The sequence below is a fragment of the Streptomyces sp. NPDC032091 genome, assembly GCF_055580265.1.
Window position 1 is genome coordinate 251970 of the sequence record NZ_JBVILR010000007.1, and the last position, 56403, is coordinate 308372.

Below are 56403 nucleotides of genomic sequence, written 5' to 3' on the forward strand. Positions count from 1 at the left end.
GGCGCGCCCTCGGCCACCCCGTCGAGCAGCTCCGCCACCCGGGCGGCCAGCCGGTTCCACGGCTCGACCAGCCGGGAGGAGGCCAGGGAGTCCAGGGCCGCGCGGCTGAAGTTCGTCCGGGAGTGCTCGGGCGCGGTCAGGGCCAGGTAGAAGCGGACCAGGTCCCGGGGGACCTCGGCCACCAGGTCGGCGGCCCAGACCACGTGTCCCTTGCTGGTGGAGAACTTCTGGTTCTCCAGCTCGTAGAACTCGTTGGAGACGATGGCGTGCGGTTCGACGTACCGGCCGCCGTGCGCCATCAGCAGCGCCAGGTGCGTCATTCCCCAGAAGTAGACGTTGTCGAATCCGAGGAAGTAGACGAGCTCGATGTCGTTCTCGGCGAGCCAGTGCTCGTCGAACGCGTCGGTGCGGTCGCCCTGCTGGGCGGCCGCCCACCAGGTGCAGTACATCGACGCGGCCATGCCCTCGGCCCACGCGTTGAGGACCTGCCCCGGGGTCTCGGCGAACGGCGCCGGGATGCCCCAGGAGACGGGGTAGGTGATCGGGAAGTCGGGCAGCGGCCGGGCGAGCGCCTCCCGCACCAGCTGCTCGGTGTGCGGGCGCAGGACGTCCCGGTGCGAGGCGTAGTAGGCGATCAGGCGGTTGCGGTACTCCTCCATCGGGAGCACCAGGACCTGCGCCTCGCGGTGGGTGACCACGGCGTCCGGGTCGGTGGTGGAGCGCGGGTTCAGCAGCTCGTCGAAGTTGTTCGGGTGGCCGCAGGACTCGCACAGCCCGCCCCGGCTCTCCAGGAGGCAGACCGGGCAGTCGCCGGCGACCAGGCCCTCCACGAGGTACTCGCCGGTGGCCTCCACGTACGGGAAGCGGACCGTCTTCAGCCGGAACGCCCCCGCGGCGTGCAGGTCCGTGACGAAGTCCAGGACGGTGGTCCTGTACCCCTGGTCGAAGGGGGCGAAGCCGTCCACGGAGACCCCCGCCGCCTCCAGGGTGGCGGTGATCTGCGCGGCGGAGCGGTCGGCGAGCTCCTGCGGCTCCAGCCCGGCGCGCAGGGCGCTGGCGACCACGTAGGTCTGGCTGTCGTCGGTGCCGCTGGTGTACGTCACCGGGCGGCCCGAGGCGCGCAGGTAGCGGGCGTACACGTCGCCGGCCAGGAAGGGCCCCGCCAGGTGCCCGGTGTGCAGGTCCCCGTTGGGGGTCGGCGGGGGCGCGATGATGACCGTACGGCGCGTCACTTGGCGCCCTCCGGGTGACGGGCCGAGAAGCGCTCGGTCATCTCCAGGTCCCACCAGACGCTGTACATCTCGAAGTCCGTGTCGGACTCGTTGACCACCCGGTGCCCGGTGCCCGGGGTGAAGTGGACGATGTCCCCCGTCTCGAAGGGCACGCGCTCGCCCTCGGACTCCAGGAACGCGGAGCCGGAGACGGCGATGAAGATCTCGTACTCGTGGTGCGCGTGCGGGGTCGAGGCGGTGCCGGGCGCGATCACGCACCACGAGCCCTCGAAGGGGGCGTTCAGTTCGGGCCAGGGCAGCAGCCGCTGGGCGTCCAGTCCGTTCTCGTGGACCAGACCGGGGCGGTCCAGGTGCTTGATGAGCATCGGGTGGGTCTCTCTCGTGGGGTGGCGGAGTGCGTACGGGGCCGTGCGGCCGTCAGACGGCGGCGCCGGCCAGGGCCAGCTCGCGGGCCTGGGCCGGGATGGCCACCGGGGCGGTGGAGCGGTGCGCGAGGATGTCGAGCGTGATCTCGGCGGAACGGCCCGCGAGGACGCTGAGCAGCGAGTCGGCGATGCCGTGGGTGGCCTCGTTGACGCCCTGCAGGTAGACGGCGGCGCTCGCCGGGCGGCCCAGGTCGAGCCGGTAGTGGCGGCTCACCTCGATCCGCTCCAGGCCGATGGAGTCGCCCAGGGCCCGGACCGTGCGCGGCATGTCCCGGACGAAGCCGGTGCCGAGGAGGACCAGGTCGGTGCGCATCTCGCGCTCGGCACCGGTCTTGCGGTCGGCGAGGGTCAGGACGACCTCGTCGCCGTCCATGCGCGCGCCGCGCACGTCGGTCATGGGCTGCATGCCCAGGCGGCCCTCGCCGCTGCGGCGGTCCTGGTAGAACTGCCGGTAGAGGGCGTCCAGGGTGGCCGGGGCCAGACCGCCGTAGTTGGAGCGGTACATCTCGTTCAGCAGCTGCCGGCGGGCCTCGGGGGCCGAGTCGTAGAACTCGTCGATGAAGGACGAGTAGTACAGCTCGTTGGTGAACTTGCTGCTCTCGTAGCCGTTGAGGCCGATGGAGCGCATGATCATCGTCGGGCGGCACTCGGGCAGGTCCCGCAGGGCCTGGCCGAAGAGCTCGGCGGCGCTCTGGGCACCGCCGATGACGGCGACCCGGTGCGGGAGTCCGGCGTTCACCTCGCGGATGCGCTGCGTGTACTGGGTGCTGTGGATGACCCGCTCGGCCGGCAGGCCGGCGAACACCTCGGGGACGTGGGCGTCGCGGCCCGCGCCGACCACCAGGTAACGGCACTCGATGGTGTCGCCGTCGGCCAGGGTGACCACCCAGCCGGTGATCTCGCCGTCCTCGGCGGTCCGCGCGGTGACGGAGACGCACTCGCGGCCGTAATCGATGCGCACGGTGGTGAGTTCGTTCGCGACCCACTGGAGGTACTCGGAGATCTCGCTGCGGTACGGGACCCAGCTGCCCAGGTTGACGAAGGCGTCGAGGCGGTCGTTGGCGTGGAGGAAGTTGACGAAGGAGAAGCGGCTCTGCGGGTTGCGCAGGGTCACCAGGTCCTTGAGGAAGGACACCTGGCTGAGCGCGTCGGGCAGCAGCATGCCGCGCTGCCAGACGATGTCCTGGTCGCGTTCGATCAGCAGGGTGTCGCCGGCCAGCTCAGGGGCGAGCTCCTCGATCGCCACGGCCAGGGCCAGGTTCGCCGGGCCTGCGCCGACTGCGAGCAGTTCGACCTTGCGATGTGCCATGGAAGTTACCTCCGTGTGGGACGGGTGGGACAGGTGCGGACGGTCGGCCGAGACGTTTCACCAGGCGACTGGCACCTCCGAGAGGGGGAGCGATAACGGGATTCCACGCCGCGGGGCGATTGCCCGGAAGCCGTGGACGGCACGGACAATCAACTCCGCCGAGATGAGGTCCGGAGCGTTGATTGACCGGCCCTCGAGGGCGCTTCCGGTCAACGTGCGGCGCGCTTTCGATGGGCCCCCACACCCATGACAAGGAGTGCTCGTGCCGATCACCGACACCATCACGCCCGCCGGCACGTACTACCGGCCGGCCGCTCCGGCCCGGGTGGCCACCCGCCGCCGCCTGCTCATGTGCCGACCCCGGCACTACGACGTGACGTACTCGATCAACCCGTGGATGAACCCGCAGCTGGCCACCGACAACGCGCTCGCGGTCCGCCAGTGGGAGGGGCTGCGCGACCTCTACCTGGACCTCGGCCACGTGGTGGAGGAGATCGACCCCCTCGACGGCCTGCCCGACATGGTGTTCGCCGCCAACGGCGCGACCGTCGTCGACGGCCGGGTCTACGGCGCCCGCTTCCGGCACGCGGAGCGCACCGCGGAGGGGCCCGCGTACCTGCGCTGGCTGGAGGGCCGCGGCTACAAGGACGTCCTGTGGCCCGAGTACGTGAACGAGGGCGAGGGGGACTTCCTCACCGTCGGCCGGCGCATCCTGGCGGGCACCGGTTTCCGCACCGACCCGCGCTCCCACCTGGAGGCCCAGGAGTTCCTCGGCCTGCCGGTCACCTCGCTGACGCTGGTGAACCCGGACTACTACCACCTGGACACCGCGCTGGCCGTGCTCTCGGACGACGAGGTCATGTACTACCCGGCCGCCTTCTCCCCGGGCAGCCAGGCCGTCCTGCGGACCATGTTCCCGAGCGCGATCCTGGCGAGCGCCGAGGACGCGGCCGTCTTCGGGCTCAACGCCTTCTCCGACGGCCGCCACGTCCTCCTGCCGGCCGCGGCCACCGGTCTGCACGCCCAGCTGAGGGCGCGCGGCTTCGAGCCGGTCGGCGTCGAGCTCTCCGAGCTCCTCAAGGCCGGCGGCAGCGTGAAGTGCTGCACGCTGGAGCTCCGGGACCGCTGAGGTCCCGGCACCGATCCGGCCCTGTGACGGGGCGCTCCGGGGGTCTGTGGGGTCCCCCGGACGGCCCTGTCACAGGGCCGCGCCGCGTCCCGTGGCCGACAGTGGGTGGTGGCACGCATCCCAGGGGGCACCCCACACCACGCCGGAGGCGCACGCAGATGGGACTCTTCGATTTCCTGAAGCACGACAAGAAGAAGCAGGAGGAGCAGACGGAGCAGCAGTCCGCCGCTCCGGGCGCCGGCGCCGCCCCGCCGACGCCCTCCGACATGGGGTCGAAGTACACCGACGCGGCGGCCACCAAGGCGGCGGCCGAGCGGATGGCGCCGTCGGCGCCGAAGGCCGGGACGCCGCCGGCGGCGGGGGCCGGGACGTCCCGGCCGCATCCGGGGCCGGCCGAGCCCAGCGACCTGTCGGCGGCCCACAAGGCCGTGCCGGTGCCGCCCAAGCCGGCGCCGACCGCGCAGAAGCGCACGTACACCGTCAAGCCGGGGGACTCGCTCTCCGCGATCGCCCGCCGCGAGCTCGGCAACGAAGCCCGCTGGCGCGAGCTGTACGCCATGAACCGGGGCGTGATCGGCGCCAACCCGGATCTCATCCACCCCGGACAGGTCCTGACGCTGCCCGCCTGAGCGGGCGGTCCGCGCGACGGCAGGGGCCCGGATCCGCGTGGATCCGGGCCCCTGCCGTCGGAGCGGGTGCGCTCAGTGCGACCCGTTCTCCTCCTCCTTCTCGGCCAGTTCGTCGTCGAAGCTCGCCGGCGCGGCGTCCTGCGCCGACAGCTCGGTCGCGGCCGGGGGCTCCACGAGCCAGTCCGGGTTCGACTGCTGGTCCCACCACTTCCAGGCGGCGAACGCGACGGCGGCGACCGCACCGGCCACCGCGAACCCCTTGAACATCCGGCCGCACTTGGCCCGCCGCTCGCCGCGCCGCACCAGCCGCTGCACGTCCTTGGCGGAGACCTGCCCGCGCAGGGCGGCCAGCGCCGCCATCGAGCGGTCCGCGGCCTCCTCGGCCACCGGGTGGGCGGCGGCGAGGGCGCTCTCCAGGCGCGGCGCCGTGTAGTCGACGGCGTGCCGGCAGGCCTGCCGCGTCTGGTGGACGGCCTTGGTGGCGGCCCGGTCCACCTGCGGGGGCAGGTGCGTGCGCGCCGCGTGCATCCGGGGGTGCAGATGGGTGTCGTAGACGGCGCGGGCCTGTTGGGAGGCCTGGCCGGCGGCGTAGGAGACCTTCGGGGCCAGTCGGGCGTTCGCCTCGTTCGCGTAGTGGACGGCCGCGTCCTTGGCGGTCCCCGCGTAGGGTGCCACCACTTCCGCCGCGTGCCTCATGGCGTCCCTGGCGTTCTCGGCGGCCAGGCTCACGCTGTCCTTGCGGGTCACGGGATCCTCCTCCTCGGTGGCGGACACGGTTCACCTATCCACCCTTTGTCGGATCATGCCTGCCATATCGGCGTGCGGCATGTGTGACAGGGCATCCGGGTGGAGGAATTTCCGCCGCGCGCTGCCCTCCGTGGGAGGATCGGGACCGACAGTGATGACTATGGAAGGCAGATCCGTGGCCGAGAAGCTCTACGCCACCCTGAAGACCAACCACGGCGACATCGAGATCGAGCTGCTGGAGAACTTCGCGCCGAAGACCGTCCGCAACTTCGTGGAGCTCGCCACGGGCGCCCGCGAGTGGACCCGCCCCACGGACGGCCAGAAGACCACGTCCCCGCTGTACGACGGCACCGTCTTCCACCGCGTCATCAGCGGCTTCATGATCCAGGGCGGCGACCCGCTGGGCAACGGCACCGGCGGCCCGGGCTACCAGTTCGCCGACGAGTTCCACCCCGACCTGGCCTTCACCAAGCCCTACCTGCTCGCCATGGCCAACGCCGGCCCGGGCACCAACGGCTCGCAGTTCTTCATCACCGTGGCGCCCACCGCGTGGCTGACCCGCAAGCACACCATCTTCGGCGAGGTCGCGAACGCGGCCAGCCGGAAGGTCGTCGACGCCATCGCCTCCGGACCCACCAACCCGCGCACCGAGCGGCCGCTGGACGACGTGATCATCCAGTCCGTCTCCGTCGAGCGGCGCGAGGCCACGCGCTGACGGGAACAACGCGGGGCGCCCGTCCGTAGGGGAGGTGTACGGACTGGACGTGTACGGACCGGCAGGGGCGCGGCCCCTGCCCCGCCGCCGACCGAGGGGACCGATGGACACCGAGCGTCTGCCGGGCTGCTACCGGCACCCGGACCGCGACACCGGGATCAGTTGCGCCCGCTGCGACCGGCCCATCTGCCCGGAGTGCATGATCAGCGCCTCGGTCGGCTACCAGTGCCCCGAGTGCGTCCGGGGCGGCTCCGGCACCGGCCACGCCCCGGCGGCCAACGCCCCGCGCACAGTCGCGGGCGGGCTGGTCGCCGCCGACCCCCAGCTGGTCACCAAGATCCTGATCGGGATCAACGCCGCGGTCTTCCTCGCCGCGTACGCCGTCCCGGGCCTGTCCGTCCAGCTGGAGCTGCTCGGCCGGTACGTGGAGTACTACGGGGCGCCCGTCGAGGGGATCTCCACGGGGCAGTACCACCGGCTGCTGACCTCGGTGTTCCTGCATGTCGAGTGGTGGCACATCTTCGGCAACATGGTCGCCCTGTGGGTGATCGGCGGCCCGCTGGAGGCGGCCCTGGGCCGCGCCCGCTACCTGGCCCTCTACCTGCTGTCGGGCCTGGGCGGCAGCGCCCTCGTCTACCTGCTGACCGCGCCGAACACCCCGACCCTCGGCGCGTCCGGCGCCATCTGCGGGCTGCTCGGCGCCACCGTCGTCCTCGCCCGCCGCCTGCGGTACGAGATGCGCCCGGTGCTGATCACCCTCGGTCTGATGCTGCTGGTGACCTTCGTGCCCCTGGGGGGCGGCTGGTCGGTCTCCTGGCAGGCGCACATCGGCGGCCTGGTGACGGGCGCGCTCCTCGGCCTGGGGCTGCTCGCGCCGGCCACCGGCAGGAAGCGCACGCTCGTCCAGGCGGGGACCTGTGTGGCGGTCTTCCTGCTGGCGGCAGCCCTGATCATGGTGCGGACGGCCGCACTCACCTGATCACACCGGCGTCAACTCTCCACAGAGTTATCCACAGATCTTCTGTCTTTTCCTCAGGTGTGGATGACGCTGTGGATAACTCATGGGGAGAGGTTGCGCCGCTCGGCTATCCGTGTACTACTTCCACTGGGTCGAAACGCCGAACCCGGCAGCGATGAATCCGAAACCGACCACGATGTTCCAGTTGCCCAGTGCCTCGATCGGCAGCTGGGTGTCGGTCACGTAGAAGACGACGATCCACGCGAGGCCGATCAGGAAGAAGGCCAGCATGACCGGGGCGACCCAGCCGCGGCTGCCCAGCCTGATCTGCTGCGCCTGCTTCGTCGGCGGCGGCGTGTAGTCGTCCTTCTTGCGGATACGTGACTTCGGCACGAGGGGCTCTCCTGTCGATGCGCTGGGGACCTTGCCTGCCCCGGGCGTCCGTTAGCGTAGTGGACCTGTGGCGTTGAAGGAGAAGGGTACGTTGACCAATTCCGACGACTCCTCCGCGGGTCCCCACCGCCGCCACCGTCCGGTGCGGCTGCTGACGGCCGCCGTGTTCGCCCTGGCGGGCCTCATCTTCGTCACCAGCTTCAACACGTCCAAGGGTACGAACATCCGCACGGACGCCTCCCTCCTCAAGCTCTCGGACCTGATCCACGAGCGCAGCGCCCACAACGCCGAACTGGAGAAGAGCGCCGCGGCCGTCCGCGCCCAGGTCGACGCCCTCGCGGACCGCGACAACGGCAGCACCAAGGCCGAGGACGCCAAGCTCGCCGCCCTGCGCAAGGCCTCCGGCACCGAGGAGCTGACCGGCAAGGGCCTCAGCGTCACCCTCAACGACGCCCCGCCGAACGCCACCGCCCGCGTCCCGGGCGTCCCCGAGCCGCAGCCCAACGACCTCGTGATCCACCAGCAGGACCTCCAGGCCGTGGTGAACGCGCTGTGGCTGGGCGGCGCCGAGGGCATCGAGGTCATGGGCCAGCGGCTGATCGCCACCAGCGCCGTGCGCTGCGTCGGCAACACCCTGATCCTCCAGGGCCGGGTCTACTCGCCCCCGTACAAGGTGTCGGCGGTCGGCGACCCCGGCGCCCTGCGCAAGGCCCTGAACAACTCCCCCGCCATCCAGAACTACCAGCTGTACGTCAACGCGTACGGGCTCGGCTGGAAGGTCGAGGAGGACAAGAGGCTGACACTTCCCGGCTACTCCGGCACAGTGGACCTCCACTATGCGAAGCCGCTGGAGTCCGCCTCGCCCTGACGCCCTGCCGCGCCTGCTGGTACGGACGTTCAGCGAGCTGTGCCTGACGGCCGGGACGCTGATCGTGCTGTTCGTCGCGTACGTCCTGCTGTGGACCGGGGTCCGGGCCGACCGGGCCATGGACGGGGAACGGGCCCGGCTGCGCGACCGCTGGGCCGCGGCGGCCCCCGCCCCCGCGCCCCCCTCCTCCCCGGCCTCCCCGGACCCCTCGGCGGCTCCCGTCCCGCAGCCCCGCCCCGCCGGCCGGGCCTTCGCCGAGATGTCCGTCCCCCGCTTCGGCGCGGACTGGAGCAAGCCCGTCCTGGAGGGCACGGACACCGCCCTGCTCAAGAAGGGCCTCGGCCACTACGCCGGCACCGCCGGCCCCGGAGGGGAGGGCAACTTCGCCGTCGCGGGCCACCGGCGCACCTACGGAGACCCCTTCAAGGACCTCGACGAGCTGCGCCCCGGCGACACCGTGATCGTCCGCGACGCCGCGAACCGCTACACCTACACCGTCCGCGCCGCGCCGCTGCGCGTCCTGCCCACCGAGACCGGTGTGGTCGACCCCGTCCCGCGCCGCTCCCCCTTCGCCGGCCCCGGCAGGTACCTCACCCTCACCACCTGCGACCCCGAGTGGGGCCACAGCCACCGCCTGGTCGTCTGGGGGGAACTCACCGACACCCGGCCCGCCGATGCCGGGGGATTGCCCGGGTGACCCCCGTCGTGGGGGCCCCGGCCCGTAGTCTGGTGCGGTACCGCCCCCGCGGTGCGTGAGTGAATCGTGGACGACGAAGGAAACAGACGGAATGTACGGCTGGATCTGGCGGCATCTGCCGGGCAACGCGTGGATGCGGGCGCTGATCTGTCTCGTACTCGTCCTCGCGGTGGTGTTCGTGCTGTTCCAGTACGTCTTCCCGTGGGCCGAGCCGCTCCTTCCCTTCAACGATGTGACGGTGGACGAGGGATCGGGAGCCACTCCGTGAGCGCGCGCATTCTGGTTGTCGACAACTACGACAGCTTTGTCTTCAATCTGGTCCAGTACCTCTACCAGCTCGGCGCCGAATGCGAGGTGCTGCGCAACGACCAGGTCGAGCTCGCCCACGCCCAGGACGGTTTCGACGGCGTCCTCCTCTCCCCCGGCCCGGGCACGCCCGAGGAGGCCGGCGTCTGCGTCGACATGGTCCGGCACTGCGCCGAGACCGGCGTCCCGGTCTTCGGCGTCTGCCTCGGCATGCAGTCCATGGCCGTCGCCTACGGGGGCGTCGTGGACCGGGCCCCCGAGCTGCTGCACGGCAAGACCTCGCCCGTCGTCCACGAGGGGCTCGGCGTCTTCGCCGGACTGCCCTCGCCGTTCACGGCGACCCGCTACCACTCCCTGGCGGCCGAGCCGCAGACCCTGCCCGACGTGCTGGAGGTCACCGCCCGCACCGAGGACGGGATCATCATGGGGCTGCGGCACCGGGAGCACGACGTGGAGGGCGTCCAGTTCCATCCCGAGTCGGTGCTCACCGAGTGGGGCCACCGGATGCTCGCCAACTGGCTCGTGCGCTGCGGTGACGCCGGCGCCGTCGCCCGGTCGGAGGGCCTGGCCCCGGTGGTGGGCAAGGCCGTCGCGTGACGACGGTCGCGCCGTCCGCGCCCAATGAGGGCCGGGCCGCGCGGCGCAGGGCAGCGCAGGAGGCCGCGAAGCGCTCGCACGCGCGGACCCGCGGACGGGGCGGGCGGGGCCGCAGGCGCGCCCGCCCGCGCTCCGGGGGGCCCGTGGTGGTGCTCAGCCGGGCCGTCGGCGAGCTCTTCATCACCGTGGGCGTGGTGATGCTGCTGTTCGTCGCCTACCAGCTCTGGTACACGAACCTGCTGGCGGAGCGGGCGGCCAGCGGGGCGGCCGGCACGCTCCGCCAGACCTGGGAGCACCCCCCGGCGGCCGCCGCGCCGCCCGTGGCCGCCTTCGAGCCGGGGCAGGGGTTCGCCATCCTCCACATCCCGAAGCTGGATCTGAAGGTGCCCGTGGCCGAGGGCGTCAGCAAGCCGAAGGTCCTCGACAAGGGGATGGTCGGCCACTACTCCGAGGGCGCCCTGAAGACGGCGATGCCGGCCGACAAGGAGGGCAACTTCGCCGTCGCCGGCCACCGCAACACCCACGGCGAACCGTTCCGGTACATCAACCAGCTGGCGCCGGGCGACCCGATCGTCGTCGAGACGCGGGACGCGTACTACACGTACAGGATGACCTCGATCCTGCCACAGACCTCACCGGCGAACGTGTCCGTGATCAAGCCGGTGCCGGAGGGTTCCGGATTCACCGGACCCGGCCGGTACATCACGCTGACGACCTGCACCCCGGAGTTCACGAGCACCTACCGGATGATCGTATGGGGCAGGATGGTCGACGAACGCCCGCGCAGCCAGGGTGCTCCGCCCGCGCTGAACAGCCGCTGAACAGCCTGTAAGGACGAATCCGCAGTGTCTCGTGCCCGCCGCCGCTCCGCACCGCCGCCCGCCGACCGCAGCGTGATGGCCGGGGCACTGAGCCTGCTCGGAGAGCTCCTGATCACGGTGGGGCTGATCCTCGGCCTGTTCGTGGCGTACTCGCTGTGGTGGACCAACGTCCTCGCCGACCGGCAGGCGTCGTCCCGGGGCGACCAGGTCCGCCGGCAGTGGCAGCAGACCCCCGCGGCCGGGGGCGGGACCGGGCAGCCGGGGGCCCTCGACACCCAGGACGGGATCGGGTTCCTGCACGTGCCGTCGATGGACAACGGCGAGGTCCTGGTCAAGCCCGGCACCTCCCCGGACGTCCTCAACGACGGGGTGGCCGGCTACTACACGGACCCGGTGAAGTCGGCCCTGCCCTGGGACGACAAGGGCAACTTCACGCTGGCCGCGCACCGGGACGGGCACGGGGCGAAGTTCCACAACATCGACAAGGTGAGGAAGGGCGACGCCGTCGTCTTCGAGACCAAGGACACCTGGTACGTCTACAAGGTCTTCGCCGAGCTCGCCCAGACCTCGAAGTACAACACGGACGTGATCAACCCGGTCCCGAAGGAGTCGGGCAAGACCGCCCCGGGCCGGTACATCACGCTGACGACCTGCACCCCGGTCTACACCTCGAAGTACCGGTACATCGTCTGGGGCGAGCTGGTGCGCACCGAGAAGGTGGACGCGAAGCGCACCCCGCCGGCCGAGCTGCGCTAGTTTCACGTGAAACGGGCCCGGCCCCCCGATCGGGGGGCCGGGCCCGTTTCACACGCGGTGGTTCCGGTCGCCTAGCGGCGGCCGCCGGCCAGGCCGCCGAAGAAGCCTCCGCCGCCCTGCTGGCCCCCGTCCTGGGGCTGGCTCGGGTTCGCCATGGTGCGGACGTTGACGACCGTGCCGGCCGGCGCCGGGGTCCCGGCGGGCGGGTCGGAGCTCACCACGATGGCGTTGTCGTCGGTCGGGCCGCCCAGGACCGCCCCGAAGTTCAGGTTGGCCTGCTTGAGGGCGCTCTTGGCCTGGGCCACCGTCTGCCCCGTCAGCACCGGCACGGCGGCCGGCTGCGCGTTGCCCTTGGCGATGCTGACGTTGACCGTGGTGTCCTTGGGGAGCTGCTGGCCGGGCTCGTACTGCTGCGCCACGATCGTCTTCGGCGCGGCTCCGGGCTGGTCGACCTCGGTGGTGCTGCCCAGCTTGAGCTTGGCGTCCTGGAGGGCCTTGACCGCCTGCTCCTTGGTCATTCCGCCGAGGTTCGGGACGATGCCCTTCGCGACCTCCTTGGCGACGGTGAGCGTGATCACCGAACCCTGCTCGGCCTGGGTACCGGCCTTGGGGTTCTGGTCGGTCACCGTGCCGGGATTGGCGCCGTCGGACTCGACGAGCTTCTTCTCGACCTGGAACTTGTTCTTCTTCAGCAGGGCCTCGGCGTCCTCGAACTTCAGCCGCGCGACGTCGGGGACCGCCGACTTGGGCGCTCCCGCGGACACCTTGACCTTGACCGTCGAGCCCTTGTCGACCTTGGTGTCGGCCGCCGGGTCCTGGGAGCAGACGTTGCCCTTGGGCTGGTCCGCGCAGGGCTCCTCGGCCTCCTTCACCACGGTCAGGCCCATGTTCTTGCCGCTGCTCTGTGCCGACTCGAAGGTCTGGCCGACGAGCTTGGGCACGGCGGGCCGGTTGTCCGCGGTGCTGGTGAGGGACTTGCCGATCAGGATCGCACCGACCAGGACGAGCACCGCGGCCACGACCAGCAGGATCGTCGAGGCCCGGCTCTTCTTCTGCGGGCGGCGGCCGTGACCCTGGTCGTAGCCGCCCTGGCCCTGGTCCTGGTACCCGTATCCGCCGTCGCCCCCGGGGGGCATCGGCGGCATCATCGAGGTCTGGTTCGCGTCCGGGGAGCGCAGCGCGGTGGTGGGCTGGTCGTAGCCCTGGTGCGCGTAGCCGCCCTGGTCGGGGTAGCCGTAGCCGGCGCCACCCATGGTGGCGGTCGCGGCGACGGGCTGGCCCTCCAGGCAGGCCTCGATGTCGGCCCGCATCTCGTCGGCGGACTGGTAGCGGTAGTCGGGGTCCTTGACCAGCGCCTTGAGGACGATGGCGTCCATCACGGGCGTGATCTCGGGGTCGAAGTTCGACGGCGGCTGCGGCTCTTCCCTTACGTGCTGGTAGGCGACCGCCACGGGGGAGTCGCCGACGAACGGGGGCCGCACGCACAGCAGCTCGTAGAGCAGGCAGCCCGCGGAGTACAGGTCGGAGCGCGCGTCGACCTGCTCGCCCTTGGCCTGCTCCGGGGAGAGGTACTGGGCGGTGCCGATCACGGCGGCCGTCTGCGTCATGGTCATGCCGGAGTCGCCCATGGCACGGGCGATGCCGAAGTCCATGACCTTGACCTGGCCGGTGCGGGTGAGCATGACGTTGGCGGGCTTGATGTCACGGTGCACGATGCCCGCGCGGTGCGAGTACTCCAGCGCCTGGAGGATGCCGATGCACATCTCCAGGGTCCGCTCGGGCAGCAGCTTGCGGCCGGAGTGCAGCAGCTCGCGCAGGGTGGAGCCGTCGACGTACTCCATCACGATGTACGGGATGGAGATGTTGTCGACGTAGTCCTCGCCGGTGTCGTAGACCGCGACGATGGCCGGGTGGTTGAGCGAGGCGGCCGACTGGGCCTCGCGGCGGAACCGGGCCTGGAAGGACGGGTCACGGGCGAGGTCGGCACGCAGGGTCTTGACGGCGACGGTACGGCCGAGCCGGGTGTCGTGCCCGAGGTACACCTCGGCCATGCCACCGCGGCCGAGCACGTGGCTCAGCTCGTACCGGCCGCCGAGGCGACGCGGCTCTTCCATAACGTTCCAGCCCTCTCCGTCAGTCCCGACCGCACCCGTGTGTGGTCCGGCGGTGTGCTGTTCGCGGCAAGGCTACCGGCCGATCGTCGGTGATCGGTTCGTGACCACAGGCTGATATCGGACCGGTACCGAGCGCTCGGATCCTGTCTTCGGGTCTCATCCCTTGTTCTTCAGGACGGCTTCCATGACGGCCTTCGCGACCGGCGCGGCCAGGCCGCCGCCGGTGATGTCCTCGCGGTCCTGGACGGCGCTGTCCTCGATGACCACGGCGACGGCGACGGGGGAGGTCCGGTCGGGCAGCTCCGCGTAGGAGATGAACCAGGCGTAGGGGCGCTTGGCGTTCTTCTCGCCGTGCTGGGCCGTACCGGTCTTGCCGCCGACCGTCACGCCGTTGATCTTGGCCGGGGTGCCGGTGCCGTGCTCGACGACGTTGACCATCATCTGCTGGACCTTCTGCGCGTTCGCCGCGCTGAGGGGCCGGCTCATCTCCTGCGGCTCGTGCTTCTCGATGGTGTCGAGGTTGGGCGCGGTGAGCTGCTCGACCATGTACGGCTTCATCAGCTTGCCGTCGTTGGCGATGGCGGCGGTGACCATGGCCATCTGGAGCGGGGTGGCCGCCGTGTTGAACTGGCCGATCGAGCTCAGCGCGTTGCCGTCCTTGCCCATCGTCTTGTCGTAGACGCTGGCGAAGGCGCGGACCGGGGTGTCGATCGTGCTGTTGAAGCCGAACTTCTGGGCGGTCTCGACCATGCCGTCGCGGCCGACCTTGTCACCGACGTTCGCGAAGACCGAGTTGCAGGAGACCTGGAGCGCGTAGTTCAGCGTCGCCTTCTCGCAGCCGGTGGCGTGGTTGACCATCGGGGTCTTCGTGCCGGGCAGGATGTACGGCTCGGGGGTGTCCGTCGGGGCGTTGATGTCGCTGATCACGCCGTGCTCCAGCGCGGCGGCCGTGGTGACCACCTTGAAGGTGGAGCCCGGCGGGTAGGTCTCGCGCAGGGCGCGGTTGACCAGGTTCTTGTCGGCGCTGTCGTTCAGCTCGCGCCAGGCCTTCTCGTCGTTCTTGGAGTTGCCCGCGAAGGTCGACGGGTCGTACGACGGGGTGCTGGCCAGGGCCAGGATGGCGCCGGTGCGCGGGTCGATCGCGGCGACCGCGCCCTTCTTGTTGCCGAGCTGCTGGAAGGCGGCCTTCTGGGCGGCGGCGTTCAGGGTGGTGATGACGTTGCCGCCCTGCTTCTTCTCACCGGTGAACATGCCGATCGTCCGGTCGAAGAACAGCCGGTCGTCGTTGCCGGTCAGGATGCCGTCGTCGATCTTCTCCAGCTGGGTGGAGCCGAAGGCCTGCGAGGCGTAGCCGGTGACCGGCGCCCACAGCGGGCCGTCGATGTAGGTCCGCTTGAACTTGAAGTCGCTGCCGTCGGTGACCGCGGACCCGGTGACCGGCTGGCCGCCGACGATGATGTTGCCGCGCTCGGTGGCGTACTGGGCGATCTGGACCCGGCGGTTCTCCTTGCGCGTGCTGAGGTCCTCGGCCTGCACGTACTGCAGCCAGTTGGTCCGGATCAGCAGGGCGAGGACGAGGAGCCCGCAGAACAGCGAGATGCGGCGCAGGGGCTTGTTCATGACGGGCGGACCACCTGGGTCATCTCGGAGTCGGGGGACGGGGCGGGGGCCGGGGCGGGGCGGCGTGCGGTGTCGCTGATCCGGATGAGGATGGCGATGAGCACCCAGTTCGCCAGGACGGAGGAGCCGCCGGAGGCGAGGAAGGGCATGGTCATGCCGGTGAGGGGGATGAGGCCCATGACCCCGCCGGCGACGACGAAGATCTGGAGGGCGAAGGCGCCGGAGAGCCCGATGGCGAAGAGCTTGCCGAAGGGGTCGCGGGCGGCGAGGGCGGTGCGCACGCCCCGCTCGATGATCAGGCCGTAGAGCAGGAGGAAGGCCATGACGCCGGTCAGGCCGAGCTCCTCGCCGACGGTGGAGAAGATGAAGTCGGAGTTGGCGGCGAAGCCGATCAGGTCCGAGTTGCCCTGGCCCCAGCCGGTGCCGAGGACGCCGCCCGAGCCGAAGCTCATGATCGACTGGCCGACCTGCTCGCAGGCGCCCGAGGTGGTGTAGCAGGCGAAGGGGTCGAGCCAGGCGTTGACGCGGACCTTGACGTGGCTGGCGGTCATGCCGACGACCGTGGCGCCGCCGACCGACATCAGCAGGCCGATGACGATCCAGCTGGTCCGCTCGGTGGCCACGTACAGCATGATCACGAACATGCCGAAGAAGAGCAGCGAGGTGCCGAGGTCGTTCTCGAAGACGAGGACGAGCAGGCTCATCGCCCAGATCATCAGGATCGGGCCGAGGTCGCGGCCGCGCGGCAGGTAGAGGCCCATGAAGCGGCGGCTGGCCAGGGCCAGGGCGTCGCGCTTCACCATCAGGTAGCCGGCGAAGAAGATCGCGATGACGATCTTGGCGAACTCACCGGGCTGGATGGAGAACCCGCCGACGCTGATCCAGATCTTCGCGCCGAAGACGTCCGCGCCCAGACCCGGGACGACGGGCAGGATCAGCAGGACGAGGGCGCCGGCCATCGAGATGTACGTGAACCGCTGGAGGACGCGGTGGTCCTTGAGGACCAGCAGGACGACGGCGAACAGGGCGATGGCGAGCCCCGTGTACATCATCTGCCGCGGCGCGGACTCCGAGAACCCGCCGAAGCTGCGCTTGGCCAGGTTCCGCAGCCGCTCCGACTGGTCGAGCCGCCAGATCAGGACGACGCCGAGCCCGTTGAGCAGGGTCGCGAGCGGCAGCAGCAGCGGGTCGGCGTACTTGGCGTAGCGGCGTACGACGAGGTGCGCGATGCCGGAGAGCACGGCGAAGCCGAGCCCGTAGACCAGCATGCCCGGGGGCAGCTCGCCGTGGATCGACAGGCCCACGTTGGCGTAGGCGAAGATCGGGATGACCACGGCGAAGGCGAGCAGCAGGAGCTCGGTGTTCCGCCGGCTCGGCGCCTCGATGGCGCCGATGGTGGTCGTGTTGGTGACAACGCTCATGGTGTGGCGGGCCCCCTGTGCCCGCGTATGTCTACTGCTTCTCGCACTGGCCGACGACAGCCTGCTCCGCGGGAGTCAGGGTGGGGCCGGGCGTCTGATTGCCCTGCGCTTCGGCGGCGCGGCGGGCCTCGTCCTGCTTGCAGGCGGAGACCTGGGTGCCGAGCTCGTCGATCTTCTTGCGCGCCCCGTCGAGGCTGTCTTCGCTGATGGTGGCCTCGACCTGCTTCCGCTTGAAGGACGGCAGGTACTTCAGTTCGATCTCGGGATGATCCGTCTCGACCTGTGAGAGGTGGATCCAGGCCAGGTTCTGGCTGATGCCGCGGTACAGCGCGACGTGGTCACCCTTGACGCCCACGTAGTACTGGGTCTGCGTCCAGCGGTGCGCGGCGTACAGGCCCCCGCCGACGACACCGGCGACGAGGAGCAGGATCAGGGTGCGGGTGGTCCACTTGCGCCCTTTGCCGCGCCGCCTGCGCGGGTGGTCGTACGAGTCGTCGTACTGGCCGTCCGCGTCGTACGCCTCGGGTTCGCCGAAGGTTCCGTACGGGGCGCCGCCCTGGCTCTGGTCGGGGTATCCGTAGCCGGCGGCGTCACCGCTGCCCGGAGGCCCGAAGGCGCCCGGGGGCGGCGGGGTCTGGCGGCCGAGGCCGGAGGCCCGGCCGGCCGGGGTCTGCATGGCGTTGCCGTCGAAGAGCTGGTGCGGGTTCTCGGCGACCGCGCCGACGACCACCGGGGTGTCGTTCGGCTGGGCGGCCATGGTGTCGCCGCTGTCGGTGTCGAGGACGTCCGCGACGATGCAGGTGATGTTGTCCGGTCCGCCGCCGCGCAGGGCGAGCTGGATCAGGGACTGCACCGTCTCGTGCGGGCCGTGGTAGTCGGCGAGGGTCTCCTCCAGGGTCTGGTGGGAGACCACGCCGGACAGGCCGTCGGAGCAGATCAGGTAGCGGTCGCCGGCCCGGACCTCGCGGATGGAGAGGTCGGGTTCCACGACGTCGCCGCTGCCGAGCGCCCGCATCAGGAGGGACCGCTGCGGGTGGGTGGTGGCCTCTTCCTCGGTGATCCGGCCCTCGTCGACGAGCCGCTGGACCCAGGTGTGGTCCTGGGTGATCTGGGTGAGGACACCGTCGCGCAGCAGGTAGGCGCGCGAGTCGCCGACGTGCACGAGGCCGAGCCGCTGGCCGGTCCACAGGAGGGCGGTGAGCGTGGTGCCCATGCCCTCCAGCTGGGCGTCCTCCTCGACCATCACGCGCAGCTGGTCGTTGGCCCGCTGCACGGCGATGCCGAGGGCGGTGAGGATGTCGGAGCCCGGGATGTCGTCGTCGAGCTGGACGAGCGAGGAGATGACCTCGGAGCTGGCGACCTCACCGGCGGCCTGGCCGCCCATGCCGTCGGCGACCGCGAGGAGCCGGGGACCGGCGTAGCCGGAGTCCTCGTTGCCCTCGCGGATCATCCCCTTGTGCGATCCGGCGGCGAAACGCAGGGTCAGACTCATGCGCACCTGCCCTGTCGACGCCTCGGGGTACAACCGGTCTCGACGAGCCACACTGCCCACCCTCCGGTCGGGAGCGCGCTCGGGCCCGTGTCCCCGGTGGGACGGGCCGCTGCGGCTCGCTCGCTCCGCTCGCTCATTCTCGTACTACTTCCGCAGCTCGATGACGGTCTTGCCGATGCGGATCGGGGCGCCCGGCGGAATGGGCGTCGGGGTGGTGAGACGGGTCCGGTCGAGATACGTGCCGTTGGTGGACCCGAGATCCTCGACGATCCACTGGCCGTCACGGTCGGGGTAGATCCTGGCATGGCGGCTGGAGGCGTAGTCGTCGTCCAGCACGATCGTGGAGTCGTGGGCGCGTCCCAGCGTGATCGTCTGGCCGGCGAGGGTCACGGTGGTGCCCGTGAGGGTCCCCTCGGAGACGACGAGCTTGGTCGGCGCGCCCCGGCGCTGGCGCTGCTGCGGAGGGGCGGACTGGCGCCCCGTCTGCTGCTGCGGTGCCGCGGCCGCGCCGCCGCCGCGGCGCGAGCCGCGCTGCGTGACGCGCGTACCGAACAGGTCGCTGCGGATGACCTGAACGGCCACGATGACGAACAGCCACAGAACGGCCAGGAAACCCAACCGCATGACCGTCAGGGTCAGCTCTGACATTGCCCCCGCTTCACCCTTCGGCTTGCCGGTAAATGATGGTGGTGCTGCCCACGACGATCCGCGAGCCGTCGCGGAGCGTAGCGCGGGTGGTGTGCTGCCCGTCCACCACGATGCCGTTGGTGGACCCGAGATCCTGGATCGTCGGGGGTGTTCCGGTCCGGATCTCACAGTGCCGGCGGGATACGCCGGGGTCGTCGATCCGCACATCGGCCTCGGTGCTGCGGCCGAGTACGAGCGTGGGGCGCGAGATCTGGTGGCGGGTGCCGTTGATCTCGATCCAGCGGCGCGTGGTGCCCGGGGCGCCGGAAGACGGGGGGCCGCCGCCGGGGCGGCCGCCGGGAGCGCCCGGGGGCGGACCCGCGGGCATGGGAGGGGCGGCGACCGGCGGGTAGCCGTAACCGCCACCGCCCTGCTGGCCCTGGGGGGCCTGCGCGGGGTCCTGGGAGGTGCTGGAGGCCAGGGTGCGGCTGCGGACCCGGTAGAGGCCCGTGTCCAGGTCCTCCGCCTTCTCCAGGTGGACCTTGATGGGGCCCATGAAGCTGTAGCGCTGCTGCTTGGCGTAGTCGCGGACGAGGCCCGCGAGCTCGTCGCCGAGCTGCCCGGAGTAGGGGCTCAGGCGCTCGTAGTCGCCCGCGCTCAGCTCCACGATGAAGTCGTTGGGGACGACGGTCCGCTCGCGGTTCCAGATGGTGGCGTTGTTGTCGCACTCCCGCTGGAGGGCGCCGGCGATCTCGACCGGCTGGACCTCGGACTTGAACACCTTGGCGAAGGTGCCGTTCACCAGACCTTCGAGACGCTGCTCGAACCGCTTCAGGACTCCCATCGGGCACCTCCTCCGTCGCTGTCGCCCTGTACTGCTTACTGATCGTATCCACGCGTGGCGGATTCGGGTGGTTCCCCTTCGCTCCTGCCCGCAGGAGTGTTGGTGCTCACAGGGGATCGTAGGGGTGCCCCAGGGACAGTGTCCCGCACCCGGAGGGGGCGGCGGGAGGGGCCGTCGGGAGGTCCGCCGGGGTGACGGGAAAGCGATTTCAATCCACCCCGTCTGACGTGCTACTGTTTCGACGTCGCCAGGGGAACGGGCCGAAAGGCAAGATCCACTGGGGAGCTGCTCGGGCGAGTGGCGGAACGGCAGACGCGCTGGCTTCAGGTGCCAGTGTCCTTCGGGACGTGGGGGTTCAAATCCCCCCTCGCCCACATCGGGGAAGCCCCGATCCGGACTCCGGATCGGGGCTTCTCGCATGTCCGGCCTCACATCGTGTCGAGGGTGGCGCGGCGGCGGCTGCTCCGCTCGAAGTGGTGCAGCAGGAAGACCGCGGCCAGCAGGTAGCAGAGGCCGATGCCCGCCTCTGCGGCGAGCGAGGGCAGGAGCTCCGTTCCGGCGCCGGTCAGGGCCGAGCGGGCGCCGGTGATGGCGTGGGTCAGGGGGAGGGCCTCGCCGGCCAGCCGCATCCACTCCGGCAGCACGGAGCGGTTCACGTTGGCGCCCGACAGGAGCAGCAGCAGCACGAAGACGACGTTCGCGATCAGGAACACGTCGCGCAGCCGCAGGCCGATCGCGCCGAGCAGCAGTCCGAAGCCGGAGCAGCTGACGGCGGCCGTGAGGATCAGCGGGGCGAGCGCGGCGTAGTCCCCCGCGGTGAGGCCGAGGCCCAGGAGCAGGTTGCCGGCGGCCAGGTTGACCACGGTGACCAGGATGCCGTTGGCGATGTACGGGAGGGCGCGGCCGGCCCACAGCAGGGTGCGGCTGCGGGGGCTGAGCAGGACCGCGCCCAGGGTTCCGTACCGTCGCTCGTTCGCGATGGCCATCGTTCCGCCGTAGACGCAGGCGACGCTGGCGGCGAGCAGGGCGTTGCCGATGACGTAGAAGCGGTCGTCCCCCAGCCGGAGCTGGCGGCCGAGGTAGACGAAGAACAGCATCTGGACGAGCGGGGCGCCGAAGAGGGTGCCGGCGAACATGGCGGGCGTCGCCCAGTTGAACAGGGCGCGGTAGGACATGATCCCGCCGAGGACCGTCAGGCGGAGTGCGGGTGGGGTGGTCACGGGGTGCTCCTGGATCGGGGGGCGGGTCAGGTGAGGGCGAGCGTGGCGGCCCGGCGGGCGCGGCGTTCGACCCAGGTCAGCGCGGCGACGGCGAACAGCAGGTAGCCCAGTCCGGTGCCGACGGCGAGCGCGAGGTGGCGCAGGACCTCGGAGGTGGGGTGCCCCGGCAGGGCGGCGGCCTGGACGGCGCGGGCGCCCCAGGTGGTGGGCAGCGCCCAGGAGAGCGGGTGCGTCCACAGGGGCAGGGCCGTGATCGGCACGAGCATGCCCGAGAGCATCCAGATCGGGTGGTCGAGGGTGTTGGCCAGGGCGTTGGCGTTGCGCATCAGCACGAAGGTGGCGGCCAGCAGCAGCCCCATCATGCCGAGGGCGAGGACGCAGACCGGCACGGCGACCAGGAACAGCGCGGGGTGCGCGAAGTCGAGGGGGGTGCCGAAGAGCAGGGCGCCCCAGAGCAGGGTCGCGCCCATCGCGTACGTGCCGACCACGGCGGTGGCGAGGGTGATGGGCAGCAGGGTGAGGGAGAGCGGGGTGGGCGCGGCGACGAGGGTCTCCAGCGTGCCCAGCCAGCGCTGGTTCTGGACGGCGCCGCCGGATCCGAACAGGACGGAGGCCCACATGCCCATCAGACCGGCCCCCACGGACGCCTGGAGCATCCGCTCCGGGTCGCCGCCGGCGCGGAAGAGGTAGACGGCGAGGGTGGCGTAGACGAGCGGCACCAGGACGGCGAACGTGATCTCCAGCGGGGAGCGGGACATGTAGCCGACGTGGGTGCGGACGCCGACGCCGATGAGGCGCAGGACGCGGTGCGGGCCCAGGGGGTAGGCGGGGGCGCGGCCGGTGGCCGCCTGGGCGGCGCTCACGCGGCCACCGCCGCGCGGGTCCCGGCGCTCTCGCCGGCGGCGGGGCCGTCGCCGGCGGTGGGCTCCCCGGTGTCGTCGGCGGGCCGGTCGCCGGCCTCCTCGACGATGGCGACGTACGCGTCCTCCAGGGAGGGCTCGCGGCTGACGACGCGTCCCACGCGCACGCCCGACAGCGCGTTCAGCACCCGCTGGTGCAGGTCGGTGCCGCGGGCGGACTGGACGGTGAGGGTCTGTCGGCCGGCGCCCTCCTCCAGGGTGGCGCTGAGTACGCCGGGCAGGGCGCGCAGGGGGGCGAGGCGGGCCTCGTCGAGCCCGAACACCTCGATGTCGAGGACGTCGCGGGTGCGCACCCGGGACTTGAGCTCCTCGGGGGTGCCGACGGCCTGGAGGGTGCCCTGGGCGATGACCGCGATGCGGTCGCACAGTTCGTCGGCCTCGGCCATGTAGTGCGTGGTGAGCAGCACGGTGGTGCCGGTGGCCCGCAGGTCGGCGACGGTCTCGCGCAGGTCGCGGGCGGCGACGGGGTCGACGCCGATGGACGGTTCGTCGAGGAAGAGGACGTCGGGGTCGTGGAGCAGGCCGCGGGCGATGTGCAGGCGCTGGCGCATGCCGCGCGAGTAGCCCTCGACGCGCTCGTTCTCCCGGCCGTTCAGGCTGACCCGCTCCAGGAGTTCGGCGATGCGGGCGCGCTGGACGCGCGGCTCCACCCCGTACAGCTCGGCGAAGTAGCGGAGGTTGTCGAGGGCGGAGAGGCGCTCGTACAGGCCGCGGTCGCCGCCGAAGACGTAGCCGATGCGCCGGCGCACCTCGCTCGTGTCGCGGGCGACGTCGTGGCCGTGGATGCGGGCGGTGCCGGAGGTGGGCAGCAGCAGGGTGTTGAGCATCTTGATGGTGGTGCTCTTGCCCGCGCCGTTGGGGCCGAGGAGGCCGAACAGCTCGCCGGGGCGGACCTGGAAGCTGATGCCGCGGACGGCGGTGACCTCGGTCCGGCGGGGGCGCAGCCAGCCGGTGCGCAGGGAGTACGTGCGGTGCAGGTCCTCGGCTTCGATGGCGTACTCGGCGCCGGACGGACGCGGTTGTGCGGGCATGGCAGACCTCGCGCGGGAAGGGGGCGGGATGGCGGGCGGCCGCCGGTGGGGCCGCTCCTGTCCGTCCATCCTGTCCGCCCGCGCGGGCCGCCGACAGCGTCCGGGCATGGCACAAAGCGCGCTGACACATTGCTGTCAGCACGGGCCCGGGAGAGCGGGGGAGAGGGGTCAGCGCGGGGGTGAGAGCAGGCCGTGCTTGGCGGCCTGCTGGCCCAGCTGGAAGCGGCTGGTGGCGTCGAGGCGCTTCATCAGATCGGTGATCATGCGGCGCTCGGTGCGCAGGGAGACGCCCAGCTTGCGGGCGGCCGCCTCGTCGGTGAGCCCGTCGGAGAGCAGGCCGAGCAGGGCCCGTTCCTGCGGGGTGGCGTCCAGCGGGGCGGGGGCGGCGGGGGTGTCGCCGAGGGGGGCCGCCTGCTCCCAGATCCGTTCGAACAGCTCAAGGAGCCCGGTGACGGCACCGGGCTCCTTGAGGAGGACGGCCCCTTTCGGGGAGTCCTCCGGGTCGATGGGGACCAGGGCGAAGCGCCGGTCCAGGATCTGCATGCGCATCGGGAGGGCGGGCACCGTGCGCACCTGGCCGCCGAGGGCGACCAGCCGTTCGGCGTGGGCCCGGCTCTCGACGTCGTTGCGGACGCTGTCCAGGTAGACGGTGCGGACGCTCACGCCGCGTTCCAGGGCGGCCTCCACCAGGGGCCGGCTGGCGTTGCGGTTGTCCGGGGGCTGCGGTCCGCCGGGGGCGAAGGCCAGCGCCTCGGTGGTGATCTCGCCGGCCAGTTGTTCCAGGCGCAGCCGGGTCGCCTCCAGGCCCAGGAGGCGTTCGGGGGCCAGCGGGTCCGCCTCCTCGGGCGCGCGGTAGCTGCTGAGGAGGTCGTCGATGGCGGACTTGGCGCCCTCGATGTCGCGCTGGGCCCGCAGGACTTCGGCGTTGCGCCGGGCGAGCAGGGCGTTGAGGGCGACTTCGGGGCTGACGGGGCGGATGCCTTCGGCGGCGTTCCAGGAGGGTGTGAGGAGCGCCAGGTCGGCGAGGCGGTCGAGGATCTCACGGATCCGCCGCGGGGGGAGGCCGAGCGCGTCGGCGACCCCTTCGACCCCCAGCTCGGGCTTGCCGAGCAGCAGTCGGTAGACGTCCTCGGCCTCCGTGTCCAGGCCCAGTACGTGCAGCATGTCGATCCCCCCTGCGACGGTGCGGTACGGGGGCGGACGGGCCCTGGGCCCCATCCTAGGCGGGGGTGCGGAGGCCGGTCAGTTGGCGAATGGCATCGACTGCCGGGGGATTTGCGTGGTGTGGTCCGTAGGTTCGTCCGACCCGTCGGGGCGGTGCGGCGGCCCCGTCCGGGGTCAGCTCCAGCCGAGGTCGACCAGGGTCGTGACGGGGGTGTCCGAGGTGCTCCGGCCGCTCGCGGTGACCGTGTCGGCGCTCTGTCCCCCGGCGACGGACTCGGTGCCGGTGAGGGCGGTGACGGCGAGGGCGAGGCCGAGCAGGGCGGTGGTCAACACGGACGTGACGGTCTTGGCGGACACGGTGGTTCTCCTCGGTCGGTGCTGGGTTCAGGCCGTTTCCGGCGTTGATCCCATCGTGCCGCCGGCCGGACCGCCGGGCCAGGGAACCGGGCTGGCACAAACTGACCAGGCCTATCTGTGTCAGCCGGTGTCCCGCTCGACTTCCGCCGGACTCAGTTCCAGCCGGGGGATGAACAGCTGGGCCAGCGGCCCGATGGCCAGGGCGTAGACCACCGTGCCGATGCCGACCGGCCCGCCGAGCAGCCACCCCGAGCCCAGGGCGGTGAGCTCGATGAGCGTCCGCATGACGCGCAGGGAGCGGCCGCGGGCGGCGAGGCCGGTCATCAGCCCGTCCCGGGGGCCGGGCCCCAGCCCGGCACCGAGGTAGCAGGCGGTGGCGGCGGCGTTGAGGACCACGGCCCCCGCCAGCAGGGTCACCTGCGCCCCCAGGGTGCCCGGCCGCGGGCAGACGGCGAGGGTGGCGTCGGTGACCAGGCCGACCACGACGGCGTCGAGGACGGTGCCGATGCCGGGGCGCTGGCGCAGCGGCCACCACAGGGCGAGGACGAGGAGGCCGGCCAGGATGGAGACGACGCCGACGGTCAGCCCGGTGACCTGGGCGAGGCCCTGGTGGAGCACGGTCCAGGGGTCGACGCCCAGGCCGGCCCGGAGCAGCAGCGCGGTGCTCACCCCGTACAGCACGAGCCCCGCGTTGAGCTGGACCATGCGCCGGCCGAACGGGGCCGGGCACAGGACCTGGCGCAGGGAGCGCCGGGGCGGGGGGTGCGGGGCGCGGCCGGGGGTGCCGCCGCTCCGGGGGGTCCGGGGAGGGCTCGGGGGAGCGCTCACGCGGAGGCTCCTTGCAGGGTGCGCCGGGTGAGGGGGGCGGTGACGGCGAGGACGCTGTCGAGCAGGGCCTGGGTGCCGAGGACGAGCAGGTGGTCCGGGGTGCTCTCGCGGTTGGAGTGGCTGAAGCCCCCGGTGCTCGGCACGAAGATCATCGCGGTGGGCACCCGGGTGGACAGGACGCTGGCGTCGTGGCCCGCGTAGCTGACGAGGCGCTCGGTGCGGTCGCTGAGGGTGTGGCAGACGCCGTCGACCGTGTCGACGAAGGCGGTGTCGAAGTGCGCGGCCGGCTTCGCGGAGGTCGCCGTGAAGGTGCCGGAGCAGCCCTCCTCGGCGGCGATCCGGTCCAGGACGAGCCGCAGTTGCTGTTCGACCAGGTCCAGGATGGCGTCGGAGGCGGCCCGGACCTCCACCTCGAGCCAGGCGGTGCCGGGGACCACGTTGGGCGTCCCGGGGCCGAAGCCGACCGCGCCGACGTTGCCGACGACGGAGCCGTTGACCTCCTGGCAGATGTCCTGCACGGCCGCCGCGGTACGGGTGACCACGCGCCCGGCGTCGGAGCGCGCGCTGAACGGGGTGGTGCCGGCGTGGTTCTCCACGCCCTGGACGGAGATCCGGTAGCGGCGTACGCCCACGATGCCGGTGACGGCGGCGAGTTCGAGGCCCTGGTCGTCCATCCGCGGACCCTGCTCGATGTGCAGTTCGAGGTACCCGGAGAGCTCTTCGGCGTGCGGGTGGCGGCACAGGGCGGAGGAGCCGACGAGCCCGCCCATGGAGCCGGCGCCCACACCCTCCTCGTCCCAGAAGGCGACGACCTCGATGTGGTCGGCAGCGGGGTGGCCGGCCTCGTGCAGGGTGCGGAGCACCTCGATGGCGGCGATCACACCGTAGGCGCCGTCGAGGTGGCCGCCGCCGGGGACGGTGTCGGAGTGGGATCCGATGAGCAGCCAGGGGCCGTTCCCCCGGTGGGTCCGGCCGAAGACGTTCCCGACCTGGTCCCGGTAGCTGTGCAGGCCCGCGCAGCGCAGCGTCTTGTCCAGCCAGTCGCGGGCCGCGAAGTCCGCGGCCGAGCCGGCGACGCGGTGGATCCCGCCGTCGCTGCCGGCGCCGATCTGGGCGAGGTGGGTGAGATCGGCGAGCAGGCGCTCCGCCCTGATGGTCGGTGACATGCGGCGTGTTCCCTTCGGTGGATGGGGGTGGCGGCCGCTGTTTCACGTGAAACAGCGCGGTGGGACGGGGGTGAGGGCCGCTGTTTCACGTGAAACGGCGCGGTGGTGTGGAGGTGGCGGCCGCTGTTTCACGTGAAACGGCGCGGTGGTGTGGAGGTGGGGCGGGGGGTGGAGTGGTGTGCGGGGGTCCGGTCAGGGCTGTGGAGGGGCCGGCGGGCCGGCCGCGCAGGGGTCCAGGGCCGGGCTGACCTCCCGGCACCAGTCGACGCTCCAGCCCCGCAGGGGCGGTGTGGAGTGACAGGCCCGTTCGCAGATCTCCCGGGCCTGGGCGAGCGCGGCGGGCGCGCCCCCCGGGATCCGGGAGGAGAGGAAGAGGACCCCCACCGCCCCGGCCCGGGAGGGCTGGAGACGGGCGTGCTCCAGCCCTCCGGCGGCCGCTCCCGAGCCCAGGAGGGCCTCGACGAGCCGGTCCGGCGCCTCGGCGGCGGTGCCGCCGGAGCCGGGCGGGCGGTTGAGGGCGACGGCGACGAGTCTCACCCGGCCGCGACCGCGGACGTGCCGGGAGCGGTGAGCGTGCGCAGTTCGCTCTCGAAGCGGGCGGTGAGCCGGTCCAGGGTGCCGGCGCTCCAGCGGGTGGCGTCGAGCCGCCAGAGGACCTCCAGGCGGTCGGCGCGCAGGCGCCGGGTGACGGTGACGGCGTGCCCGAGCGGGCGGCCCTCCGCGAGGGCGTCGGGCAGGTCGTACCGGATCACGCCGCCCGGCCCCGCCGGGGCCTGGGCCCGGACGTCGAGCGGGGCGGAGGCGTCGTACACGACGGCCGGCGCCGGTGTGGCGGCGAGCACCGCCGAGACCCGGTCGGTGCGCAGGTGGCGCAGCAGCCCGTGGCCGAGGCCGGCGTCGGGCACCGCGTCGAGGGCCGCCCGCACGGCTGCCGGGGTGGCCCCGGCGGCGTCCGCGGTGGGGAGGGTCAGCGGGAAGCGGGCGGTGAGGCAGCCGACCGTGCGGGCCGGGTCGAGCCCGTCGAGGACGGCCGCCCGGCCGGGCGTGGCCAGTTCGACCGTGAGGCCGGGGCCGGAGGCGGTGTCCCAGTCGGCGAGGGTGCGGGCCAGGGCGGTCAGCAGGACGGCATCGGCGTCACCGTCCTCGCCGGACAGCAGCTCCCTGGTGAGGGCGGGGTCGAGGGCCAGGGTCCGGGTGGCGACGGGGGCGAGTGGGTCGCCGCCGCGGGCGCCCACGGGGTCTCCGGTGCCGGGGTCGGCGGACACGGGTTCCTCCGGGAAGCGGGCCGTGGGGCCGGGGGTCAGCCAGGTGGCCAGCTGGGCGGTGATCTCCTCGCCGTTGGCCCGCCGGACCAGCAGGTCGGACCAGTCGGCGAAGCCGGCCCCGGCGGGCGCCGGCACTGCGGCGTCCGGGTGTCCCAGGGCGGCGGTGAGGTCGGATACGAGGACCGTCCAGGAGGCCGTGTCCACCACCTGGCGCGGGGCGCTCAGCAGCAGCCAGGAGGCCCGGCCGGGCTCGGTGGCCGGGCTGACGAGCACGGCCCGCAGCGCGGGGCCCTCCGCCGGGAGGGCGGTGTCGGCCTCGGCGGCCGCTGCCTTCCACAGGGAGTCGGGGTCCGCGGCGGGGGCGGTGATCTGGGCCAGGGACCAGCCCGATCCGGCCGGGCCGAGCACCTGCCGTTCGCCGTCCCGGCGCAGCCGCAGGGCCTCGTGGCGTCCGGTCAGCCCGCGCAGGGCCTCCCGTACGGCGTCGGTGTCGAGCGCGGCAGGGAACCGGAGTAGGACCGAGCTGTGGCCCGCGCCCTCGGGCAGGGCCAGGAGGTGCCGCTGGGCCGGGGTGAGGGGGACCTCGCGCGCCTCGTCCTCGGCGGCCTCGGCGGTGTGCGCCTCGTCCAGCGCGCGGGCGAGCGCGGCGACGCCGGGGTACCGGAACGCGGCCCCGCGGGGGACGTCGAGCCCCGCCGCGCGGGCCCGTTCGACCATGCGCAGGGTGCCGTCGAGGCCGGCCCGGGCGACCAGCGCGTCCCCGGTCCCCACGGTGTCCACCCCGAGGGCCTCCGCCCAGGCGGTGGCCAGCAGGTGCTCGGTGGGGGTGGCGGGTGCGTCCCGGCGTTCCTCGGCGGTGTCCCGGACGGGGTCGGGCAGCAGCCGGCGGTCGACCTTGCCCGCGGTGCTCAGCGGCAGGGCCGGGAGGTGGACGAACTCGGCGGGCACCATGTAGCCGGGCAGCGCCTCGGCGAGGAAGGACCGCAGCTCGGCCGCGTCGGGCGCGGGGCCCGCCACGCCGACGACGTAGGCGGCGAGGCACTTGTCGCCGTGGGCGTCGGTGCGCGCCGCGACCACGGCCTCACTGACCCCCGGGTGCAGCAGCAGCCGGGCCTCGATCTCACCGAGTTCGATGCGGTAGCCGCGGATCTTCACCTGGTGGTCGATGCGGCCCAGGAAGTCGATGTCGCCGTCGGGGCGGAAGCGGGCCAGGTCGCCGGTGCGGTACATGCGCGAGCCCGGGACCGGGTGGAAGGGGTCGGGCAGGAACTTCTCGGCGGTCAGTTCCGGACGGTGGAGGTAGCCGCGGGTGACGCCGTCGCCGCCCATGAACAGCTCCCCGACCGCGCCGATCGGCACCGGGTTCAGGAAGCGGTCCAGGACGTACATCTGCATGTTGGCGATCGGACGGCCGATGGGCACGGGCGCGGCCGGGTCGAAGCCGGGACCCGCCTCGTAGACCGAGCAGCCGACGACCGTCTCGGTCGGGCCGTACTCGTTGATGATCCGCGCGCCGGGCGCGATCCGCTGCCACGCGGCGACGGTCTCCGGCTTCACCTCGTCGGCGCCGACGACGAAGGTGTGGACGGAGGTCACCGATCCGGGCTCCGAGATCTGCGAGCGCAGCACGTCCAGGTGGGCGGGGGTGATCTTCAGGAGGCTGAAGTCGCCGGGGCGCACGAGGCGTTCGGCCAGTTCGTCCAGGGCGCGGTCGGTGGGCAGCAGGGTGACGTCCTTGCCGCCGATGAGGGGGAGGAAGAAGTTCGGGACCGACAGGTCGAAGGCGATCGAGCCGAGCATGGGGGCGCCGTGGCTGCCGACGGGCAGGCCGTAGCCCTCCACGGCCCAGTCCAGGTAGTTCACCACCCCGCGGTGGTGCACCAGGACGCCCTTGGGGCGGCCGGTGGAGCCGGACGTGAACATGGCGTAGATGAGGTTGTCGGGGTGGGCGAGCGGCTCCGGGTCCGTGACGGGCCGGCCGGCCAGCAGCCCGGCGTCGCGGTCGAGGAGGACGGTGACCGCCTCCGACGGCGGCAGGGCGCCGGTCAGGCCGGACACGGTGACCACCACGGGCGCGCCGGTGTCCTCGACGATGCAGGCGAGCCGGTCGGCGGGGTGCTCCGGGTCGAGGGGCACGTACGCGCCACCGGACTTCAGGATGCCGAGGAGTCCGACGAGCATCTCGACGGAGTGCTCGACGCAGATCCCGACGAAGGTGTCGGCCCCGACGCCGAGTTCGCGCAGGTGGTGGGCCAGCTGGTTGGCGCGGGCGTTGAGCTCGCCGTACGTGACGGTCGTGCCGTCGGCGGCGTTGACGGCGACGGCCTCCGGGTCGCGGCGCACCGCCCGCTCGAACAGCTCGTGTACGCACAGGTCGCGGCGGTACTCGGCGGCGGTGTCGTTCCACTTCCGCACGACCAGGTCGCGTTCGACGTCGGGCAGCAGGTCGGCGTCGGCGGCGCCGGCCGGGTCCGCGGCCATGGCCGCGGCCACGGCGAGGTAGAGGGCCGCGAGCTGGTCCAGGGCCGCGGGGGTGGCGGCGCGGGCGGCGCCGGTCAGGCGCAGGACGACGGAACCGGGCGCGCTGACCGCCCGGACGCCGAGGCCGAAGCCCTCGGGCGCCAGATCGAAGACGTCGTCCACGGCGTGCCGGGGCGCGGTCGCCCGGGTCTCGTGGCGGAAGGCGATCTCGACGGGGGTCCGGGAGGCGTCCCCGGCGGCCGGGGGGCGGGCCGGGACGGTGGCGGAGCGTTCGAGCCCGTCGACCGTACGGACCAGCGCGGTCCAGTCGGTGAGGGGCGCGTCCGCGTCGAAGGCGGCGGCGCGCACCGGGGCGTCCGGGCCGGAGGCCACACCGGTGGTGAAGGAGGACTCGTGGGTCAGCATCGTCATGACCCGCAGGTGGACGGCGTGCAGCACGCTGCCGAGGCCGGTCCCCGCCCGCTCGGCCAGGGCGCCGAGCCCGTCGGCGAGGTGGCCGAGGTCGAGTGCGGTGGTGTGCCAGTCGGTCGCGTCGGCGTCCCGGCGGCCCCAGGCGGCGGGCAGTGAGAGGGCGGGGGGCAGCGCCGTGGCCCGGGCGGGGCCGGCGGTGGCGTCGGCCCCGGCGGTGTCCGTCTCGGCGGTGTCGGCTTCGGTCTCGGCTCCGGCTCCGGCGGTGTCGGCTTCGGCCTCGGCTTCGGCGGGGGTGCCGGAGGCGGCCGGGAGCGGGTCGCCGGACGCGGCGGCGGTGCAGAGGGCGACCAGCTCGTCGGTGACGCGGCGGTGCTCGGCGCCGGTCAGGAGCACCCCGGACCAGGTGGTGGCCAGCCACCACGTGCCCGGCTCCGCCTGGTCGCGCAGGGCCGTGACCCGCAGCCAGGAGGGGGCGCTCCAGTCCAGCCCGCGCTCCCGCTCGGCGCGGGCGAAGGCGGCCAGGTCGGGGAAGTCGCCGCCGGCGCCGAGGGTGCGGACGGACACCTCGCCGGCCGCGCCCCGGGCGTGCGTGACCTCCCGCGTCCGGCCGCCCTCGGCGAACTCCACGTGCGTGCGCAACCGGGGCGTGCGGACGACGAGTTCGGTGACCGCGGGCTCCAGCAAGGGCCAGCCGAAGGTCTTCACGTCACGGACCCGCACGGCGGAGACGTTGACGTGCGGGCCGCCTTCGCCCGCGAGCGCCTCGAAGGCGGCCCGCGCGCGGGAGGCGGACAGCGGCCGGGAACCGGCGGCCGCCGACGGGTTCAGGGACGGGTTCACGGGCGGGTCCTCGGGATCTCGGTGGTGCGGCGCAGTTCCAGGGGGCGCATGTCCGTCCAGGTGCGGGAGATGAAGCCCAGGCAGGTCTCACGGCTCGCGGGCGGCCCGATCGTGCGCCATCCCACCGGGGGTCTGCGGCCGGCCGGCCAGATCGAATACTGCTCGGCACGGTTGACGACCACCGTGTGCGTCGAGACGGCACTCTGCTCGTGCATCTTCGTCCGTTCTTCCTCGCGTCCAAAAGATCCGGGAATTGCGCTCGCCGGATATCGGAGCGCCTCCGGAAAAGGAATGTCCGCGCCCCACGCGGGCGCTCTCGCCGCCGCCGCCCGGGGCGTTCTCCCACGGGCCGTGCGCTGTCCGGCTCCCGCATTCTGCGCACGCCCGGCCAGCCGTGTCAGTACCGCGCCTCTGGCACAAAAAGCCCTGGCAGGACTGTGTCAGCGGGCCGTGTCCGCGGGTCGGTTCCGGGGCCGAATTGGCATACAGGTGCCAGAGCTTTTTATGCCACCGGATTCACCTGTTCCCCGGCTTCCGGCGCCCGCAGCATGGGATTCCGAGCGACGGATGACGAGCCACATCACGACGGAGGACAGCACGATGCCGGAGTACACCGGAACCGCGGCCGGCGCCGCGGCCGGCGCGGCCGCCGACGGCGACCGTCAGGTCAGGGGCTGGCACGAGATCTACCAGGAGCTGTACCGGGACGCCGACGCCGCCGATTTCGGCGAGAACTTCGCCGGCTGGGAGAGCAGCTACGACGGTCTGCCCATCCCCCTGGAGCAGATGCGGCACTGGCGCGACGACACCGTCCGCAGCATCCGCGCGCTGCGGCCCCGCCGCGTCCTGGAGATCGGTGTCGGCTCGGGTCTGCTGATGTCGCGGCTCCTCGACGACTGCGAGGAGTACTGGGGCGCGGACATGTCCGAGGCCGTCATCGGGGCGCTGCGCGCCCACCTGGCGGCGCAGCCCGCCGAGACGGCGCGGAAGGTACGGCTCCAGGCCGCCCCGGCGCACCTGTTGGACGAGCTGCCCGCCGGACACTTCGACACCGTCGTCATCAACTCGGTGGTCCAGTACTTCCCGCACGTCGACTACCTCACGGAGGTGCTGACGAAGGCCGTCCTGCTCCTCGCCCCGGGCGGGTCCGTCTTCGTCGGTGACGTCCGTGACCTGGAGCTGCTGCCCCGCTTCCACACGGCCGTCGCCCTCGGCCGCGACGCCGGCGCCGCCCCGGACACCGCCGCGCTGCGGGACGCGGCCGCGCGGACCGCCGCCGGGGAGAAGGAACTCGCCCTCGCCCCCGCCTACTTCGCGGCCCTGCCGGAGCTGCTGCCCGAACTGGAGGCCGTGGACGTACGGCTCAAGGCGAGTGCCTTCCACAACGAGCTGACCCGCCACCGCTACGACGTGGTGCTCCGCACCGCCGCCCCGGGCCTGGACCTCGCGGACGCGCCGCGGCTGGACTGGAGCGCCGAGGGGCTCGACCCGGACGCCCTGCGCGCCCGGCTGGCCGGGGTGACCGGACCGCTGCGGATCGCCGGCGTGCCCAACGCCCGCCTCGCGGGGGAGGAGGCCTGCCGCACGGCGCTGGCCGAGGACCGCCCGGCCGACGAGGTACGCGCCGCCCTGCACGGGGCCTTCCCGGACGCCGTCGAGCCGGACGCCCTGCGCGAGCTCGCCGAGCAGGCCGGACACCGGGCCGCGGTCACCCTCTGCGGCGCCGACCACACCCGCTTCGACCTGGTGCTCTGGCCCGCCGTCGGAGGCCCGGGGGAACCCGCCGTCACCGGCGTGTACCTGGACCGGGAGACCGCCGGGTCGGGCGCCGCGCCGTCCTTCGACGACCCCGGCCGCTACGCCAACGCCCCGGCCGCCCTCGAAGCGGGCGCCGACGCCGCCGCCCCGGCCCGTCCGGCCCCGGGTGCGACGGGGGAGCGGGCCGCGCCCCGGGACCCGTACGAGGACACCGTCCGCGCGCTGTTCGCGGAGGTGCTCGCCCTGCCCCGGCACACCGTCGGCTGCGACCAGGACTTCTTCGGGATCGGCGGCCACTCCCTGGCCTCGGCCCGGCTCGTCGGCAGGATCCGTTCCGTCCTGGGCGTGGCCCTGGGCATGCGCAGCGTCTACGACGCCCGGACGGTCGCGGCCCTGGCCGAGCTGGTGCGCCGGCAGAGCCCCCGCCCGCCGGCCGGACGGGCCGCCGCGACGTCGCGGCCGGACCTCGGGTGCGCGGGAGCGGACGGGTGGTCCGAGGCCCCGCTGGTCATCGGCGCGGCCGCGCACCGCGGGCTGACCGCGCTGGCCCGCGAGCACGGGGCCACCTCCGGGATGGCGCTGCACGCGGCCGTCACCGCGCTGCTGGCCCGGATGTCCGGGTCGGACGCCGTCCCGGTGGCACTGGCGAGCGGTGGGCTCCCCGCCGTGACGGTCACCTCGGCCGTCGACGGCCGTCCCGACTTCACGACCCTGCTGGAGCGGGTGCGCGCCGCCTCCGTGGCGGCCTGGGCGGCCGGGGGTTCCGCGACGGCGGGAGGTCCGGCCGCGACGCTGACGCTGGATCCCGCCGAGGGCGGCCGTGAGGGCGCGGCCGTGGCGGCCGCCGCCGACGGCCCCGTGCTGGAGTTGACCGAGCGCTGGTCGGAGACCGGAGCCCCCGCCGGAGTGGAGGGCCGCGTCCGGATACCCGCCGGCGGCGGTGCGCGGGCCGCGGTCTTCGGTGCGCGGCTGGAGCGGCTCCTCGACGCCGTGGTGGCCGACCCCGGCCGGCGGATCGACACGCTCGGCCTGGACCTGCCCGGCGAGGCCGGCGACCGCGCGGGCTCTGGGGCGGAGCACACCGTGCCGCAGACCCCGCTGCCCGCCATGCTCGGGATGCAGGCCCTGCTGACCCCGCAGGCCCCGGCCGTCGTCACCCCGGACTCCTGGCTCACGCATGCCGCGCTGGAGGAGCGGGCCGGGCTCCTCGCCCGCCGGCTGCTGGCCCTCGGGGCGGGCCCCGGACGGCTCGTGGCGGTCCGGCTGCCGGCCGGCCGGGACCTCGTGGTGGCCTACGCGGCCGTCGCCAAGTCCGGTGCCGCCTGCCTCCCGCTGCCGCCCGGCCGGGCCGTCCCGCCGGTCGACGTGCCGCCCGTCGCCGTGGTCACGTCCGACGCCGTCACCCCGTGGCCCGGGGTGCCCGCGGTGCCCGCCGGCCCGGACGGGGCGGAACCCCCCGCCGCGGCCCTGCCCGTCGCGCGGGCCGGCGACCCGGTGCTCGCCACCGTCACGCCCGAGGGCCTGGTCCTGCTGGACGCCGGGCCGCTGCGCGCCCTGGGGGCCTGGCGGTTCGCGACGATGCCGGCCGAGGCCGGCGCACCGCGGGCCGTGATCCCCGACCCGGACACCGACTTCGGCTTCCTCGACATCGCCGACGCCCTCGCCTGCGGTGCCACCGTGCACCTGCCCGGTCCCGGGGCGGACGCCCCCGGGCAGCGGGCGCCGTGGCCCGCCGGTACGGGAGCGGCCGAACTGTCCGGCCCCGCCCGCGCCGTCGCGGAGACGGCCCGCGCCGTACGGGAGGCCGAACCCGCCGCGCCCGCGCCGCCGGTGCTCTCGGTGATCTGCTCCGACTCCGGCTGGCACCCGTCCGGTGCCCACCCCGGGCAGGACACCTCCGGCCCCGCCGGCTCACCGGTCGTCCTGGAACACCGGTGGGCGCACGGGGTCCGGCTGACCACCGTCCGTACCGCCGCCGGGGCCGCCCCGCTGTGGAACCAGGCCGTACGGGTCCTCGACCCCGCCCTGCGCCCGGTCGCCCCGGGCCTGGTGGGAACGCTGTACCTGGCCGGCTCCGCGCTGGGCGGGACGCGCCCGGAGCGGGCCGGGGACGCCACGCGGTGGGTCGCCGACCCGTACGGCGCTCCCGGGGCGCTGATGCTGCGTACCGGCGTCGTCGTCCGGGCCGCCGGACGGGAGACGCCGGAAGCGGTCGAAGCCGCCGCCGTGCACGACCCGTTCGAGGACACGGGCGCGCTGTACTTGGTCCTGGACGGCCCGGACGGCCCGGACGGCCGGCGCAGCCTCTGGCCCGCCGAGGTCCCCGTACCCGCCGGATGGGCCGCGGCCGGCCCCGAGGACGTGCGGGACGGCGCCCTGGAAGAACTCGCACGGTCCCTGACCGCGCCCCCGACGGTCCCGGTGGAGCCGTCCGCCACCGAGCTGGTTCCCGCGACGAGGAGTTCCCGATGAGCAACGGTTCGCCGCCCCGCGTCTTCGCCCCGTTCGACGGTGAGGCGGAGTTCGCCACCGCCGTCACCGCCTTCCTGCGGGCGCCCGGTACCGGCCCCGTCCCGGTGTGGACCGGCCCGCGCACCGACCTGACCGGCGCCCTCGACCTGGCCGAGGAGGTCTACGAGGGCCTGCGCACCCCGCCGCGCGGCACCACCGGCTACCTGCTCGGCGAAGTCCCCGAAGCCGTACGGCTGCTGGCCGCGCCGCTGGCCGGCCACTGGCCCGCCCAGGGGGCCGCGACCGACTGGCCGCCGGCCGGATCACCCGGCTCGGTCCTGCTCGTCGGCACTTACGAGGCCCTGACCTCCGAGCGGATCTCCGGCGTGCTCGCCGCCGCGCACCGCGACGGCCGGGACGTGAGCGTGCTGACCGGCCGCGACGTCCACTCGCTGGCCTGGACGGTCGCCAAGCAGTACGCCCGGGCCCCCTCCGACGCGCCGGCCGGGGTCTTCACCGACAACGACGGCCGGCCGGGCATCCCCGGCGGCCGCTGGTTCGGCCCCGGTGACATCGCCCAGCTCGACATCCAGGACCTGGTCCTGGAGGGCCGCTGGGGACGGCTGCTGTTCAACGGCCACGGCCGCGACGACAACCTGAACCTGGGCCAGTTCACCCTGTGCGGCCGCAGCCCCGCCGCCGAGCGCCGGCCGGGCGCCCTCGGCCCGCAGTGCGCGTACGGGCTCGGCTGCTACAAGCCGGAGGACAAGCTGATCCCCGCGCACCGGATCCCGGCCGCGGAGATCGTCCTCAACACCTGCCTGAGCGGGCCGCTCTCGGACCTCGCCCTGTACGACCCGGCGTTCCAGATCCTCCTCAACGCCCTCGACGGGCCCGCCCAGACCGTGGTCGCCGCCCTCACCACCAACAACGGGGACCGCCCCGAGAACCTCGCCTGGCTGAGGCGCGCCGAGCCCGGCTCCGGTGTGGCGCGCACCCTCGACCGGAGCGCGTCCGACATCAACCCCTACCCGGTGTTCCTCCAGGTCGGCGTCGGCGACGGCGACGCGACCGGCGCCGCGGCGGGCACCGGCCCGGAGTCGGCACCGGCACCGGCGGCGGAACCCGCCGAGCCCTGGCGGCACCTCGGCGACCGGGTCGCCGCACTGCTGCACAGCGGGCTGCTGCCCGAGGACCACCCGCTGGGCGGCCGGCTGGAGCAGCTGCACACCGCGCTATTGCGCGACACCCGGCGTACCGCCGCCCGCGACGAGGCGGACCGGCGCGCGGCCCGGCAGGGCCTGGCCGCCCAGGTCGGCGCCCTCGACCTGGCCCTCGCGCAGCAGCTCGCCAAGCACCCCGACGACCCCCTGATGGACTTCCCGATCCACTTCGGGGAGCGCAGCGAGGCCGCCGCTCCCGAGCCCGGCGCCCGGCCCTGCGGCTGTGGGCGGCCCGTGTGGCGCTACCGCCGGACCGGCCGTCTGCCGGTCGTCCCCGTCACCCACCAGTCCACGTGCCTGCGCTGCGGTGACGTCGAGAACAGCTTCGACGGGGCACCGGTGCTGAGCGTGGAGTCCCCGGGCCTGGTCGCGCTCGGCGGCCGGCTGCCGGTCACCGTCGAGGTCACCGCCCCGCAGAGCGGCATCGTCAACGTCGGCCTGGTCGTGCCCACCTACGTGAAGTCGGAGATCCGGCCGCCGGTCCGGCGCCTCAAGGTCACCGCGGGCGAGCCGAAGCGGACGACGTTCGACCTGGACATCGCCCCCGACGCGGAGCCGCAGGCCTACTACCACCAGGCGTACGCCGTGCAGGCCCTGGGCCTGACGGTGCTGCGCTTCCACTTCGGCGCCGTCCCCGGGGACGAGTTCCCGGCGTCGCCTTCCTCCCCCGAGATCCAGCCCGCCCGTGATGAAGAGGTGCACCTTGTCGCCGGTTGATCCGTTCAGCGCCGCAGCCGCCCCCGCCGATCCGCGCGACATTCTCCTCCTCGTGGAACCGGAGTCCTCGGGCGTCGACCTGCTGCCCGCCGCCACGAGACTGGGGCTGCGGGTGCACGTCCTCGACCGGCGCCCACTGGAGCTGGCGCCCGCCGCCGTCCGCGAGCTCGTGGGCCGGGGCCGCGCCGGCTACACCGTCGTCGAGACCCGCTCCGCCGAGCTGGTCGCCGCGGCCGCCGAGGAGCTGGCCTCCCGCAGCACGGTCGTCGCCGTCGTCCCCGGCTTCGAGTACGCGGTCCCCGTCGCCGCTGCCGCCGCCGAGCGGCTCGGGCTGCCCGGCCCGCGGCCGGCCGTCGCCGCCCGGCTGCGGGACAAGGCGCTGATGAAGGACCGGCTGGCCCGGGGCGGTGTCGCCGTCGCCCGGGGCGTGCGGCTCACCGTCGGGGACGTCCCCGAGGACACCCTGCTCCAGGCCGCCGCGGTCGTCGGCTTCCCCGCCGTCGTCAAGCCGGTCGACGGCTCGGGCAGCCTGGGCGTCCGGCGGATCGACAGCATGGCCGAACTGCGCGCTCACCTGGAGCGGGCCGCCGAGGAGGGGGTCCTCGACGACATGGGCCAGCCGGTCGGCGCCCGCCTGCTGCTGGAGTCGTACGTGACCGGGCCCGAGTTCAGCGTCGAGGGCTGGGTCACCGCCGCCGGGGAGGTGACCGTCGCCGCCGTGACCCAGAAGCTCCTGGGCCCCGAACCGCACTTCGTCGAGGTCGGACACATCGTCGACGCCGACCTCCCGGAGGCGGACCGGCAGGCGCTGGGCCGGATCGCCGAACGGGCCGTCCGCGCGCTCGGCCTGACGGCGGGCGTCTTCCACCTGGAGGCCCGCCTCTCGCCGCGCGGCCCCGTGGTCCTGGAGATCGCCGCCCGGCTCGGCGGCGACCGCATCCACCGGCTCGTTTCCGCCGTGCACGGCCGGAGCCTGCCGGAGGCGGCCATCCGCGTCCTGGCCGGCCTGCCGCACGCCGCGGCCCCGGAGGTCCCCTCCGGACGGGTCGCCGCCTCCGTCTACTTCACCGCGCCGGCCCCCGGCCGGATCCACGACCCCGAGGCCCTGTACGCGGACCTCGCCCGGGTGATCGACGCCGGCGCCCAGTGCTGGGAGCTGACCGTCGACTGCGCACCCGGCGACCTCGTCACCCCCGCCACCGACTTCCGGCAGCGGTTCGGGCACGCCGTGCTCGTGGCCGCCGACCGGCCGGCCCTCACCGCCGTCCTCGACGCGGTGAACACCGTCTTGTACCGGGCGCTGGACCGCGTCCCGGCGGCCGCCGCCGTCGCGGCCTGACCGTGAGTACCGAGCAGACACGACCGGATCGAGAGGACTGAACCCATGCGGGTGCTCATCATCAACCGGTGGAGCGACGACTTCGCCGACTACGGCCGCTACGTCGACCACACCGCCCACCAGGTCGCGTACGTCACCGTCGCGGACCACCGGCCGCTGCTCCCCGGCGGCGCCGCCCATGCCGAGGTCGTCGCCGACCCGTCGGACGCCGACGCGGTCACCGCCGCCGCGCTGCGCTGCCATCTCGCCCTCGGCGGTACCGACGTGGTCCTGGCGCTCTCCGAGTTCGACCTGCTGACGGCCGCCCGTGTCCGCGAGGAGCTCGGCGTCGCCGGCCCCGGCACCGACACCGCCCTGCGCTTCCGGGACAAGACCGTGATGAAGGCGGCCATCGCCGAAGCCGGCCTGCGCATCCCCCGGTTCCGGACCGTCACCACCCCGGCCGAGGCCGCCGCCTTCGCCGCCGCGCACCCGGGCCCCGTGATGCTCAAGCCCCGTACCGGCGCCGCCTCCGCGGGCTGCGTCCTGCTGGAAGAGGGACTCGGCGAGCGCGCCGTCCTCGCCCGGCTGGAGGGCCTGGACCTGAGCGGCTACGAGGCGGAGGAGTTCGTCCAGGGGCCGATCTGGCACGTGGACGGCCTGCTGCGGGAGGGCGAGCCGCTCTTCGCCCTCGCCTCCCGCTACCTGAACACCTGCTTCGAGTTCGGCAACGGCTCGCCGCTGGGCTCCGCCGTCCAGCAGGGCCCGTCGGCCGACCGGATCCGGGACTTCGCCCTGGACAGCCTGCGCACGCTCGGCCTGCGCACGGGCGCTTTCCACCTGGAGGTCATCGAGCACCGCGACGGCCCCGTGTTCCTCGAAGTCGGCGCCCGTGTCGGCGGCGGTGAGATCCCGTTCGTCTGCCGCGACGTGTACGGCGTGGACCTGGTCGGGGACTGGATCCGGCTGGAGCTCGGCGAGCCGCCGCTCACCGTGCCCGCCGCCGGGACCGAATGCGGGGGATTCCTGATGGTCCCGGAGCCGGTCGGCATGCGGCTGCTGGCGCGGCCCGAGCTGCGCGGCACGGTGCCCGGCCTGTACGCCGAGATCCTGCCCGAGCCCGGCCGGGTGTTCACCGGCGACGGCGGATACGACGAGATCCTCGGCCGGTTCCGCTTCCGTGCCGCCTCCCCCGAGGCCGTCGAAGCCGCCATCCGCGCCGCCATCGACCAGTACCGGTGCGAGCTCGAACCCGCCGTCCTCACCCCGTCCGGCGCCGACGCGTGAGCGTTTCACGTGAAACATCGCCGCCGCCCTTCTTTCCCCCCGCTTCACCGCACCTGAGCCAAGGAGCCATCGGAATGTCCCGTCGTCTGTTCACCTCGGAATCCGTGACCGAGGGCCACCCGGACAAGATCGCTGACCAGATCAGCGACACGATCCTCGACGCCCTCCTGACCGAGGACCCGGCCTCGCGCGTGGCCGTGGAGACGCTGATCACCACCGGCCTGGTGCACATCGCGGGCGAGGTGACGACGAAGGCGTACGCCCCGATCGCCCAGCTCGTCCGCGACAAGATCCTGGAGATCGGCTACGACTCCTCGAAGAAGGGCTTCGACGGCGCCTCCTGCGGCGTGTCGGTGTCCATCGGGGCGCAGTCGCCGGACATCGCGCAGGGCGTCGACACCGCGTACGAGTCGCGGGTGGAGGGCGACGAGGACGAGCTCGACCGGCAGGGCGCCGGTGACCAGGGCCTGATGTTCGGGTACGCCTGCGACGAGACGCCGGAGCTGATGCCGCTGCCGATCCACCTCGCGCACCGGCTCTCCCGCCGCCTGACCCAGGTCCGCAAGAACGGGACCGTCCCGTACCTGCGCCCGGACGGCAAGACCCAGGTCACCATCGAGTACGACGGAGGCAACGCGGTCCGCCTGGACACCGTGGTGGTGTCCTCGCAGCACGCGGGCGACGTGAGCCTGGACGGGCTGCTGATCCCCGATGTGCGGCGTCACGTGGTGGAGCACGTGCTCGCGCAGCTGGCGGAGGACGGCATCAAGCTGGACACCGAGGGCTACCGGCTGCTGGTCAATCCGACCGGCCGTTTCGAGGTCGGCGGGCCGATGGGTGACGCCGGTCTGACCGGCCGCAAGATCATCATCGATACGTACGGCGGTATGGCCCGTCACGGTGGCGGCGCCTTCTCCGGCAAGGACCCGTCGAAGGTCGACCGCTCGGCCGCGTACGCGATGCGCTGGGTCGCGAAGAACGTCGTCGCCGCCGGCCTCGCGGCCCGCTGCGAGGTGCAGGTCGCGTACGCGATCGGCAAGGCCGAGCCCGTCGGCCTGTTCGTCGAGACCTTCGGCACCGGCACCCTGCCCGACGAGCGCATCCAGGAAGCCGTCTCCACCGTCTTCGACCTCCGCCCCGCCGCCATCATCCGCGACCTCGACCTGCTGCGCCCGATCTACGCCCAGACCGCCGCCTACGGCCACTTCGGCCGCGAGCTCCCCGACTTCACCTGGGAGCGCACCGACCGCGTCGACGCCCTCCGCACCGCCGCCGGCATCTGAACCCCCCTACCGCCCCTACCCCGTCACGGAGCAACACCATGGACTACAAGGTCGCCGATATCTCTCTCGCCGAGTTCGGGCGTAAGGAGATCACTCTGGCCGAGCACGAGATGCCGGGTCTGATGTCGATCCGGCGGGAGTACGCCGGGGCGCGGCCGTTGGCGGGGGCCCGTATCACCGGGTCCCTGCACATGACGGTGCAGACGGCGGTGTTGATCGAGACGCTGGTGGCGCTGGGGGCGCGGGTGCGGTGGGTGTCGTGCAACATCTATTCGACACAGGACCATGCGGCCGCGGCGATCGCGGCTGCGGGGATTCCGGTGTTCGCCTGGAAGGGCGAGTCGCTGGAGGAGTACTGGTGGTGCACGGAGCAGGCGTTGACCTGGCCGGGGCACGCGGGTCCGAACATGATCCTGGACGACGGTGGTGATGCCACCCTGCTGGTCCACAAGGGGGTGGAGTACCAGAAGGCGGGCGCGGTGCCGGACGTCTCCACGGCGGACAGCGAGGAGATGGCGATCGTCCTGGGTCTGCTGGCGAGGACGGACCTCGACTGGACGGCGCTGGCGGCGGGGATCCGGGGGGTGACGGAGGAGACCACCACGGGTGTGCACCGCCTCTACGAGATGATGGCCGCGGGCGAGCTTCTCTTCCCGGCGATCAACGTGAACGACGCGGTGACGAAGTCGAAGTTCGACAACAAGTACGGCTGCCGCCACTCCCTCATCGATGGCATCAACCGTGCCACGGATGTCCTGATCGGCGGCAAGGTCGCGGTCGTGTGCGGTTATGGCGATGTCGGCAAGGGCTGTGCGGAGTCGCTGCGCGGGCAGGGCGCGCGGGTGATCGTCACGGAGATCGACCCGATCTGTGCGCTGCAGGCGGCGATGGACGGCTACCAGGTCGCCACTCTCGACGATGTGGTGGAGATCGCGGACATCTTCATCACGACGACGGGCAACAAGGACATCATCATGGCCGCGGACATGGCCAGGATGAAGCACCAGGCGATCGTGGGCAACATCGGCCACTTCGACAACGAGATCGACATGGCCGGTCTGGCCAAGGTTGCGGGCATCGTGAAGGACGAGGTCAAGCCGCAGGTCCACACCTGGACGTTCCCCGACGGCAAGGTCCTGATCGTGCTGTCGGAGGGCCGTCTGCTGAACCTGGGCAACGCGACGGGTCACCCGTCCTTCGTGATGTCGAACTCCTTCGCGGACCAGACCCTCGCGCAGATCGAGCTGTTCACCAAGCCGGAGGAGTACCCGACCGACGTGTACGTGCTGCCCAAGCACCTCGACGAGAAGGTCGCCCGCCTCCACCTCGACGCCCTCGGCGTCAAGCTCACCACGCTCCGTCCGGAGCAGGCCGCCTACATCGGCGTGAAGGTCGAGGGCCCGTACAAGCCCGACCACTACCGCTACTGACCGCCGCCCTGTCCTCGCCCGTACGACTTTCGTCGCGCAGGGCGCGACGAAAGAGGGCGGGCGCCGGCCTGCACGGCTGTCTAGGGTCGGGCGTGTGGATGCCGAGGCGAGGATGCGTGCGGGCCGGGACTGGCTGAAGGGGCCGGAGCCCTGGTCCCGGCGGATGCTGGCCGGAGACCTGACGATCGCCGGGTTGCTGGCCCTGCTGGGACTCGGCGTCGACGAACTCAGCAACAGCTCCGGTCTGAAGATGGCCCTGGGGGCCGTGGCCGTGGTGGCGCTGGTGCTGCTGCGCAGGCGGCTGCCGGCGGTCACGCTGGTGCTGGGTGCGGCCGCGAGCGCGTTCCTGCCCGCCGTGTTCCTCGTGACGATCCTGCTCGGCTGGTCCGCGGGACGGCGGATCGTGGGGGTGGGCCGGGCGCTCGGCGCGTTCGTGCTGGCCTTCCTCGCGACGGTCGTCCTCACGCTGGTCGACCAGTGGGCGCAGATGCGGCCCCTGCTGACGGTCGTGTTCACCACCCTGCTGTTCCTGGCCGCGATCGTCATGCCCGGTCTGGCCAGCCGCTACTGGCATCAGCGCCGGACCCTGCTGAGCGCCCTCCAGGAGCGCAACGACCGGCTGGTGCTGGAGCGGACGATGGTCGCCGGGCAGGCCCGGCTGCGGGAACGGCAGCGGATCGCCCAGGACATGCACGACAGCCTGGGCCACCAGCTGGCGCTGATCTCGGTGCACACCGGGGCGCTGGAGGTGGACCCGTCGCTGACCGACCGCCAGCGCGAGGCGGTCGGGGTGCTGCGGCAGGCCTCGGTGGCGGCGATGCACGAACTGCGGGAGGTCGTCGGGATCCTGCGCGACGGGGTGGAGGCCCCGGCTCCCGTCGAGGAGGCGCAGCCGGCCGCACGTGGGGTGGCCGGGATCGCGGGCATCGTGGAAGCGGCACGGGCCGCGGGGACCGACGTGCGCCTCGGCACCGCCGGGCGGCCCCGGCCGCTGGTCGCGGCCTGCGACCACGCGGCGTACCGGATCGTGCAGGAGGCGCTGACCAACGCCTACAAGCACGCGCCGGGGTCGTCGATCACCGTGGAACTGCGGTACGAGGACGACTCGCTGGTGGTGGAGATCGCCAACGGCCCGGTGGTCGAAGGGACTTCCGGCGAGGTGGTCTCCGGCGGGCAGGGCCTGACGGGGCTGCGCGAGCGGGCCCGGTTGGTCGGCGGCATGGTGCACGCGGGCGCCACCGAGGACGGCGGGTTCCGGGTGGCGGGAGTGCTGCCGTACGGGACGGAGCCGGCCGGTGTCGTCGAGGACGTGGCCGACGACTTCGGGCAGGGGCCGCAGGCGCGGGAGCTGGCCCTCCAGGGGGCGTCCAGGACGGCACCGCCGATGGACTGGGCGGCGCTGGACCGCGAGCTGACCGTGCCCGTCCGCACCCGGGCCGGGGGTGTCGCGATGGGCTGCGGGATCGCGGTGGCGGCCCTGGTGCTGCTGGTCATCGTGCTGGGCGCCGGGGTGGCCCTGCTGGTGGGCTCGGCGAACAAGGCGATGATCAGCAGGAGCACGTACGACGCCGTGCAGGTGGGCCAGTCCGAACAGGAGGTCCGCGACCGGCTGCCGGACGGGGACAGCGTCATGACGTCGGGCCTGGAACAGAAGGGACCGCCGAGGCCGGAGGGGACGGACTGCTTCGCCCTGCTGTCGGTGGAGGACAGCGAGATGACGGCCGACACGGTTTTCCGGTTCTGCTTCCGGGACGGCAAGCTCGTCGAGAAGCAGACGTACGAGGTCAAGCAGTAGGAGCGCGGGTGACAGCCAAGGTGATCCGAGTGGTGATCGCTGACGACGAGCCGCTGATCCGGGCCGGGATCAGGATGATCCTGACCTCGGCGCCGGACATCGAGGTCGTCGCGGAGGGGGCCGACGGGCGGGAGGCGGTGGAGCTGGCCCGCTCGCACGCCCCGGACGTGGTGCTGCTGGACATCCAGATGCCCGTGATGGACGGGCTGACCGCGCTGGGTGAGCTGGGCCGGGCGGTACCGGGGGCGCGGGTGCTGATCCTCACCACCTTCGGGGAGCGGGAGAACGTCCTGCGGGCGCTCGGCGAGGGCGGCGCGGGTTTCCTGCTGAAGGACTCGGCGCCCGGCGAGCTGATCGGCGCGGTCCGGGCGGCGGCCGCGGGCGACGCCTGGCTGTCCCCCGCCGCGACCCGGCACGTGGTGGACCAACTGGCCACCGGTCGGGCCGCGGGCCGTGCCGAGGAGGCCCGGCGGCGGGTGGACGGGCTGAGCGAGCGGGAGCGCGGGGTGCTGGCGCTGCTCGGGGAGGGACTGTCCAACGCGGACGCCGGACGCAGGCTCCACATGAGCGAGGCGACGGTGAAGACGTACGTGAGCCGGATCCTCGCCAAGCTGGAGTGCGAGAACCGGGTGCAGGCGGCGCTGCTCGCCCGGGACGCCGGTTTGTAGCAGGGCTGTGGCGGCCCTGTGGCGGTGCCGTGCAGGGGACTTGGGGTACGGTCGGGCCCACCTGACCGGCGAAGAAGCGGCCGGCGGGGCGGACGAGGTGCGGGGGCAGGGCAGATGGTGACGGCATCGGGACAGTACGCGACGGACGCGGCGGAAGCCGCCGGTGCGGCCGTGGGACGGGCCGGCGGTCGGATCCCGCGCGTTCCGGGCTTCGCCCCCAGGGCCGTGACGGGCTCCGCCAAGGAGGCCGGCAAGGCGCTGCGGCTGCGCGTACCGCGCACCGCCCACGCCTCCTTCGAGATGCCCGCCGACCGCCCGGACGCCGTGCGCGCGGTGGAGGAGTCGAACGTCGGCCGGGTCGCCGAGCTGACCCCGATACGCGTGGGCCGGATGGCCGCCAACCCCTTCGCCTTCCTGCGCGGTGCCGCGGGCCTGATGGCGCACGACCTGTCCGGCGGTCCGGTGACCGGGGTGGGCGCGCAGATCTGCGGCGACGCGCACGCGGCCAACTTCGGTCTCTACGGGGACGCGCGCGGCCGCCTGGTGATCGACCTCAACGACTTCGACGAGACCGTCTTCGGCCCGTGGGAGTGGGACGTGAAGCGGCTCGCCACCTCGCTCGTGCTGGCCGGGCGCGTCGCGGGCGCCGACGAGGACACCTGCCGGGCGGCGGCGCGGGACGCCGTGGGCGCCTACCGGCGCACCATGCGACTGCTGGCCAAGCTGCCCGCGCTCGACGCGTGGAACGCCATCGCCGACGAGGAGCTCGTCTCCCACACCGACGCCCGCGACCTGCTGGGCACGCTGGAACGGGTCTCGGAGAAGGCCCGCAACAACACCTCCGCCCGGTTCGCCGCCAAGTCCACCGAGGGGTGTGAGGACGGCAGCCGCCGCTTCGTCGACGCGCTGCCCGTGCTGCGCCGGGTCGGTGACCGGGAGGCCGCCGCCGTGGCCGCCTCGCTGGGCCCCTACCTGACGACCCTGTCGGGGGACCGGCTGCCGCTGCTGGCCCGCTACTCGATCCACGACGTGGCCTTCCGTGTCGTCGGTACCGGCAGCGTCGGCACCCGCTCGTACGTGGTGCTGCTGCTGGACCACCGGGGTGAGCCGCTGGTGCTCCAGGTCAAGGAGGCCCGGCCCTCGGTGCTGCTGCCGCACCTGCCCGCGCTGGGCTTCCACTCCCCGGAGGAGGAGCACGAGGGCCGCCGGGTGGTGGCCGGGCAGAAGCGGATGCAGGTGGTCTCCGACATCCTGCTCGGCTGGACCACCGTCGAGGGGCGTCCGTACCAGGTCCGCCAGTTCCGCAACCGCAAGGGCAGCGTGGACCCGGCGGCGCTGACCCCCGACCAGATCGACGACTACGGCCGGATGACCGGCGCCCTGCTGGCCCGGGCGCACGCCCACAGTGCCGACCCGCGCCTGCTGGCCGGGTACTGCGGCAAGAACGAGGAGCTGGACGAGGCGGTCGGCGCCTTCGCCGTGGCCTACGCCGACCGCAGCGAGGCCGACCACGCCGACCTGCTGGCAGCGGTGCGCTCCGGCCGGATCGCGGCCGAGTTCGGCGTCTGAGCGCCGGCTCCGCCCGCGCCGGGGGCATGTTTCACGTGAAACCTCCCCCCGGCCGGGCCGTAGGCTGGCCGGGTGAGCGAGCAGAGCGGACACACAGCCCCCGAAGAGCCCACCGCTTCCGGTGACGAGCGGCCCGAGGCGCGCCTGGAGCGTGCCGTGCGGGCCGCCGAGCAGGCACTGATCGAGTTCGAGATCGCCGTGGAGACCTTCCGGGTGGAGGTCGAGAACTTCTCCCGGCTCCACCACCAGAAGCTCGGCCCGATGTACTCCCGGCTCGACGAGCTGGACGCGCTGATCGCGGAGGCGAAGGCCGCCCGCAGCGGCGATCCCGAGGACCTGCGGCGGGCCCAGGAGGCCCGCTCGCTGGTCATGCCGATGCCCGGCGTGGACGAACTGTTCCACGACTGGCTGGGCTCGGACGGCATCTCCGACGACGCCGGGGCCATGCTCACCGACCGGCCGGTGCGCCCGCCGCAGCGGGTGCGCCCCTCGGAGGAGGTCCGCCGGCTCTACCGCGAGCTGGTTCGCCGGGCCCACCCGGACCTCGCGCAGGACGAGGCCGAGCGCACGCGCCGTGACGCGTTCATCGCACGGGTCAACGCCGCCTACGGCCGCGGTGAGGAGCAGCTGCTGCGCGAGCTGGCCGAGGAGTGGGACGCCGGTCCGGTGCCGCAGGCCGCGGCGCCGAGCGAGAGCGAGGAGCTGTACGCCCGGCTGGAGTGGCTGTCGCAGCGCAAGGAGCTGCTGTCGATGGTGGCCAAGGAGCTGGAGGACAGCGCGATCGGCGCGATGCTGCGGATGGCGCCCGACGACCCGGACCGGCTGCTGGAGGAGATCGCCGAGCAGCTGCTGGCCCAGGTCTCCGAGCGCGAGGCGGAACTGGCGTCCTACGCGACTCCGTGAGCCCTGGCCCAGGGGTCGGATAGGTTGGCAGGCCAGACCCGTGAAGAGAGAAGGCGACTGTCATGAACTTCGGACCGCTCCCCTCGGTGGAGGCCGCCGCGGTGCCCGCCGAAGGCCTCGTCCTGGACGTCCGGGAGGACGACGAATGGGCGGCCGGGCATGTCGAGGGCGCGCTGCACGTCCCGATGAGCGACTTCGTCGCCCGCTTCGGTGAGGTGACGGAAGCGGTCGCCGACGGCCGCACCGCGTACGTGATGTGCCGTGTGGGCGGTCGCAGCGCCCAGGTCACCCAGTACCTGGTGGGGCAGGGCATCGACGCCGTCAACGTGAACGGCGGGATGCAGGCGTGGGACGGCGCCGGGCGCCCGATGGTGACGGACAACGGGAACCCGGCCTTCGTCCTCTAGACGGGGGTCAGCCGAGGGGGTGGGCGGCCAGCAGGTCGCCCAGCGCCTCCTCGTGCGCGGCGGCCGGGCCGAGCTGGAGCTCCAGCTGCTTGGCCCAGGCGTGGTAGCGGTGCAGCGGGTAGTCCGTGTCGGCGCCGAAGCCGCCGTGCAGGTGCTGGGCGGTCTGCACGACCCGCCGTACGCCCTCGGAGGCCCAGATCTTGGCGACGGCCACGTCCCCGGAGAGGGGCAGCGGGCCGCCCGCCGTGCCGGTCGCGGCGTCGAGCCGCCAGGCCGCCTGCCAGAGGGTGACCTCCATGGCCCGCAGGTCGATGTAGCGGTCGGCGGCCTGGACCGCGACGGCCTGGAAGGTGGCCACGGGGAACCCGAACTGCTCCCGCTTGCTCGTGTAGCCGCTGGTCATGGCGAGGACGGCCTCGCCGAGGCCGAGTGCGAGGGCGCAGGTTCCGGTGGCCAGGACCTGGCGCAGCCGCTCCCAGGCGCCGGGGGTGTCGATCACGTGGGCCGCGGGGACGCGGACCCCCTCCAGGGTGAGCTCCGCGAGCCTCTCCCCGTTCGTGGAGTACTGGTCGGCGAGGGTGAGGCCCTCGGTGCCGCGCGGGAGCAGCGCGAGGACGGCCTCCTCGCCGTCGCCGGTGTGCGCGGGTACGGCGATCCAGTCGCTGCCGTGCGCCCAGGCGACGGCCGTCTGTACCCCGTCCAGGGTCCAGTCCGCACCCTCCCGGTGTGCGGTGACCGCCAGTTCGGCCGGGTCGTGGCCGGTGCGGCCCTGTGCGGCGACGGTGAGGACGAGCGTGCCGCGCGCGGCGCCGGGCAGCAGGGCGGCGGTCAGCTCGGGGCCGCCGTGGGCCTGGACGGCCATGGCGGTGGCGCAGTGCTCCAGCAGCGGGACCCGGGCCAGCACCCGGGCCGCCTCGCGCAGCACCAGGCAGAGCGCGATGGTGTCGAGGCCGGAGCCCCCGTACTCCTCGGCGAGGACGAGGCCCGGCAGGTCGGAGCCGGCGAGCGTGGCCCACAGGGGCCGGTCGAAGTCCTCCGCGACGGCCCCCGGGGTGAGCGCGGGGCTGGGCACGCCGTCGGGGGCGACATCGGCGAACACGGCCTTCGCCGCCTCGACGGCCGCCTGCTGTTCCTCGGTGAAGGTGAAGTCCACTGCCTGTCCTCCCGCGTGCACCGGTTCCGATCCGGGTACCGAATCTGACGGGCCGTCAAGATAGAGCAGGCGGCGGCAAAAACACAGCCCGCCGGGGGCTCAGCGGTCGAAGTCGATCTCCACGTCCTCCGTCACCGGGTGGGACTGGCAGGCCAGCACGAACCCGGCCTCCGTCTCCTCCTCCTCCAGCGCGAAGTTGCGGTCCATCCGCACCTCGCCCGACACCACGAACGCCCGGCAGGTGCCGCAGACCCCGCCCTTGCAGGCGTACGGGGCGTCCGCGCGGTTGCGCAGGACGGCGTCCAGCAGGGACTCCCCGTCCCGCACCGGCCAGGTGCCCGAGCGGCCGTCGAGCCGGGCCGTGACCCGCCCGTGGGCCGCGGCCGGGGCCGAGGACCGTACGGGCTCCTGCGGGGCGGTCTCCTCCACATGGAAGACCTCCTCGTGCACCCGGGTCCGTACGACGCCCAGCGCGCCCAGGGCCCGCTCGGCGCCCGTCACCAGCCCGTACGGGCCGCACAGGAACCAGCCCGTGACCTCCCCCACGGGCAGCAGCGCCGGCAGCAGGGCCGTGAGGCGCGCCTCGTCGAGGCGCCCGGACGGCAGCCCGGCCTCCTGCTCCTCGCGGGAGAGGACGGTGACCAGCTGGAAGCGGTCGGGATGGCGGTCCTTGAGGTCGGCCACCTCCTCCAGGAACATCGTGGAGGCCGCCGTGCGGTCACTGCGCACCAGGCAGAACCGGGCGTCGGCGCGGGCCGCGAGCAGGGTCGCCGCGATCGACAGCACCGGGGTGATGCCGCTGCCGCCGACGATCGCCGCGTAGTGCGGGGAGGCCGGGGCGGCCGCCGGGTCCAGCACGAAGCGGCCGGCCGGGACCATCACGTCCAGCACGTCCCCGGCGGTGATCTCCTTGTGGGCGAAGGTGGAGAACTCGCCGCCCTCCACGAGCCGCACCCCCACCCGCAGCTCGGCCGGGCCCGGGCCGTCGGCGGCCGGGGCGGGGGAGCAGATCGAGTAGGTGCGGCGGACCTCGGCGCCTTCGGCGGGCCGCCGGCGGAGCGTCAGGTGCTGGCCGGGAGCGTGCCGGTACTCGGCGCGCAGCTCCTCGGGCACCGACAGGGTCAGCGCCACCGAGTCGTCGGTGAGCCGGTCGACCGCCGCCACCGTCAGGGGGTGGAACGCGCCGTGGCGGGGTGCGGCCATCTACAGCTCCTTGAAGTGGTCGAACGGTTCGCGGCAGGCGACGCACCGGCGCAGCGCCTTGCAGGCGGTGGAGGAGAACCGGCTGAGCAGCTCGGTGTCGGTCGAGCCGCAGTTCGGGCAGCGGACCGACAGGGTGAGCGGGACCGGCCCTCCGGCGGCGTGCGGACGGGGCGGGGCGATGCCGAACTCGGCGAGCTTGCGGCGGCCTTCGGCGCTGATGTCGTCGGTGGACCAGGCGGGGGACAGCACCGTGGTGACCCGCACCTCGGGTATGCCGTGCCCGGTCAGGACCCGCTGGATGTCGGCGGACATGGCCTCGATGGCCGGGCAGCCGGTGTAGGTGGGGGTCAGCAGCACCTCGGCGTGCCCGTCGTCATGCATCCGCACGCCGCGCAGGACGCCCAGCTCGGACAGGGTCAGCACGGGCAGCTCCGGGTCGGGGACGGTGCCGGCCAGCTCGGCCAGCTCCGCCTCCAGACGGGTGGTCCCGGCGGCGGCGGTCACCACGACGCCCCGGGGTGGCTGCGGTGCAGGTGCTGCATCTCCGCGAGGAGCCGCCCGAAGGACTCGGTGTGCAGGCCCTGACGGCCGGCTCCGGCGGCCCAGGCGCCCGTACGGGGGCCCTCGGGCAGGTCGAGCCCGGCCCGCTCCAGTACCGCGCCCAGGGCGGCCAGCCAGCGGGCCTCCAGGGCGGACGGGTCCACGTCGAGGCCGTCGACCGGGCGGAACAGCTCCCCGGTGTACTTCCACAGGGCGTCCAGGGCCGCGACCATCCGGCGGCGGCTCTCCTCCGTGCCGTCGCCGAGCCGCAGCGTCCACTGCTCGGCGTGGTCGCGGTGGTAGGCGGTCTCCTTGACGGCCTTGGCGGCCAGCGGGGCGAACGGGCCGTCACCGGCGGCCAGGTCCGTGTACAGCTCGTGCTGGTACAGCGAGAAGTACAGCTGGCGGGCGATGGTGTGGGCGAAGTCCCCGTTGGGCTGCTCGACCAGCTGGACGTTGCGGAAGGCGCGCTCCTCGCGCAGGAACGCCAGCTCGTCCTCGTCGCCCGCCATGGACAGCAGGACGCGGGCCTGGCCGAGCAGGTCGAGCGCGATGTTCGCGAGGGCGACCTCCTCCTCCAGGACCGGGGCGTGGCCCGCCCACTCGCCGAGGCGGTGGGAGAGGATCAGCGCGTCGTCCGCGAGGGAGAGGACGGCGGCCGTGGCCACGCCCGGCGTGGCGGTGTCGGCGGCGGTGTCGGCGCTCACAGGTGGCGCACCCCCTCGGGGATCTCGTAGAAGGTGGGGTGCCGGTAGGGCTTGTCGGCGGACGGGGCGAAGAACGGGTCCCGCTCGTCCGGCGAGGAGGCCGTGATCTCGGCGGAGGGCACGACCCAGATGGAGACGCCTTCGTTGCGCCGCGTGTAGAGGTCGCGTGCGTTGCGCAGGGCCATCTCCGCGTCGGGGGCGTGCAGGCTGCCCGCGTGCGTGTGCGAGAGGCCGCGGCGCGAGCGCACGAACACCTCCCACAGGGGCCAGTTCTGCGTCATGCCTGTACCTCTCGTCCGGTGCCGGTGTGCTTCTGCGCGTACGCCGTGGCCGCTTCGCGGACCCAGGCGCCTTCCTCGTGGGCCCTGCGCCGCTGGCTGATGCGCTGTTCGTTGCAGGGGCCGTTGCCCTTGAGCACGTCCCAGAACTCGGCCCAGTCGATGGCGCCGAAGTCGTAGTGCCCGCGCTCCTCGTTCCACTTGATGTCCGGGTCGGGCAGGGTCAGACCCAGCGACTCGGCCTGCGGGACGGCGATGTCCACGAAGCGCTGGCGCAGCTCGTCGTTGGTGTGCCGCTTGATCCGCCAGGCCATCGCCTGCGCGCTGTGGACCGACTCGTCGTCCGGCGGGCCGAACATCATCAGGGAGGGCCACCACCAGCGGTCGACCGCGTCCTGCGCCATGGCGTGCTGGGCCTCGGTGCCCTGCGAGAGGGCGAGGAGCAGCTCGTACCCCTGGCGCTGGTGGAAGGACTCCTCCTTGCAGACGCGGACCATCGCGCGGGCGTAGGGGCCGTAGGAGCAGCGGCAGATCGGCACCTGGTTGGTGATCGCCGCGCCGTCCACGAGCCAGCCGATGGCGCCGACGTCCGCCCAGGTCAGAGTCGGGTAGTTGAAGATCGAGGAGTACTTCTGCCGACCGGAGTGGAGCTTGTCGAGGAGCTCGTCGCGGCTGGTGCCGAGGGTCTCGGCGGCGCTGTAGAGGTAGAGGCCGTGCCCGGCCTCGTCCTGGACCTTGGCCATCAGGATCGCCTTGCGGCGCAGGGAGGGCGCGCGGGTGATCCAGTTGGCCTCGGGCTGCATGCCGATGATCTCGGAGTGGGCGTGCTGGGCCATCTGCCGGACCAGGGAGGCGCGGTACTCCTCGGGCATCCAGTCGCGCGGCTCCACGCGCTCCTCCGCCGCGACGGCGGCGTCGAAGGCCGCCCTCAGCTGCGCGCCGAGGTCGGCGGCCTCTGCGTCCGCCCCGCCCGACGTCCCCGTCTCCGGAGTCACTGCGACCATCACGGCTCCCTGTCCGAATCTGCGTCCGAGCCCGCCCGTCCGCCCGACCGACCGATCGTTCGGTTCATGCTCTTCAATGGTGAGACGGCGGCCCGTAGGGTGTCAACCTCTGTGGGCAACCCTGTGGACGCCGGATGATCGGGACGGGATGGATTCGAACGAGCGCGAGCGCGAGGACGAGCCCGCCGCCGCACCTCCCCGGGCGTCCGGGATCGCCGGCCTGTCCCTCCCGTACCGGGTCCTCGCGGCGCTGGTCCTGGCGGCCCTGGCCGTCACCGCCTGCCTGCACCTGGGCCTGGTCTTCCTGCACGTCGCGCCGTCCAACACGCTGAGCAAGCGGCATGCCGCCCTGGTCGACGGCTGGGTCTACCCGGAGTTCGAACAGAACTGGAAGCTCTTCGCCCCCAACCCCCTCCAGCAGAACATCGCCGTGGAGGCCCGCGCCCAGGTCCGCGACCGGACCGGCGCCCTCGTCACCACCGACTGGCGCGACCTGTCCGCCGAGGACGCGGCCGGCATCCGGCACAACCCGCTGCCGAGCCACACCCGGCAGAACGAGCTCCGCCGGGCCTGGGACTTCTTCACCGGCTCCCACGACGAGGACGGCAAGGCGCTGAACGCCGAGCGAGGCGAGCTGTCCGAGGCGTACCTGAAGCGGATCGCGGGCCGCCGGCTGGGGGCGGGACTGTCCGACGGGGACCGGATCGTACGGGTCCAGCTGCGCTCGGCGACGCGGGCCGTGGCGGCGCCCGCCTGGAGCACGGAGAAGACCGACACCCAGACGTACTACCGGGAGCTGCCGTGGTGGACCGTCTGAGGCGGGCGCTCGCGCGGGTCAGCGGGGAGGCCCTCGGCCCGTACCAGAGCGCCGTCGTACGGATCGGCTTCGCCGGGACCTGGCTGTTCTTCCTGCTGCGCGAGTTCCCGGACCGGCACGAGCTGTACGGGCCCGACGGGTCGTGGAGCTGGGAGCTCGCGCAGCGGCTCGTCTCCGGGAACCATGCCTTCACCGTGCTGCTGTGGTCCGCATCCGGGTGGTGGTTCGAGCTCGTCTACGGCCTCGCCACGGCGGCGAGCGCGCTGCTGGCGCTGGGCTGGCGGACGCGGGCGACGTCGGTGCTGTTCATGGCCGGGGTGCTCTCGCTGCAGAACCGCAGCGTCTTCATGGGGGACGGCGGGGACAACGTCGTCCACCTGATGGCGATGTACCTGGTGCTGACGCGCTGCGCCCAGGTGTGGTCCCTCGACGCCCGCCGGGCCCGGCTGCGGGGCAGCGCGTCGGCGGGTGCGGCGGGGCCGCTGCTGTGGGCGGTGCTGGGCGCGGTCCTCGCGTACGGGGGCGTGAGCGGGCGGCTGAGCGGCGGGTGGACGGCCGTGTTCGCTGCGCTGTGGACGGGCGCGGCGCTGTGGTGGCTGGTCGAGCGGTACGAGCCCGGGGGCGAGCGGCGGGCCGCGCTGGACGTGTTCGCGAACCTGCTGCACAACGCGGGGATGCTGGTGATCATGGCGGAGGTGTGCCTGATCTACGCGACGGCGGGCTGGTACAAGGTCCAGGGGTCCCGTTGGCAGGACGGGACCGCGCTGTACTACCCGCTGCGGCTGGATTACTTCAGCCCCTGGCCGGAGCTGTCGGGGGTGCTGGCCGGGAGCGGGGTCGTGGTGATGCTGCTGACCTACGGGACGGTGGCGGTGCAGGTCGCGTTCCCGTTCACGCTGTTCAACCGGCGGGTCAAGAACGTGCTGCTGGGCGTGATGATGCTGGAGCACGCGGGGATCGCGGTGCTGCTGGGGCTGCCGTTCTTCTCGCTGGCGATGATCGCCGCCGACGCGGTGTTCCTGCCGACGGGGCTGCTGGCGTGGGTGGGCGCGCGGGCGGCCGCGCTGCGGGTGCCGCTGCGCGGAGCTCCTCCCCGCCCCGCCCTTTCTCCGTATCCCGCCCAGCGCCTCGAACGCCGGCGAGGCCGGACAGTGCCGGCGGAGCCGGACGGCGGCGGGCCTTAGGGTCGGGGGCATGAGTGATGCGGTGCGGGAGTGGGCGGCGTTCGCCGGGCGGGACGACGTCGTGTTGCTGGACGGGTTCCACGCCCTGAAGCACGCCCTGCGGTTCGGGGCCGAGGTGCTGGCCGTCGTGGCCGAGGAGCCCGACGCCGTACGGGGGCTCGCCGCTGAGCTCGCTCCCGACGTGGAGGAGGCGGTGGCCCGGCTCGTCCGGCAGGGGGCGCTCAAGGAGCTGCTGCCCCGGGTGCACCCCACCGGTGTCGCGGCCCTCGCCGTACGGCCCGACCGGGCGGCCGGGCGGGCCGCACTGGCGCGGACGCCCCGGCCCGCGCCCGTCGTGCTGCTCGACAACCCCCGCAACCTCGGCAACGTCGGCGCGGTCGTCCGCCTCGCCGCCGGCTTCGGCGCCACCGGCGTGGTCACGCGCGGCGACCTCGACCCCTGGCACCCCAACGTGGTGCGCGCCGGGGCCGGGCTGCACTACGCGACCACCGTGGACCGGCTGGAACTGGAGGAGCTCCCGCCCGGGCCCGTGTACGCGCTCGACCCGGAGGGCGAGGACATCCGTGCCCTCACCCTCCCGGACGACGCCCTGCTCGCCTTCGGCTCCGAGCGCCACGGGATCTCGCCCGAGCTGCGGGCCCGGGCCGATCACCTGGTCTCGCTGCCGATGCGGCCGCAGGTCTCCAGCTACAACCTGGCCACCAGCGTGGCCATGACCCTCTTCCACTGGGGCGGCCCCCGCCCCTGAGGGCCCCTGGGGGCTACGCCTGGCGGCGGACCTCCACCACGCGGAAGCGGTTCGCGACGAACGCGCCGTCGCACAGGGCGGCGTTCGCCGCCGGGTTGCCGCCCGAGCCGTGGAAGTCGGAGAAGGCCGCGGTCTGGTTGACGTAGACCCCGCCCGTCAGGTTCAGCGACAGCTGCGCCGACTCCTCCAGGCAGACCTCCTCGATCGCCCGCTCGGTGTCCGCGGAGGTGGTGTAGGCGCCGACCGTCATCGCGCCCTTCTCCCGCACCGTGCGGCGCAGCAGCTCCAGCGCGTCGGCCGTGGAGTCCACCGCCACCGCGAAGGAGACCGGGCCGAAGCACTCCGACAGGTACGCGGCCTCCGGGTCCGGCTTGCCGGCGTCCAGCTTGACGATCACCGGGGTGCGCACGACCGCGTCCGGGAACTCGGGGTTGGCGACCTCGCGCGAGGCCAGCGCGACCTCGCCCAGTCCGGCCGCCGCCTCCAGGCGGGCCTTGACGTCCGGGTTGACCAGGGCGCCCAGCAGCGCGTTGGCCCGGGCGTCGTCGCCCAGCAGGCCGCCGACGGAGGCCGCCAG

Annotated in this window: 51 protein-coding genes, 1 tRNA gene and 1 pseudogene (2 of these 53 running past the window's edge); 25 read left to right on the top strand and 28 right to left on the bottom strand. The window is 73.2% G+C overall.

All coding sequences use genetic code 11. The features are described from left to right. The 3 genes in view from ACZ5NJ_RS14620 to ACZ5NJ_RS14630 are tightly spaced (at most 52 nt apart) and all read right to left on the bottom strand, a layout consistent with a single transcriptional unit that may run on beyond the window. Positions 1–1232, bottom strand: partial view of a class I tRNA ligase family protein gene (locus ACZ5NJ_RS14620; protein WP_468765188.1) — the 5' portion only. 388 nt of this gene lie to the left of the window's left edge; only the first 1232 of its 1620 coding nucleotides appear in the window; the start codon lies at positions 1230–1232; its stop codon lies off the left edge, out of view. After that, a complete protein-coding gene (locus tag ACZ5NJ_RS14625; RefSeq protein ID WP_395510906.1) occupies positions 1229–1597 on the bottom strand; it encodes a cupin domain-containing protein in 369 nt (122 codons plus the stop codon). The genes ACZ5NJ_RS14620 and ACZ5NJ_RS14625 overlap by 4 nt, the downstream gene beginning before the upstream one ends. Positions 1598–1649: 52 nt before the next feature. After that, entirely contained in the window at positions 1650–2966 is a 1317-nt protein-coding gene (locus ACZ5NJ_RS14630; RefSeq protein WP_468765189.1) for a SidA/IucD/PvdA family monooxygenase, read from the bottom strand. A 262-nt stretch (positions 2967–3228) separates the two neighbouring features. On the opposite strand from ACZ5NJ_RS14630, the gene ddaH reads away from it, so the two are divergent. Next, positions 3229–4095 (top strand): dimethylargininase, encoded by an 867-nt coding sequence (ddaH, locus tag ACZ5NJ_RS14635; RefSeq protein WP_468765190.1) that lies wholly within the window; start codon positions 3229–3231, stop codon positions 4093–4095. A gap of 158 nt (positions 4096–4253) precedes the next feature. After that, on the top strand, positions 4254–4724 hold the full coding sequence (locus ACZ5NJ_RS14640) for a LysM peptidoglycan-binding domain-containing protein (RefSeq protein ID WP_468765191.1): 471 nt from the start codon (positions 4254–4256) through the stop codon (positions 4722–4724). A 72-nt stretch (positions 4725–4796) separates the two neighbouring features. On the opposite strand, the gene ACZ5NJ_RS14645 is transcribed toward ACZ5NJ_RS14640, so the two are convergent. Continuing rightward, complete coding sequence (locus tag ACZ5NJ_RS14645) at positions 4797–5471, bottom strand: DUF5324 family protein (protein WP_468765192.1); 675 nt, start codon at positions 5469–5471, stop codon at positions 4797–4799. Positions 5472–5646: 175 nt separating this feature from the next. On the opposite strand from ACZ5NJ_RS14645, the gene ACZ5NJ_RS14650 reads away from it, so the two are divergent. Both ACZ5NJ_RS14650 and ACZ5NJ_RS14655 read left to right on the top strand, forming a co-directional pair. Beyond that, the gene (locus ACZ5NJ_RS14650; protein WP_468765256.1) at positions 5647–6186 is read left to right on the top strand and encodes a peptidylprolyl isomerase; all 540 of its coding nucleotides are present in this window, start codon (positions 5647–5649) and stop codon (positions 6184–6186) included. 103 nt (positions 6187–6289) lie between these two features. Beyond that, positions 6290–7165: a rhomboid family intramembrane serine protease gene (locus ACZ5NJ_RS14655; RefSeq protein WP_468765193.1), complete on the top strand. Its 876-nt coding sequence runs from the start codon at positions 6290–6292 to the stop codon at positions 7163–7165. A gap of 117 nt (positions 7166–7282) precedes the next feature. Here the strand turns inward: ACZ5NJ_RS14655 and crgA are convergent, their stop codons facing one another. Beyond that, entirely contained in the window at positions 7283–7537 is a 255-nt protein-coding gene (gene crgA / locus ACZ5NJ_RS14660) for a cell division protein CrgA (protein WP_045945361.1), read from the bottom strand. A gap of 91 nt (positions 7538–7628) precedes the next feature. Here crgA and ACZ5NJ_RS14665 point away from each other — a divergent pair, with 91 nt between their 5' ends. The 6 genes and pseudogenes from ACZ5NJ_RS14665 (at position 7629) to ACZ5NJ_RS14690 (ending at position 11582) form a co-directional block, all read left to right on the top strand. Continuing rightward, the gene (locus ACZ5NJ_RS14665) at positions 7629–8405 is read left to right on the top strand and encodes a DUF881 domain-containing protein (protein ID WP_468765195.1); all 777 of its coding nucleotides are present in this window, start codon (positions 7629–7631) and stop codon (positions 8403–8405) included. Beyond that, a complete protein-coding gene (locus ACZ5NJ_RS14670; RefSeq protein WP_468765197.1) occupies positions 8374–9102 on the top strand; it encodes a class E sortase in 729 nt (242 codons plus the stop codon). The genes ACZ5NJ_RS14665 and ACZ5NJ_RS14670 overlap by 32 nt, the downstream gene beginning before the upstream one ends. 91 nt (positions 9103–9193) lie before the next feature. Further along, entirely contained in the window at positions 9194–9370 is a 177-nt protein-coding gene (locus ACZ5NJ_RS14675) for a hypothetical protein (RefSeq protein WP_468765199.1), read from the top strand. Beyond that, positions 9367–10005, top strand: coding sequence for an aminodeoxychorismate/anthranilate synthase component II (locus ACZ5NJ_RS14680; RefSeq protein WP_468765200.1), 639 nt, complete (start codon positions 9367–9369; stop codon positions 10003–10005). Before ACZ5NJ_RS14675 ends, ACZ5NJ_RS14680 begins: the two co-directional genes overlap by 4 nt. Before the next feature lie 146 nt (positions 10006–10151). Beyond that, a pseudogene (locus tag ACZ5NJ_RS14685) lies at positions 10152–10826 on the top strand (class E sortase); the annotation flags it as partial. A 75-nt stretch (positions 10827–10901) separates the two neighbouring features. Further along, entirely contained in the window at positions 10902–11582 is a 681-nt protein-coding gene (locus ACZ5NJ_RS14690; protein ID WP_468765257.1) for a class E sortase, read from the top strand. Positions 11583–11653: 71 nt separating this feature from the next. Here the strand turns inward: ACZ5NJ_RS14690 and pknB are convergent, their stop codons facing one another. From pknB to ACZ5NJ_RS14720, 6 genes are all read right to left on the bottom strand, one after another. Next, entirely contained in the window at positions 11654–13696 is a 2043-nt protein-coding gene (gene pknB, locus ACZ5NJ_RS14695; RefSeq protein ID WP_468765201.1) for a Stk1 family PASTA domain-containing Ser/Thr kinase, read from the bottom strand. A gap of 156 nt (positions 13697–13852) precedes the next feature. Then, the gene (locus ACZ5NJ_RS14700) at positions 13853–15316 is read right to left on the bottom strand and encodes a peptidoglycan D,D-transpeptidase FtsI family protein (protein ID WP_468765202.1); all 1464 of its coding nucleotides are present in this window, start codon (positions 15314–15316) and stop codon (positions 13853–13855) included. Then, a complete protein-coding gene (locus ACZ5NJ_RS14705) occupies positions 15313–16737 on the bottom strand; it encodes an FtsW/RodA/SpoVE family cell cycle protein (protein WP_468765203.1) in 1425 nt (474 codons plus the stop codon). Before ACZ5NJ_RS14705 ends, ACZ5NJ_RS14700 begins: the two co-directional genes overlap by 4 nt. Before the next feature lie 31 nt (positions 16738–16768). Further along, complete coding sequence (locus tag ACZ5NJ_RS14710) at positions 16769–18229, bottom strand: PP2C family protein-serine/threonine phosphatase (RefSeq protein WP_468765205.1); 1461 nt, start codon at positions 18227–18229, stop codon at positions 16769–16771. 144 nt (positions 18230–18373) lie between these two features. Beyond that, on the bottom strand, positions 18374–18877 hold the full coding sequence (locus tag ACZ5NJ_RS14715) for an FHA domain-containing protein FhaB/FipA (RefSeq protein WP_468765206.1): 504 nt from the start codon (positions 18875–18877) through the stop codon (positions 18374–18376). Positions 18878–18887: 10 nt separating this feature from the next. Beyond that, positions 18888–19700, bottom strand: coding sequence for an FhaA domain-containing protein (locus tag ACZ5NJ_RS14720; RefSeq protein WP_468765207.1), 813 nt, complete (start codon positions 19698–19700; stop codon positions 18888–18890). Between the two features lie 291 nt (positions 19701–19991). Between ACZ5NJ_RS14720 and ACZ5NJ_RS14725 the strand changes: the two genes are divergently transcribed. Then, positions 19992–20074 (top strand) — tRNA-Leu (locus tag ACZ5NJ_RS14725). Positions 20075–20128: 54 nt separating this feature from the next. On the opposite strand, the gene ACZ5NJ_RS14730 is transcribed toward ACZ5NJ_RS14725, so the two are convergent. From ACZ5NJ_RS14730 to ACZ5NJ_RS14775, 10 genes are all read right to left on the bottom strand, one after another. Beyond that, positions 20129–20920, bottom strand: a complete 792-nt coding sequence (locus ACZ5NJ_RS14730) for an ABC transporter permease (RefSeq protein WP_468765208.1) — start codon at positions 20918–20920, stop codon at positions 20129–20131. A 26-nt stretch (positions 20921–20946) separates the two neighbouring features. After that, the gene (locus ACZ5NJ_RS14735; protein ID WP_468765209.1) at positions 20947–21783 is read right to left on the bottom strand and encodes an ABC transporter permease; all 837 of its coding nucleotides are present in this window, start codon (positions 21781–21783) and stop codon (positions 20947–20949) included. Next, positions 21780–22871: an ABC transporter ATP-binding protein gene (locus tag ACZ5NJ_RS14740; protein ID WP_468765210.1), complete on the bottom strand. Its 1092-nt coding sequence runs from the start codon at positions 22869–22871 to the stop codon at positions 21780–21782. Before ACZ5NJ_RS14740 ends, ACZ5NJ_RS14735 begins: the two co-directional genes overlap by 4 nt. Positions 22872–23039: 168 nt before the next feature. Further along, positions 23040–24035, bottom strand: a complete 996-nt coding sequence (locus ACZ5NJ_RS14745) for a hypothetical protein (RefSeq protein WP_468765211.1) — start codon at positions 24033–24035, stop codon at positions 23040–23042. Between the two features lie 174 nt (positions 24036–24209). Further along, entirely contained in the window at positions 24210–24392 is a 183-nt protein-coding gene (locus tag ACZ5NJ_RS14750) for a hypothetical protein (RefSeq protein WP_468765212.1), read from the bottom strand. 120 nt (positions 24393–24512) lie between these two features. Then, entirely contained in the window at positions 24513–25097 is a 585-nt protein-coding gene (gene yczE, locus ACZ5NJ_RS14755) for a membrane protein YczE (protein WP_468765258.1), read from the bottom strand. A 119-nt stretch (positions 25098–25216) separates the two neighbouring features. Next, complete coding sequence (locus tag ACZ5NJ_RS14760) at positions 25217–26386, bottom strand: M20/M25/M40 family metallo-hydrolase (protein ID WP_468765213.1); 1170 nt, start codon at positions 26384–26386, stop codon at positions 25217–25219. A gap of 192 nt (positions 26387–26578) precedes the next feature. Beyond that, a complete protein-coding gene (locus ACZ5NJ_RS14765) occupies positions 26579–26923 on the bottom strand; it encodes a hypothetical protein (protein ID WP_468765214.1) in 345 nt (114 codons plus the stop codon). Next, positions 26920–31383: an amino acid adenylation domain-containing protein gene (locus tag ACZ5NJ_RS14770; RefSeq protein ID WP_468765215.1), complete on the bottom strand. Its 4464-nt coding sequence runs from the start codon at positions 31381–31383 to the stop codon at positions 26920–26922. Before ACZ5NJ_RS14770 ends, ACZ5NJ_RS14765 begins: the two co-directional genes overlap by 4 nt. Beyond that, entirely contained in the window at positions 31380–31598 is a 219-nt protein-coding gene (locus ACZ5NJ_RS14775; protein WP_468765216.1) for an MbtH family protein, read from the bottom strand. Before ACZ5NJ_RS14775 ends, ACZ5NJ_RS14770 begins: the two co-directional genes overlap by 4 nt. Before the next feature lie 352 nt (positions 31599–31950). On the opposite strand from ACZ5NJ_RS14775, the gene ACZ5NJ_RS14780 reads away from it, so the two are divergent. From ACZ5NJ_RS14780 to ACZ5NJ_RS14830, 11 genes are all read left to right on the top strand, one after another. Then, on the top strand, positions 31951–35613 hold the full coding sequence (locus ACZ5NJ_RS14780) for an AMP-binding protein (RefSeq protein ID WP_468765218.1): 3663 nt from the start codon (positions 31951–31953) through the stop codon (positions 35611–35613). Beyond that, positions 35610–37532 (top strand): hypothetical protein, encoded by a 1923-nt coding sequence (locus ACZ5NJ_RS14785; RefSeq protein ID WP_468765219.1) that lies wholly within the window; start codon positions 35610–35612, stop codon positions 37530–37532. Before ACZ5NJ_RS14780 ends, ACZ5NJ_RS14785 begins: the two co-directional genes overlap by 4 nt. Positions 37533–37584: 52 nt before the next feature. Continuing rightward, positions 37585–38871 carry an ATP-grasp domain-containing protein gene (locus ACZ5NJ_RS14790; protein ID WP_468765220.1) on the top strand — a complete coding sequence of 429 codons (1287 nt, stop codon included), beginning with the start codon at positions 37585–37587 and terminating at the stop codon, positions 38869–38871. Between the two features lie 45 nt (positions 38872–38916). Then, positions 38917–40137: an ATP-grasp domain-containing protein gene (locus ACZ5NJ_RS14795; protein WP_468765221.1), complete on the top strand. Its 1221-nt coding sequence runs from the start codon at positions 38917–38919 to the stop codon at positions 40135–40137. Between the two features lie 74 nt (positions 40138–40211). Further along, the gene (metK, locus tag ACZ5NJ_RS14800; RefSeq protein WP_468765222.1) at positions 40212–41420 is read left to right on the top strand and encodes a methionine adenosyltransferase; all 1209 of its coding nucleotides are present in this window, start codon (positions 40212–40214) and stop codon (positions 41418–41420) included. A 38-nt stretch (positions 41421–41458) separates the two neighbouring features. Continuing rightward, complete coding sequence (gene ahcY, locus ACZ5NJ_RS14805) at positions 41459–42850, top strand: adenosylhomocysteinase (RefSeq protein ID WP_468765223.1); 1392 nt, start codon at positions 41459–41461, stop codon at positions 42848–42850. Between the two features lie 112 nt (positions 42851–42962). Next, entirely contained in the window at positions 42963–44645 is a 1683-nt protein-coding gene (locus ACZ5NJ_RS14810) for a sensor histidine kinase (protein ID WP_468765260.1), read from the top strand. Positions 44646–44653: 8 nt separating this feature from the next. Further along, on the top strand, positions 44654–45313 hold the full coding sequence (locus ACZ5NJ_RS14815; RefSeq protein ID WP_468765224.1) for a response regulator: 660 nt from the start codon (positions 44654–44656) through the stop codon (positions 45311–45313). Between the two features lie 114 nt (positions 45314–45427). Next, on the top strand, positions 45428–46882 hold the full coding sequence (locus ACZ5NJ_RS14820) for a DUF2252 domain-containing protein (RefSeq protein ID WP_468765225.1): 1455 nt from the start codon (positions 45428–45430) through the stop codon (positions 46880–46882). A gap of 72 nt (positions 46883–46954) precedes the next feature. Then, positions 46955–47785, top strand: coding sequence for a J domain-containing protein (locus tag ACZ5NJ_RS14825; protein WP_468765226.1), 831 nt, complete (start codon positions 46955–46957; stop codon positions 47783–47785). A 62-nt stretch (positions 47786–47847) separates the two neighbouring features. Further along, positions 47848–48192, top strand: a complete 345-nt coding sequence (locus ACZ5NJ_RS14830; protein WP_468765227.1) for a rhodanese-like domain-containing protein — start codon at positions 47848–47850, stop codon at positions 48190–48192. A gap of 7 nt (positions 48193–48199) precedes the next feature. On the opposite strand, the gene ACZ5NJ_RS14835 is transcribed toward ACZ5NJ_RS14830, so the two are convergent. The 6 genes from ACZ5NJ_RS14835 to paaA form a co-directional block, all read right to left on the bottom strand. Further along, positions 48200–49345, bottom strand: coding sequence for an acyl-CoA dehydrogenase family protein (locus ACZ5NJ_RS14835; protein WP_468765228.1), 1146 nt, complete (start codon positions 49343–49345; stop codon positions 48200–48202). A gap of 99 nt (positions 49346–49444) precedes the next feature. Next, positions 49445–50548 (bottom strand): 2Fe-2S iron-sulfur cluster-binding protein, encoded by a 1104-nt coding sequence (locus tag ACZ5NJ_RS14840; RefSeq protein ID WP_468765229.1) that lies wholly within the window; start codon positions 50546–50548, stop codon positions 49445–49447. Then, on the bottom strand, positions 50549–51055 hold the full coding sequence (paaD, locus tag ACZ5NJ_RS14845) for a 1,2-phenylacetyl-CoA epoxidase subunit PaaD (RefSeq protein ID WP_468765231.1): 507 nt from the start codon (positions 51053–51055) through the stop codon (positions 50549–50551). After that, positions 51049–51795, bottom strand: a complete 747-nt coding sequence (paaC, locus tag ACZ5NJ_RS14850; protein ID WP_468765232.1) for a 1,2-phenylacetyl-CoA epoxidase subunit PaaC — start codon at positions 51793–51795, stop codon at positions 51049–51051. The genes paaD and paaC overlap by 7 nt, the downstream gene beginning before the upstream one ends. After that, positions 51792–52076 carry a 1,2-phenylacetyl-CoA epoxidase subunit PaaB gene (gene paaB / locus ACZ5NJ_RS14855; protein WP_042801229.1) on the bottom strand — a complete coding sequence of 95 codons (285 nt, stop codon included), beginning with the start codon at positions 52074–52076 and terminating at the stop codon, positions 51792–51794. Before paaB ends, paaC begins: the two co-directional genes overlap by 4 nt. Continuing rightward, complete coding sequence (paaA, locus tag ACZ5NJ_RS14860) at positions 52073–53077, bottom strand: 1,2-phenylacetyl-CoA epoxidase subunit PaaA (protein ID WP_468765233.1); 1005 nt, start codon at positions 53075–53077, stop codon at positions 52073–52075. Before paaA ends, paaB begins: the two co-directional genes overlap by 4 nt. 148 nt (positions 53078–53225) lie before the next feature. Between paaA and ACZ5NJ_RS14865 the strand changes: the two genes are divergently transcribed. From ACZ5NJ_RS14865 to ACZ5NJ_RS14875, 3 genes are read left to right on the top strand one after another with little or no spacing between them, the layout of a single operon-like run. Next, positions 53226–53894 (top strand): DUF5819 family protein, encoded by a 669-nt coding sequence (locus ACZ5NJ_RS14865; protein WP_468765234.1) that lies wholly within the window; start codon positions 53226–53228, stop codon positions 53892–53894. Beyond that, positions 53882–55078, top strand: coding sequence for an HTTM domain-containing protein (locus ACZ5NJ_RS14870; RefSeq protein WP_468765235.1), 1197 nt, complete (start codon positions 53882–53884; stop codon positions 55076–55078). Before ACZ5NJ_RS14865 ends, ACZ5NJ_RS14870 begins: the two co-directional genes overlap by 13 nt. A gap of 10 nt (positions 55079–55088) precedes the next feature. Continuing rightward, positions 55089–55826 (top strand): TrmH family RNA methyltransferase, encoded by a 738-nt coding sequence (locus tag ACZ5NJ_RS14875; RefSeq protein WP_468765236.1) that lies wholly within the window; start codon positions 55089–55091, stop codon positions 55824–55826. A gap of 13 nt (positions 55827–55839) precedes the next feature. Here ACZ5NJ_RS14875 and paaN read toward each other — a convergent pair whose 3' ends face one another. Further along, positions 55840–56403: the final stretch of a phenylacetic acid degradation protein PaaN gene (gene paaN, locus ACZ5NJ_RS14880; RefSeq protein ID WP_468765237.1), read on the bottom strand. Its footprint extends 1119 nt past the window's final position; only the last 564 of its 1683 coding nucleotides appear in the window; its start codon lies off the right edge, out of view — the gene reads right to left on this strand; its stop codon occupies positions 55840–55842.

What these genes read in the sequence shown, in the direction of transcription:
- ACZ5NJ_RS14640 (WP_468765191.1), top strand. Translation starts at nt 4,254, where the DNA reads ATGGGACTCTTCGATTTCCTGAAGCACGACAAGAAGAAGCAGGAGGAG.
- ACZ5NJ_RS14745 (WP_468765211.1), bottom strand. Translation starts at nt 24,035, where the DNA reads ATGCTGCACGTACTGGGCCTGGACACGGAGGCCGAGGACGTCTACCGA.
- ACZ5NJ_RS14820 (WP_468765225.1), top strand. Translation starts at nt 45,428, where the DNA reads ATGGTGACGGCATCGGGACAGTACGCGACGGACGCGGCGGAAGCCGCC.
- ACZ5NJ_RS14655 (WP_468765193.1), top strand. Translation starts at nt 6,290, where the DNA reads ATGGACACCGAGCGTCTGCCGGGCTGCTACCGGCACCCGGACCGCGAC.
- ACZ5NJ_RS14740 (WP_468765210.1), bottom strand. Translation starts at nt 22,871, where the DNA reads ATGCCCGCACAACCGCGTCCGTCCGGCGCCGAGTACGCCATCGAAGCC.
- metK (WP_468765222.1), top strand. Translation starts at nt 40,212, where the DNA reads ATGTCCCGTCGTCTGTTCACCTCGGAATCCGTGACCGAGGGCCACCCG.
- ACZ5NJ_RS14690 (WP_468765257.1), top strand. Translation starts at nt 10,902, where the DNA reads ATGGCCGGGGCACTGAGCCTGCTCGGAGAGCTCCTGATCACGGTGGGG.
- ACZ5NJ_RS14865 (WP_468765234.1), top strand. Translation starts at nt 53,226, where the DNA reads ATGGATTCGAACGAGCGCGAGCGCGAGGACGAGCCCGCCGCCGCACCT.
- yczE (WP_468765258.1), bottom strand. Translation starts at nt 25,097, where the DNA reads ATGGTCCAGCTCAACGCGGGGCTCGTGCTGTACGGGGTGAGCACCGCG.
- ACZ5NJ_RS14875 (WP_468765236.1), top strand. Translation starts at nt 55,089, where the DNA reads ATGAGTGATGCGGTGCGGGAGTGGGCGGCGTTCGCCGGGCGGGACGAC.
- ACZ5NJ_RS14675 (WP_468765199.1), top strand. Translation starts at nt 9,194, where the DNA reads ATGTACGGCTGGATCTGGCGGCATCTGCCGGGCAACGCGTGGATGCGG.
- ACZ5NJ_RS14760 (WP_468765213.1), bottom strand. Translation starts at nt 26,386, where the DNA reads ATGTCACCGACCATCAGGGCGGAGCGCCTGCTCGCCGATCTCACCCAC.
- paaA (WP_468765233.1), bottom strand. Translation starts at nt 53,077, where the DNA reads ATGGTCGCAGTGACTCCGGAGACGGGGACGTCGGGCGGGGCGGACGCA.
- ACZ5NJ_RS14830 (WP_468765227.1), top strand. Translation starts at nt 47,848, where the DNA reads ATGAACTTCGGACCGCTCCCCTCGGTGGAGGCCGCCGCGGTGCCCGCC.
- ACZ5NJ_RS14810 (WP_468765260.1), top strand. Translation starts at nt 42,963, where the DNA reads ATGCGTGCGGGCCGGGACTGGCTGAAGGGGCCGGAGCCCTGGTCCCGG.
- ACZ5NJ_RS14705 (WP_468765203.1), bottom strand. Translation starts at nt 16,737, where the DNA reads ATGAGCGTTGTCACCAACACGACCACCATCGGCGCCATCGAGGCGCCG.
- ACZ5NJ_RS14625 (WP_395510906.1), bottom strand. Translation starts at nt 1,597, where the DNA reads ATGCTCATCAAGCACCTGGACCGCCCCGGTCTGGTCCACGAGAACGGA.
- ACZ5NJ_RS14670 (WP_468765197.1), top strand. Translation starts at nt 8,374, where the DNA reads ATGCGAAGCCGCTGGAGTCCGCCTCGCCCTGACGCCCTGCCGCGCCTG.
- ACZ5NJ_RS14775 (WP_468765216.1), bottom strand. Translation starts at nt 31,598, where the DNA reads ATGCACGAGCAGAGTGCCGTCTCGACGCACACGGTGGTCGTCAACCGT.
- ACZ5NJ_RS14715 (WP_468765206.1), bottom strand. Translation starts at nt 18,877, where the DNA reads ATGTCAGAGCTGACCCTGACGGTCATGCGGTTGGGTTTCCTGGCCGTT.
- pknB (WP_468765201.1), bottom strand. Translation starts at nt 13,696, where the DNA reads ATGGAAGAGCCGCGTCGCCTCGGCGGCCGGTACGAGCTGAGCCACGTG.
- ACZ5NJ_RS14840 (WP_468765229.1), bottom strand. Translation starts at nt 50,548, where the DNA reads ATGGCCGCACCCCGCCACGGCGCGTTCCACCCCCTGACGGTGGCGGCG.
- ACZ5NJ_RS14700 (WP_468765202.1), bottom strand. Translation starts at nt 15,316, where the DNA reads ATGAACAAGCCCCTGCGCCGCATCTCGCTGTTCTGCGGGCTCCTCGTC.
- ACZ5NJ_RS14795 (WP_468765221.1), top strand. Translation starts at nt 38,917, where the DNA reads ATGCGGGTGCTCATCATCAACCGGTGGAGCGACGACTTCGCCGACTAC.
- paaB (WP_042801229.1), bottom strand. Translation starts at nt 52,076, where the DNA reads ATGACGCAGAACTGGCCCCTGTGGGAGGTGTTCGTGCGCTCGCGCCGC.
- ACZ5NJ_RS14720 (WP_468765207.1), bottom strand. Translation starts at nt 19,700, where the DNA reads ATGGGAGTCCTGAAGCGGTTCGAGCAGCGTCTCGAAGGTCTGGTGAAC.
- ahcY (WP_468765223.1), top strand. Translation starts at nt 41,459, where the DNA reads ATGGACTACAAGGTCGCCGATATCTCTCTCGCCGAGTTCGGGCGTAAG.
- ACZ5NJ_RS14630 (WP_468765189.1), bottom strand. Translation starts at nt 2,966, where the DNA reads ATGGCACATCGCAAGGTCGAACTGCTCGCAGTCGGCGCAGGCCCGGCG.
- ACZ5NJ_RS14785 (WP_468765219.1), top strand. Translation starts at nt 35,610, where the DNA reads ATGAGCAACGGTTCGCCGCCCCGCGTCTTCGCCCCGTTCGACGGTGAG.
- ACZ5NJ_RS14710 (WP_468765205.1), bottom strand. Translation starts at nt 18,229, where the DNA reads ATGAGTCTGACCCTGCGTTTCGCCGCCGGATCGCACAAGGGGATGATC.
- ACZ5NJ_RS14780 (WP_468765218.1), top strand. Translation starts at nt 31,951, where the DNA reads ATGACGAGCCACATCACGACGGAGGACAGCACGATGCCGGAGTACACC.